At 65.2% G+C, this 56485-nt stretch carries 52 protein-coding genes, 1 tRNA gene and 1 pseudogene (1 of these 54 cut by a window edge); 35 read left to right on the top strand and 19 right to left on the bottom strand.

Annotated elements, in window-relative coordinates:
* Positions 1 to 221, top strand: the end of a protein-coding gene (gene acs / locus ACIQXM_RS15585) for an acetate--CoA ligase (RefSeq protein ID WP_400933091.1). It extends 1768 nt beyond the left edge of the window; the window shows 221 of its 1989 coding nt (coding positions 1769-1989); its start codon lies beyond the left edge, outside the window; the stop codon is at positions 219 to 221.
* A gap of 157 nt (positions 222 to 378) precedes the next feature.
* On the opposite strand, the pseudogene ACIQXM_RS15580 reads toward acs, so the two are convergent.
* A pseudogene (locus tag ACIQXM_RS15580) lies at positions 379 to 765 on the bottom strand (organic hydroperoxide resistance protein); the annotation flags it as partial.
* 102 nt (positions 766 to 867) lie between these two features.
* Between ACIQXM_RS15580 and ACIQXM_RS15575 the strand changes: the two are divergent.
* From ACIQXM_RS15575 to aroQ, 3 genes are all read left to right on the top strand, one after another.
* Positions 868 to 1425: a TetR/AcrR family transcriptional regulator gene (locus ACIQXM_RS15575; RefSeq protein ID WP_400933089.1), complete on the top strand. Its 558-nt coding sequence runs from the start codon at positions 868 to 870 to the stop codon at positions 1423 to 1425.
* An 88-nt stretch (positions 1426 to 1513) separates the two neighbouring features.
* Entirely contained in the window at positions 1514 to 2878 is a 1365-nt protein-coding gene (locus ACIQXM_RS15570) for an MFS transporter (RefSeq protein WP_400933087.1), read from the top strand.
* 7 nt (positions 2879 to 2885) lie between these two features.
* A complete protein-coding gene (gene aroQ / locus ACIQXM_RS15565) occupies positions 2886 to 3353 on the top strand; it encodes a type II 3-dehydroquinate dehydratase (protein ID WP_400933086.1) in 468 nt (155 codons plus the stop codon).
* Positions 3354 to 3375: 22 nt separating this feature from the next.
* Here the strand turns inward: aroQ and ACIQXM_RS15560 are convergent, their stop codons facing one another.
* Positions 3376 to 4560, bottom strand: coding sequence for a MarP family serine protease (locus ACIQXM_RS15560; protein WP_400933084.1), 1185 nt, complete (start codon positions 4558 to 4560; stop codon positions 3376 to 3378).
* 228 nt (positions 4561 to 4788) lie between these two features.
* On the opposite strand from ACIQXM_RS15560, the gene ACIQXM_RS15555 reads away from it, so the two are divergent.
* Positions 4789 to 5466: a Crp/Fnr family transcriptional regulator gene (locus ACIQXM_RS15555; protein WP_104053107.1), complete on the top strand. Its 678-nt coding sequence runs from the start codon at positions 4789 to 4791 to the stop codon at positions 5464 to 5466.
* A 98-nt stretch (positions 5467 to 5564) separates the two neighbouring features.
* Here ACIQXM_RS15555 and ACIQXM_RS15550 read toward each other — a convergent pair whose 3' ends face one another.
* The 4 genes from ACIQXM_RS15550 to ACIQXM_RS15535 all read right to left on the bottom strand — a co-directional run bounded on the left by ACIQXM_RS15550 (position 5565) and on the right by ACIQXM_RS15535 (position 8180).
* Entirely contained in the window at positions 5565 to 6110 is a 546-nt protein-coding gene (locus tag ACIQXM_RS15550; protein ID WP_400933082.1) for a pentapeptide repeat-containing protein, read from the bottom strand.
* Positions 6111 to 6638: 528 nt separating this feature from the next.
* Positions 6639 to 7550 (bottom strand): NUDIX hydrolase, encoded by a 912-nt coding sequence (locus ACIQXM_RS15545; protein ID WP_400933306.1) that lies wholly within the window; start codon positions 7548 to 7550, stop codon positions 6639 to 6641.
* Positions 7543 to 8025 carry a RidA family protein gene (locus tag ACIQXM_RS15540; protein WP_400933080.1) on the bottom strand — a complete coding sequence of 161 codons (483 nt, stop codon included), beginning with the start codon at positions 8023 to 8025 and terminating at the stop codon, positions 7543 to 7545. Before ACIQXM_RS15540 ends, ACIQXM_RS15545 begins: the two co-directional genes overlap by 8 nt.
* Positions 8022 to 8180, bottom strand: a complete 159-nt coding sequence (locus ACIQXM_RS15535) for a DUF4177 domain-containing protein (protein ID WP_400933078.1) — start codon at positions 8178 to 8180, stop codon at positions 8022 to 8024. Before ACIQXM_RS15535 ends, ACIQXM_RS15540 begins: the two co-directional genes overlap by 4 nt.
* A gap of 37 nt (positions 8181 to 8217) precedes the next feature.
* Between ACIQXM_RS15535 and ACIQXM_RS15530 the strand changes: the two genes are divergently transcribed.
* The 7 genes from ACIQXM_RS15530 (at position 8218) to ACIQXM_RS15500 (ending at position 16589) form a co-directional block, all read left to right on the top strand.
* Positions 8218 to 10476: a transglycosylase domain-containing protein gene (locus tag ACIQXM_RS15530; protein WP_400933077.1), complete on the top strand. Its 2259-nt coding sequence runs from the start codon at positions 8218 to 8220 to the stop codon at positions 10474 to 10476.
* Between the two features lie 2 nt (positions 10477 to 10478).
* Positions 10479 to 11411: a metallophosphoesterase gene (locus tag ACIQXM_RS15525; RefSeq protein WP_400933075.1), complete on the top strand. Its 933-nt coding sequence runs from the start codon at positions 10479 to 10481 to the stop codon at positions 11409 to 11411.
* A gap of 191 nt (positions 11412 to 11602) precedes the next feature.
* Positions 11603 to 13477, top strand: coding sequence for an ABC transporter ATP-binding protein (locus ACIQXM_RS15520; RefSeq protein ID WP_400933073.1), 1875 nt, complete (start codon positions 11603 to 11605; stop codon positions 13475 to 13477).
* Positions 13474 to 15366, top strand: a complete 1893-nt coding sequence (locus ACIQXM_RS15515) for an ABC transporter ATP-binding protein (protein WP_400933071.1) — start codon at positions 13474 to 13476, stop codon at positions 15364 to 15366. Before ACIQXM_RS15520 ends, ACIQXM_RS15515 begins: the two co-directional genes overlap by 4 nt.
* A 94-nt stretch (positions 15367 to 15460) precedes the next feature.
* Positions 15461 to 15537 (top strand) — tRNA-Pro (locus ACIQXM_RS15510).
* Between the two features lie 118 nt (positions 15538 to 15655).
* The gene (locus tag ACIQXM_RS15505; RefSeq protein ID WP_400933070.1) at positions 15656 to 15874 is read left to right on the top strand and encodes a hypothetical protein; all 219 of its coding nucleotides are present in this window, start codon (positions 15656 to 15658) and stop codon (positions 15872 to 15874) included.
* A gap of 73 nt (positions 15875 to 15947) precedes the next feature.
* A complete protein-coding gene (locus tag ACIQXM_RS15500; RefSeq protein ID WP_400933068.1) occupies positions 15948 to 16589 on the top strand; it encodes a dihydrofolate reductase family protein in 642 nt (213 codons plus the stop codon).
* 10 nt (positions 16590 to 16599) lie between these two features.
* On the opposite strand, the gene ACIQXM_RS15495 is transcribed toward ACIQXM_RS15500, so the two are convergent.
* Positions 16600 to 17493: a phosphoribosylaminoimidazolesuccinocarboxamide synthase gene (locus tag ACIQXM_RS15495; protein ID WP_400933066.1), complete on the bottom strand. Its 894-nt coding sequence runs from the start codon at positions 17491 to 17493 to the stop codon at positions 16600 to 16602.
* Positions 17490 to 18881 (bottom strand): phosphoribosylamine--glycine ligase, encoded by a 1392-nt coding sequence (purD, locus tag ACIQXM_RS15490; RefSeq protein WP_400933064.1) that lies wholly within the window; start codon positions 18879 to 18881, stop codon positions 17490 to 17492. Before purD ends, ACIQXM_RS15495 begins: the two co-directional genes overlap by 4 nt.
* A 117-nt stretch (positions 18882 to 18998) precedes the next feature.
* Between purD and ACIQXM_RS15485 the strand changes: the two genes are divergently transcribed.
* The 6 genes from ACIQXM_RS15485 to purM all read left to right on the top strand — a co-directional run bounded on the left by ACIQXM_RS15485 (position 18999) and on the right by purM (position 25234).
* Positions 18999 to 20741, top strand: coding sequence for a molybdopterin-dependent oxidoreductase (locus ACIQXM_RS15485; protein WP_400933062.1), 1743 nt, complete (start codon positions 18999 to 19001; stop codon positions 20739 to 20741).
* A gap of 4 nt (positions 20742 to 20745) precedes the next feature.
* Positions 20746 to 21768 (top strand): asparaginase, encoded by a 1023-nt coding sequence (locus ACIQXM_RS15480; protein WP_400933060.1) that lies wholly within the window; start codon positions 20746 to 20748, stop codon positions 21766 to 21768.
* 18 nt (positions 21769 to 21786) lie between these two features.
* Positions 21787 to 22167, top strand: a complete 381-nt coding sequence (locus tag ACIQXM_RS15475; RefSeq protein WP_400933058.1) for a sterol carrier family protein — start codon at positions 21787 to 21789, stop codon at positions 22165 to 22167.
* A 25-nt stretch (positions 22168 to 22192) separates the two neighbouring features.
* A complete protein-coding gene (locus tag ACIQXM_RS15470; RefSeq protein ID WP_400933057.1) occupies positions 22193 to 22480 on the top strand; it encodes a hypothetical protein in 288 nt (95 codons plus the stop codon).
* Positions 22481 to 22553: 73 nt separating this feature from the next.
* Positions 22554 to 24122 carry an amidophosphoribosyltransferase gene (purF, locus tag ACIQXM_RS15465; protein WP_400933055.1) on the top strand — a complete coding sequence of 523 codons (1569 nt, stop codon included), beginning with the start codon at positions 22554 to 22556 and terminating at the stop codon, positions 24120 to 24122.
* On the top strand, positions 24119 to 25234 hold the full coding sequence (purM, locus tag ACIQXM_RS15460; protein ID WP_400933053.1) for a phosphoribosylformylglycinamidine cyclo-ligase: 1116 nt from the start codon (positions 24119 to 24121) through the stop codon (positions 25232 to 25234). The genes purF and purM overlap by 4 nt, the downstream gene beginning before the upstream one ends.
* A gap of 210 nt (positions 25235 to 25444) precedes the next feature.
* Here the strand turns inward: purM and ACIQXM_RS15455 are convergent, their stop codons facing one another.
* Positions 25445 to 25681 carry a DUF3073 domain-containing protein gene (locus ACIQXM_RS15455; RefSeq protein ID WP_104102792.1) on the bottom strand — a complete coding sequence of 79 codons (237 nt, stop codon included), beginning with the start codon at positions 25679 to 25681 and terminating at the stop codon, positions 25445 to 25447.
* 275 nt (positions 25682 to 25956) lie between these two features.
* On the opposite strand from ACIQXM_RS15455, the gene ACIQXM_RS15450 reads away from it, so the two are divergent.
* Positions 25957 to 27060: a septum formation family protein gene (locus ACIQXM_RS15450; protein ID WP_400933050.1), complete on the top strand. Its 1104-nt coding sequence runs from the start codon at positions 25957 to 25959 to the stop codon at positions 27058 to 27060.
* 34 nt (positions 27061 to 27094) lie between these two features.
* On the opposite strand, the gene clpB is transcribed toward ACIQXM_RS15450, so the two are convergent.
* Both clpB and ACIQXM_RS15440 read right to left on the bottom strand, forming a co-directional pair.
* Positions 27095 to 29722, bottom strand: a complete 2628-nt coding sequence (clpB, locus tag ACIQXM_RS15445; RefSeq protein WP_400933048.1) for an ATP-dependent chaperone ClpB — start codon at positions 29720 to 29722, stop codon at positions 27095 to 27097.
* Between the two features lie 257 nt (positions 29723 to 29979).
* Positions 29980 to 30588, bottom strand: coding sequence for an SRPBCC domain-containing protein (locus tag ACIQXM_RS15440; RefSeq protein ID WP_400933047.1), 609 nt, complete (start codon positions 30586 to 30588; stop codon positions 29980 to 29982).
* Between the two features lie 392 nt (positions 30589 to 30980).
* Between ACIQXM_RS15440 and betT the strand changes: the two genes are divergently transcribed.
* The gene (betT, locus tag ACIQXM_RS15435) at positions 30981 to 33089 is read left to right on the top strand and encodes a choline BCCT transporter BetT (protein WP_400933045.1); all 2109 of its coding nucleotides are present in this window, start codon (positions 30981 to 30983) and stop codon (positions 33087 to 33089) included.
* Positions 33090 to 33168: 79 nt separating this feature from the next.
* Positions 33169 to 35106, top strand: a complete 1938-nt coding sequence (locus tag ACIQXM_RS15430) for a penicillin-binding transpeptidase domain-containing protein (protein WP_400933043.1) — start codon at positions 33169 to 33171, stop codon at positions 35104 to 35106.
* A gap of 2 nt (positions 35107 to 35108) precedes the next feature.
* On the opposite strand, the gene ACIQXM_RS15425 is transcribed toward ACIQXM_RS15430, so the two are convergent.
* A complete protein-coding gene (locus ACIQXM_RS15425; protein WP_400933041.1) occupies positions 35109 to 35585 on the bottom strand; it encodes a YccF domain-containing protein in 477 nt (158 codons plus the stop codon).
* A gap of 89 nt (positions 35586 to 35674) precedes the next feature.
* On the opposite strand from ACIQXM_RS15425, the gene ACIQXM_RS15420 reads away from it, so the two are divergent.
* Together ACIQXM_RS15420 and ACIQXM_RS15415 are read left to right on the top strand one after the other, a co-directional pair.
* Complete coding sequence (locus ACIQXM_RS15420) at positions 35675 to 36160, top strand: pyridoxamine 5'-phosphate oxidase family protein (protein ID WP_400933040.1); 486 nt, start codon at positions 35675 to 35677, stop codon at positions 36158 to 36160.
* A gap of 26 nt (positions 36161 to 36186) precedes the next feature.
* Positions 36187 to 36750 (top strand): HutD family protein, encoded by a 564-nt coding sequence (locus tag ACIQXM_RS15415; protein WP_400933038.1) that lies wholly within the window; start codon positions 36187 to 36189, stop codon positions 36748 to 36750.
* Between the two features lie 86 nt (positions 36751 to 36836).
* On the opposite strand, the gene ACIQXM_RS15410 is transcribed toward ACIQXM_RS15415, so the two are convergent.
* A complete protein-coding gene (locus ACIQXM_RS15410) occupies positions 36837 to 38459 on the bottom strand; it encodes a DEAD/DEAH box helicase (protein ID WP_400933036.1) in 1623 nt (540 codons plus the stop codon).
* 323 nt (positions 38460 to 38782) lie between these two features.
* Between ACIQXM_RS15410 and trmB the strand changes: the two genes are divergently transcribed.
* Entirely contained in the window at positions 38783 to 39664 is an 882-nt protein-coding gene (gene trmB / locus ACIQXM_RS15405) for a tRNA (guanosine(46)-N7)-methyltransferase TrmB (RefSeq protein ID WP_400933034.1), read from the top strand.
* Here the strand turns inward: trmB and ACIQXM_RS15400 are convergent.
* The gene (locus tag ACIQXM_RS15400; protein WP_400933032.1) at positions 39661 to 40437 is read right to left on the bottom strand and encodes an SDR family oxidoreductase; all 777 of its coding nucleotides are present in this window, start codon (positions 40435 to 40437) and stop codon (positions 39661 to 39663) included. The genes trmB and ACIQXM_RS15400 overlap by 4 nt on opposite strands.
* Before the next feature lie 101 nt (positions 40438 to 40538).
* Between ACIQXM_RS15400 and ACIQXM_RS15395 the strand changes: the two genes are divergently transcribed.
* From ACIQXM_RS15395 to ACIQXM_RS15365, 7 genes are all read left to right on the top strand, one after another.
* Entirely contained in the window at positions 40539 to 41375 is an 837-nt protein-coding gene (locus ACIQXM_RS15395; RefSeq protein WP_400933030.1) for a helix-turn-helix transcriptional regulator, read from the top strand.
* Positions 41376 to 41485: 110 nt separating this feature from the next.
* Positions 41486 to 42484 (top strand): NYN domain-containing protein, encoded by a 999-nt coding sequence (locus tag ACIQXM_RS15390; protein WP_400933028.1) that lies wholly within the window; start codon positions 41486 to 41488, stop codon positions 42482 to 42484.
* Positions 42485 to 42572: 88 nt separating this feature from the next.
* Positions 42573 to 43259, top strand: coding sequence for a class I SAM-dependent methyltransferase (locus ACIQXM_RS15385; RefSeq protein WP_400933026.1), 687 nt, complete (start codon positions 42573 to 42575; stop codon positions 43257 to 43259).
* A gap of 94 nt (positions 43260 to 43353) precedes the next feature.
* The gene (locus tag ACIQXM_RS15380) at positions 43354 to 43773 is read left to right on the top strand and encodes a hypothetical protein (RefSeq protein WP_400933025.1); all 420 of its coding nucleotides are present in this window, start codon (positions 43354 to 43356) and stop codon (positions 43771 to 43773) included.
* Complete coding sequence (locus ACIQXM_RS15375) at positions 43766 to 44077, top strand: transcriptional regulator (RefSeq protein WP_400933023.1); 312 nt, start codon at positions 43766 to 43768, stop codon at positions 44075 to 44077. The genes ACIQXM_RS15380 and ACIQXM_RS15375 overlap by 8 nt, the downstream gene beginning before the upstream one ends.
* A complete protein-coding gene (locus tag ACIQXM_RS15370) occupies positions 44077 to 45042 on the top strand; it encodes an ABC transporter ATP-binding protein (protein ID WP_400933021.1) in 966 nt (321 codons plus the stop codon). Before ACIQXM_RS15375 ends, ACIQXM_RS15370 begins: the two co-directional genes overlap by 1 nt.
* A complete protein-coding gene (locus tag ACIQXM_RS15365) occupies positions 45039 to 45812 on the top strand; it encodes an ABC transporter permease (protein ID WP_400933019.1) in 774 nt (257 codons plus the stop codon). Before ACIQXM_RS15370 ends, ACIQXM_RS15365 begins: the two co-directional genes overlap by 4 nt.
* Positions 45813 to 45827: 15 nt before the next feature.
* Here the strand turns inward: ACIQXM_RS15365 and ACIQXM_RS15360 are convergent, their stop codons facing one another.
* The 4 genes from ACIQXM_RS15360 to dnaK form a co-directional block, all read right to left on the bottom strand.
* On the bottom strand, positions 45828 to 46340 hold the full coding sequence (locus ACIQXM_RS15360) for a heat shock protein transcriptional repressor HspR (protein ID WP_400933017.1): 513 nt from the start codon (positions 46338 to 46340) through the stop codon (positions 45828 to 45830).
* An 85-nt stretch (positions 46341 to 46425) separates the two neighbouring features.
* On the bottom strand, positions 46426 to 47421 hold the full coding sequence (locus tag ACIQXM_RS15355) for a DnaJ C-terminal domain-containing protein (protein ID WP_400933015.1): 996 nt from the start codon (positions 47419 to 47421) through the stop codon (positions 46426 to 46428).
* 121 nt (positions 47422 to 47542) lie between these two features.
* Positions 47543 to 48178, bottom strand: coding sequence for a nucleotide exchange factor GrpE (locus ACIQXM_RS15350; protein WP_400933013.1), 636 nt, complete (start codon positions 48176 to 48178; stop codon positions 47543 to 47545).
* A 2-nt stretch (positions 48179 to 48180) separates the two neighbouring features.
* Positions 48181 to 50055, bottom strand: coding sequence for a molecular chaperone DnaK (gene dnaK, locus ACIQXM_RS15345; protein ID WP_400933011.1), 1875 nt, complete (start codon positions 50053 to 50055; stop codon positions 48181 to 48183).
* Positions 50056 to 50378: 323 nt separating this feature from the next.
* Here dnaK and ACIQXM_RS15340 point away from each other — a divergent pair, with 323 nt between their 5' ends.
* From ACIQXM_RS15340 to ACIQXM_RS15330, 3 genes are read left to right on the top strand one after another with little or no spacing between them, the layout of a single operon-like run.
* Positions 50379 to 51182 carry a class I SAM-dependent methyltransferase gene (locus ACIQXM_RS15340; protein ID WP_400933009.1) on the top strand — a complete coding sequence of 268 codons (804 nt, stop codon included), beginning with the start codon at positions 50379 to 50381 and terminating at the stop codon, positions 51180 to 51182.
* 57 nt (positions 51183 to 51239) lie between these two features.
* Positions 51240 to 51758 carry a low molecular weight protein-tyrosine-phosphatase gene (locus tag ACIQXM_RS15335; RefSeq protein ID WP_400933008.1) on the top strand — a complete coding sequence of 173 codons (519 nt, stop codon included), beginning with the start codon at positions 51240 to 51242 and terminating at the stop codon, positions 51756 to 51758.
* Positions 51755 to 53938: a chorismate-binding protein gene (locus ACIQXM_RS15330; protein ID WP_400933006.1), complete on the top strand. Its 2184-nt coding sequence runs from the start codon at positions 51755 to 51757 to the stop codon at positions 53936 to 53938. The genes ACIQXM_RS15335 and ACIQXM_RS15330 overlap by 4 nt, the downstream gene beginning before the upstream one ends.
* A gap of 8 nt (positions 53939 to 53946) precedes the next feature.
* On the opposite strand, the gene cls is transcribed toward ACIQXM_RS15330, so the two are convergent.
* Positions 53947 to 55422, bottom strand: a complete 1476-nt coding sequence (gene cls, locus ACIQXM_RS15325; RefSeq protein WP_400933004.1) for a cardiolipin synthase — start codon at positions 55420 to 55422, stop codon at positions 53947 to 53949.
* Positions 55423 to 55492: 70 nt separating this feature from the next.
* Between cls and ACIQXM_RS15320 the strand changes: the two genes are divergently transcribed.
* Entirely contained in the window at positions 55493 to 56368 is an 876-nt protein-coding gene (locus ACIQXM_RS15320) for an aminodeoxychorismate lyase (protein ID WP_400933003.1), read from the top strand.
* The last annotated feature ends 117 nt before the right edge of the window (positions 56369 to 56485 follow it).

Below are 56485 nucleotides of genomic sequence, written 5' to 3'. Positions count from 1 at the left end.
ACGACATTGTCACCACCCTGCGCAACCACGTCGGCAAGGAAATCGGTCCCATTGCCAAGCCGCGGCACATCCTGGTGGTGCCGGAGCTGCCCAAGACCCGCTCCGGCAAGATCATGCGCCGCCTGCTTAAGGATGTTGCCGAAGGCCGCGAGGCCGGGGACTCCAGCACGCTGGCGGACAACACGGTGATGCAGCAGATCGCGGAGTCGATGCGCAAGTAATTCCCCGCAACACCCACCGCGCGGACTAAACCCCGCGGACTAAACCACCACCGAAATGGCAGAAGGTGCGCTTCCCAGGCCTGGGAAGCGCACCATGTTCCAGTTGGCGGGGGGGGGGCGGGGGGTAGCCCCCCCTTACGTCGAGGTCGTCGGGGTGGTTGGCGCGGGTCGCGTTGGAGTACGGGCACACCTGGTGTGCGGACTCCACCAGCTTCTCGGCCGTGGCCTGGTCCACGCCGGACATCTCCACGTGCAGGGCAACGCCAAGCTTGAAGCCGACTTCCTGCTTGTAGATGCTGACGTCAGCGGTGATTGCGGCGTCGGCGATCGGTGCCTTCTCGGCACGGGCAATCATCTTGAGGGCGGACAGGAAGCAGGCCGCGTAACCGGCTGCAAAGAGCTGCTCCGGGTTGGTGCCGTCTCCGGCGCCGCCCATTTCCTTCGGAGTGGCCAGATTGAGCTTCAGCTGGCCGTCGCTGGTCTGGGCTTCTCCGTTGCGGCCGTCTCCGGACGCGGTGGCAACTGCAGTGTACAAAGCGCTCATGGCAACTCCTTCAAGTCTGAGGTCAGGTAGACTAACTAGTACGTCTACCTGTTGACCCCAGTAAACGCGTCTTTCCAGCAATCCGCAACTCAGGAGAATTACATGACCGTCCAGCCGCCGGTACGCACCCGTATCTTGGATGCCGCCGCCACCCTCTTCTATACCGAGGGCATCCGCGCCGTGAGTGCTGACCGGATCATCGCCTCCGCGGAAACCACCAAGGTGACGTTCTACCGCTACTTCCGCACCAAGGAAGATCTGGTGGTGGCCTACCTGAAGGCCCAGTCGGAGCGGATCCGTTCCGCTGCGGCAAACCTAAGCTCCGATCCCTGCGCTGCGCTGTTGGAGCTGGCGCAGGCGATGGGCGACGAAACCTGCATCCCGGGTTTCCGCGGCTGCCCGTTCATCAATGCCGCAGCCGAGTTTCCCGATGCCGATTCTCCGGTCCGTGCAGTGGTGTCCGAGCACCGCCGGTGGCTGCACTCGGAGGTCCGCGGCCGGCTTGCCCAGCTGGGCGCACCCGATCCGGATGCCCTGGCGGATCAGCTGCTGATGCTGCGCGACGGCGCCATGGTTCACGGGTACGTGGCCGATCCCGAAGGCGTAACCCGGTCATTGGTCAGCGCCGGCCGGGCCATCCTCGGCGGCGCGCTGCACTAAACCGGCCCGGGGCCCAAACTGCGCTCCAATGTGACGTCCCGCTCATAGACTTGGCAGCGAAGCACCCGGGGTAGCAGAATCAGTGCTCGTGTCCACAACCAGCACTTCATCCCCAGACTCCACGCCCGCGCCTTCCGCGGCGCAGCCGCCCCTCCCCCGCTCCCGCCGGATGGCCCGCAAGGTTGCCGGCGCATCCTTTGTGGGCACGGCCCTGGAATCCTATGACTTCTACGTCTTCGGAACCGCAGCCGCCCTGGTCCTGAACCGGATTTTCTTTCCGGAAGTCGATCCGCTGATCGGCACCCTGCTGTCCTTCCTCTCCCTGGGCATTGGCTTCATCGCCCGCCCCCTCGGCGCAATCCTCTTCGGCCACATTGGCGACCGGATCGGCCGCAAGAAGTCCCTGATCTGGACCATCGTCCTCATGGGCACCGCCACCGGAGTCATCGGCCTGCTGCCGGACTACAACACCATCGGTGTCTGGGCCCCCGCGCTGCTGGTCCTCCTGCGGCTGCTGCAGGGCCTGGCAGTGGGCGGCGAATGGGGTGGAGCCGTCCTCATTGCCACCGAACATGCCGAACCGCGCCGCCGCGCACTCTATGCCGCCATCCCGCAGATCGGTTCCCCCGTGGGAACCATCATGGTCACGGGCATCTTCCTGGCCCTGGCCAATGTTTCGCCGGAAACCATGGAAGCCGGGCTGTGGCGGGTTCCGTTCCTGCTGGCCTTCCCCTTCATGGCCATAGCCCTGTACCTGCGCTTCGCCATTGAGGAAACTCCCGTTTTCAAGGACGTGGCGGGACACCAGGCCCTGCCCCGGGTGCCGGTGCTGGAGGTCCTGAAGACCCAGCGGCTGGCCGTACTGGTTGCCACCGCGGCATCCCTGCTGGGCATCGGTTCCTACTTCCTGATGACCACCTACACCCAGGCCTACGGCACCGAGCAGCTGGGCCTGAGCAGCGCCACGGTGCTCAATGCCGCACTGGTGGGATCAGTCCTGCAGCTGGCCACCATTCCGGCGTTCGGCTGGCTCGCCACCCGGATCGGCTCGGCCCGCATGGTGGCCGCCGGCGCGGTGGCCACCCTGCTGATTTCCTTCCCGCTGTACTGGATCATCAGCACGGCGGACCAGACCACCTATATCCTGACCATCCTCATCGGCGGCATTGCTCCAACTGCGGCCTGGGCAGCACTGGGCGGCCTGATGGCTGACCTGTTCCCGGCCCGGACCAGCTTCACGGCCCTGTCCCTGGCTTACAGCTTCGCCGGCATCCTCGCCGGTTTCGCCCCGGCCGTCACCTCCGCCTTCGCCCAGGCGACGGACAGTGCATGGTGGCATCCCGGCGTCGTACTGGCCCTGATGTCACTGGTGACGATCATCGGCGCGCTGGCAGCGGGACGCATGACACGCCGCCATGAGACGGCCGCCGCATCCGATCGGCTTGGCGCATAGTTAACCCATGACTGCCTCCCGCACCCGCAACCTGCTGATCCTCAACGGACCCAACCTGAACCTTCTGGGCACGCGTGAACCCGGAATCTACGGGACCGAAACGCTCGACGACGTTGAGGCGCTGGTGCAGGAGGCGGCGGAAGCCTCCGGCTGGACGGTGGACTGCATCCAGTCCAACCATGAAGGGGATCTGATCGACGCCATTCACGGAGCCCCGGGGCTGGCCGATGCGATTGTCATCAATCCGGCGGCGTACAGCCACACGTCGGTGGCCATCCCCGATGCCCTCTCCGGCGTGGGCCTGCCCGTGGTGGAGGTCCATCTGAGCAACATCCACCGGCGCGAGGAATTCCGGCACCACTCCTACGTGTCCGCAGTGGCCGACGCCGTCATCTGCGGGGCGGGGATCGCCGGCTACAAGATGGCCGTGGACTACCTCGCCGCCAGGCTGGACCGGGAAGCGGCGCAGGACTAGGCCCGCCTTACTCGCTCGAGGTTTATTCGCTGGAGATGCACTGGCCGGAAGACACCGCGTCCTGGTACCCCGGGGCGGCCTCCGCCACCGGAGCGAGTTCAGCCAGGGACAGCGCATAGCCGATCGGCTGGTCTCCGGTGGTCTTGGCGAAGATGACGCCGGCCACCCGGCCGTCAACGTCCAGCAGCGGGCCGCCGGAATTGCCCTGCTGCACATCGGCAGCGAGAGTATAGACCTCCACGGTTTCCGGCGAAGACCCGTAGATGTTCCGGACGGAGACATCCGACAGGCGTTCCACGTTTGCGGCCTGGAGCCGGAACGGACCACCGGCGGGATACCCGGCAAAAGCGGCTTCAGTGCCGTTGGGCAGGACCTCCCCCAGCGGAATCGGATCCGCATCCAGGTTGTCCACGGCAAGGACGGCCAGGTCGTGTGCACTGTCGAAGTACACCACTTCACCGGGAAGGGCACTGCCGCCCGGAACCTGAACCACGGGCTTGGAGACTCCGGCCACCACATGGGCGTTGGTAATCACCCGGTCATCGGCCACCACAAAACCTGAGCCGGTCTGGTTCTGCCCGCACTGGTACGCCGTTCCAGTGATCTTCACCACCGAGTCCGACGCCGTCTGCAACGCCGGCGAGGACAGCTCCTGCTGGGGTGCCACCACGGTTTCGGGCGCTGCGCTGTCCAAGATGGTCGGCAGGCCTTCGGCCAGTGTGAAGGACCGCACCTCAGCCGTCCAGGTTTTAATCCGGTCCGGAGTGGCCTCGTCAATGGTGCTCAGCACCTTGGAGGAGGTGATCTGCTGCGAGAGGAACGGCACACCCAGCGTGTTGACGCTGAAGGCCAGCATGGACATGATCACGGCGGACACCGCCAGGTTCACGGCGCCGCCCAGCAGACGGTCCAGGAAGCGCAGCGGCGGAAAGTTGAGCCAGCGGCGAATTCCGCGGCCCAGCGCGGCCCCCACCGCGTGTCCGCCCAAAACGAGCACCACAATGGTGGCAATGACGGCCACCAGGCGCCAGCCGTCGTCGGGCACCCAGGACGTCACCAGCGGGATCGCAAAGAAGGCAGCCACAGCTCCGGCAACAAAGCCCACGATGCCGCCCAAAGTCACCACCAGGCCATTGCGCAAACCGGCGATGAGATAGAACAACAGCGCCAAAAGCAGAATGACGTCGAGCAGTGAAAAACCGAGCAAAACAGCTCCAAATGCGTTGAAGAAGGGGTCGTGGAGGCCGGGGAGAGGCGACTCCTGGCTCCCGAGTTTAGCGGCCCAAGCTGTGGACGCCGTCCCCGGCACCTTCCGCAGGGCAGCACGTCGGGGCGTCCTTTTTATCATCCGTGGGCGAACAACGCTATTACAGGTGTCACATGGGGCCGTAGTGCGAGAAGATAATAGAAGGGACAACTATTTACAGGAGATTTCATGGATATCGAGGTACTGCGCCGTGCGCCACTGTTCGCCTCATTGGGAGACGACGTCTTCGCAGCTCTGACCGACGAGTTGACCGAGGTCGACCTTTCGCGCGGTGCATCAGTTTTCCGCGAAGGTGACCAGGGCGACCAGCTGTATTTCATCGTGTCCGGAAAGATCAAGCTCGGCCGCTCGGCCCCCGACGGCCGTGAGAACCTGCTGGCCATCCTCGGCCCGGGCGAGCTCTTCGGCGAAATGGCGCTGTTTGATCCGAGCCCGCGCAACGCCACCGCCACCGCGGTGTCTGAGACCCGCCTCGCCGGACTGCGTCATGACAACCTGAAGGCACTGCTGGAAACGCGCCCCGAGGTGTCGGTCCAGCTGCTCCAGGCTCTGGCCCGCCGCCTGCGCCGCACCAACGAGTCCCTTGCGGACCTCGTTTTCTCGGACGTTCCCGGCCGCGTGGCTAAGGCACTGCTGGATCTCGCGGACCGCTTCGGCCGCCCTGCGACTGACGGCATCCTGGTGGCCCACGAGCTGACCCAGGAAGAGCTGGCCCAGCTGGTTGGTGCTTCCCGCGAAACCGTGAACAAGGCACTTGCTGAGTTTGTCCAGCGCGGCTGGCTGCGCCTGGAAGCACGCGCAGTCGTCATTCTGGACGTGCAGCGCCTGCGCCAGCGCTCCCGCTAGGTCTTTTCGACCCGTACACAACGACGACGGCGCCGCTCCCCCACCCGGGAGCGGCGCCGTCGTTGTTTAAGCCGTGGTGCACCCGGCAGTCCTGCCGGTCACCCGTCCAGCCAGTGCGCCGGCATCACCAGGTCCGGCGGCAGGGCGGTTGCCGCACTGCCCCGGGCGGCGTTGAGCTGCGGCTGCGTCAGGAAGAGGGCTTGGGAGAGGTCCGCGCCTTCCAGCCGTGCGTCCCGGAAGTCCGCGCCAAGCAGGTCCGCGCCGGACAAATTGCTGCCGCGCAGGTCGGCGGCAATGAGATAGGCGCCCCGCAGATCCGCGCCGGACAGTTGCCGGGCACTGAGGTTCCGGCCCATCAGGTCCGCTCCGGGCCGCATCTCTGCGCCCAGATGGCCGGTACCGGCAGCACGGTAGGCGGACCGCACCTCTTCGCTGATATCCATCAGTGTGAGCCTCACCCGGGAATGCAGATCCGGCACATCCAGCACCAGCAGCTGCGGCAACTCCTGCATGGCTTCCAGGATGGTGTTCCGCAGCGCCAGCACGGCGGTCACCGTGTCGGGGTCATACGTGCGGGTCCGGGCCTCGGCCAGGTACCAGAGCATTTCGTGGAGCTGCCGGACGGTCTTGAACGCGGCGAACATCGCATCTTTGCTGCCGGGGTCCTCTAGCCAGCTGGTTCCGCCGAAGAAATCCCCGGACACCTTTTGGCCGGCCCCGAAGCAGTCGAAGACTGTGCACCCGCGGAATCCCCGGGGGCGCAGCCTGTCGTGGATGCTGCAGGAGAAGTCGGCCGAGAGGTTTGGGCACACAGACCCTGCAGGTTTGTCGACTGCGAAGTCTGCGGACCGGGAGAAGCCAAAGGCCGTACAGCAGAGGGCAAAGCAGTTACTGCAGTCGGGGCGCAGGGACTGCCGGACAGAGTCAGTGTTCAGGGACGCGGGGGATGGTGCTGAAGAAGGTCGCATGGTGTCTTCCAGTGGTGAGTCCGGTGGCGGGCCGCAGCGGGGGAACTCCGAAGGGAGTTCCCCCGCAGGACATGCGCCATCACCGCTCCGTGCAGGAGCGAACTGGAAGTACTGAGATGACTCTGGGTCACAGAGGAAGGGTAAGTTTCACTGCCGCCAGAGTACCTGACCCCTGACCCTGGACAAGGCCCGCAGGCCGGCGTGTCAGCGGCCCCGCTGCGCCGAACCTTCGGTGACACCGCTGAGCTGCACCGCAAGCCAGTAGTCGCCGTCGGCCTGCACCAGCTCGGGCTGGAAAACGGCGGCGGGCCTGCGGGAGGTCAGATACGCGATGCAGCCGCGGGCCCGGGCCAGCTTCTCCAGGACCAGTTCCACCTGCGGAACCGTCAGTTCCGCCAGGGTCAGGCCGGTCGTGTCCGGCAGCCCGATTTCATCCCCCAGCGCGGTGGTGTCCCGGTTGGCTGTCTCGGCCGCGGCAGAACGCCACTGCCCCCAGCTGCCCTTGCCCTCCAGCAGCGAGGCTTCCTGGCCCAGGGGCTGCACAACGGCAAAGTAGCGGGTATCAAAGCGGCGCAGGGCAAAGTCGGCGGTCTGCCAGTTGGAGAGCGGACGCAGCAGATCGGTGCGCAGGCCCAGGCCGCGGCGGGTCAGCAGATCCAGGAAGGACGCGTCCCCGCTGGCAATCGCTGCGCGTGCAGCCATCCATTCCGGTCCGCGGTTTGCCTCCAGCAGGGTCGACTCATCCGGACCGGCAAGGAGGATTCCGGTTTCCTCGAACAATTCACGGATAGCGGCCACCACGTGGCGGCGGGCCAGCCGGGCATCGTCAATGCCCATGGTCTTGGCCCACACTGCCGGCGCCGGCCCGTACCAGGTGGCGGCGTCGTCGTCCCCCGGATCGATGCTCCCGCCCGGGAAGGCCACCCTGCCCAGCGGAGACTCCCCGCGGCGGTAGGCCAGATAGGTCTCGGTGCCGCGCGGCGAATCCCGCACCAGCACCACCGAGGATGCCAGACGCGGCTTGCGCGGGGTGCGGTCACCATGTTCAAACCAGCTTTCCGCGGCTCCCCGAAGATACGGGGGAACCGGGAAAAGCCGTACGGAGGAGTTAGGCAAATTCAGCAATCACTTCTACTTCAACGGGAGAGTCCAGCGGCAGTACGGCCACTCCGACGGCGGAGCGTGCGTGGATGCCTGCCTCGCCGAAGACCTTTCCCAGTAATTCGGATGCACCGTTGATGACGGCGGGCTGTCCGGTGAAGGACGGGTCCGAGGCCACGAAACCCACCACTTTGACGATGCGGCTGATGCGGTCCAGATCACCGATCTGGGCCTTGATGGCGGCCAGCGCGTTCACTGCGCAGGTGGCAGCGTAGGCGGCTGCGTCCTCGGCGGACACGTCGGTACCCACTTTGCCGGCCGCAGGCAACACGCCGGAGACAAACGGCAATTGGCCGGATGTGTAGACGTAGTTGCCCGTCACTACGGCCGGAACGTACGCGGCCACGGGGGCAGCGACGTCGGGAATGTCAATGCCCAGCTCCGCCAGCCTCCGTTCAACGGCCGAGACCGCTCCGGTCAGCTCAGTCACTGCGACTTCTCGCGTTTCATGTACGCCACGGAACCGGTGCCGTTGGGTGCAGGCGTGATCTGGACCAGTTCCCAACCTTCTTCGCCGTGCATGTTAAGGACAGCTCCCGGTGTGTGAAGGGGCAGCGGTGTAATGAAATATTCCCATTTGCTCATAATCCAAAGACTAACGCGTGCTTGTAGACTGATGCGCATGGCAGCTCGCAAATCACCCTTGTTTGACACGGCTACCACCCTGGGCAAGATTGTCGCGTTCTTTGGCGTCAGTGCGCTCTGTGGTGTTCTGGCCGCGGGACTTCTGGTTCCCGCCGCCGCAGCCGCGGGCACCGCCGCGTCCGGATCCCTGCAGTTCTTCGACGATTTGCCCTCGGAGCTGCAGGCTGAAGCCCTGGCCCAGCCGTCCAAAATCCTTGCCAATGACGGCTCCCTGATCGCCACGGTCTACTCGGAAAACCGCCAGCCGATCACCTTGGATCAGGTGTCCCCCGCCATGATCGATGCGATGCTTGCCATTGAAGATGACCGCTTCTACGAGCACGGCGGCGTGGATATGCAGGGAATTCTGGGCGCTTTGGCCTCCAACCTCACCTCCGACACGAACCGCGGCGCCTCCACCATCACGCAGCAGTATGTGAACAACGTCATCATCGACACGAACCTGCAAAACGGAAAAGAAGTTGTCCTCAGCGGCAGCGCAGACCGTAAGTACGGCGACAAGATCCGCGAAATGAAGCTGGCCATCGCACTGGAAAAGCAGATGTCCAAGGATGAGATCCTTCAGGGCTACTTCAACATCGTTCCGTTCAGCGGCACCACCTTCGGGGTCCAGGCCGCTGCCAAGTACTTCTTCAACCTTGATGCGTCGCAGCTGAACCTGCAGCAGGCAGCCCTGCTGGCCGGCATCGTCAACGGGCCCACCGTCTACAGCCCCACGGGCAACCCGGACATGGCACTGAAGCGCCGCAATGTGGTCCTCCGCGCCATGCTGGACAAGGGGCGCATTACCCAGGAAGAACATGACGCCGCCGTCGCCACCGGCCTGGACCTGAATCTCACGCCCGTCCCCCGCAACTGCACGGGAGCCGCCCAGGCACCGTATTTCTGCGACTACGTGGTGCACCTGATCCTCAACGATGAGCGATTCGGCGCCACCCCGGAGGACCGGGAGAAGCTGCTGTACCGCGGCGGCCTCACCGTCACCACCACCCTGGACCCCGAGATCCAAGCTGCGGCCCAGACTGCGGTTCTCGAGACCGCGAATCCGGACACCACTGATCCCGAGATCGGCCATTCCATGACGTCCCTGGAACCGTCCACGGGCAAGATCCTCTCCATGGCGCAAAACACGCGGTACAACCCTGAAGCCGGACCCGGCAACTCGGTACTGAACTTCAACGTGGACCAGAACCAGGACGGCGATCCCGCCAAGCCGCTAAACGGCATGGGCGGTTTCCAGCCGGGTTCAACGTACAAGCCGTTTACGGTTGCGGCTTGGCTGGATGCCGGCAAAACCCTGAACACCACGCTTAACGGCAGCAAGCGCACCTACCCGGCCGGTTACAGCTGGAACGCCAGCTGCCTGCCCGGAGGCCGGTACGGCATTCCGGAGGCTTGGACGCCGATCAACTACGGAGACACCAACTACAAGACCACCACGGTCATTGACGGCCTGGCGAACTCCCTGAACACCATCACCATGGCAGAAATCAACCAGCTGGATCTGTGCAAGTTCCAGCAAATGGCCTTCGCCGCGGGCGTCCACGACGGCAAGAGCGCCACCGGCTCCAATGAAATGCTGGGCATCAACCCGCCGTCCTCCTTCGGCGGCGGCGGGGATGCCTCCCCGCTGTCCATGGCCACCGGTTTTGCGACCTTTGCAGCGGAAGGGCTCAAATGCGAGCCGCGCGCCCTGGTGTCGGTCAAGGCCGTGGACGGACGGGACTTCGACGTTCCGCCGCAGGACTGCGAGCAGGTCATGAAGAAGGAAGTGGCGCAGGGCGTCAACGCCGCCACGCAGCAGGTGATGACCAAGGGTTCCGGCTATTACCTTCAGAACGGCCAGCCGGTGGCCGGCAAGACCGGAACCAACGACTACCGTTCGCAGACCTGGTTCATGGGGTACACCACGGGTATGGTGACCGCTTCCTGGCTCGGCAACCATGTCTGGGGCAATGAGAAGGGGTCCATGGAAGGCAAGCAGATTGGCGGCCGAACCTATCCCGAAATTGACGGCTCCAAGATCGCCGGACCGTCCTGGAAGAACTTCATTGACCGGATCCCCGGCCAGTACGAGGCCAAGCCCTTCACTGCCCCGCCCGCCAGCATCATGGGCAATGTGACCCCGGCCCCTGCTCCGTCCGCCAAGCCTGCCCCGGCCCCCTCCCCCAAGGCCAGCGACCAGAACAACGGCGGAGACAACAAGGACACCGACAAAAAGGATGACGACGACTAGCCATGGCATCATCTCCCTGGGGGAAAGCCCTGCGTTCCGCTGCCTGGGTTGCGGGCGGTACGGCAGGCGCCGGAACCGCTGCACTGGCCTACGCATCGCTGATCGAGCGCAATCTCTTCGGAGTCCGTGAGGAAACGGTGGCCGTGCTTCCGGCGGGGAGCACGCCGCTGCGGGTGCTGCACCTCTCGGACATCCATTTTGTCCCCCACCAGAACATCAAGGCCCGGTGGCTGCAGTCCCTTGCTGACCTGGAGCCGGACCTCGTAGTCAACACCGGCGACAACCTCAGCCATCTCGAGGCGGTGCCACCGCTGTTGGAGGCGCTCAAACCGCTGATGCGGTTCCCCGGAGTGTATGTGCCCGGCTCCAACGACTACTACGGGCCCCGGCTCAAGAATCCCCTGACGTACTTCACGGGTCCTTCGAAAATCACCAAGGACCCGCCGGCTCTTCCCTTCGGGGAGCTGTTCGGCGCGTTCGAGGACGCCGGCTGGGCCGGGCTGACCAACCGCAGGGATTCCATGACCCTTGGCGGAGTGCGGCTGGACTTTTCCGGCGTGGATGATCCGCATCTGAACCGCGATGTCTATGCCGGGTTCCCCTCGGCTGATCAGGGCAGCGACGCTCCGTCCATCCGGGTGGGGGTGGCGCACGCCCCCTATCAGCGCGTCCTCAACTACTTCACCGACGGCGGTGCGGACCTGATTCTGGCCGGCCACACCCACGGCGGCCAGGTGTGTGTGCCGTTCTACGGCGCCCTGGTCAGCAACTGCGACCTGCCTACGCGTCTAGCCAAGGGCCTGGCCGTGTGGGAACACAACGGCCGGCGGGTGCCCATGAACGTCTCGGCCGGCATCGGTACTTCCCGCTTTGCTCCGGTCCGGTTTGCCTGCCGCCCGGAGGCAGTACTGCTCACTCTGACACCGCGGAACTAAGCCCTCACAGGATCGAGGCCGGCTCCTCTGGGCGAGCGTCGAGTTCGTGCCGCGGCAGATCTGCGCCCAACGCGCCAAACCTGACCAAACTCCGGACTGCCATCGATTCCTTCCGGGGTGAGGCTTAGGATTGAGCCCTCAAAGGGACGTCCTGCTGTGGCGGCACCCTCCACCCGCTTCAAAGAGGTTTCATGCCTGCGCAGACATCACTGTGGCTATCCCTTGCTCGGCTTTTTCCACATTTGCGGCCCATCCTCCCCCGTTTAATCCTCGGACTGTTCTGCGCCCTCGGGGCCAGCCTCATGGCGCTGGCCATTCCGCAGGTTTTCCGGGTGCTGATCAACACCTCCCTCAGCCCCGGCGCATCCTCCTCGGCAGTGTGGGCTGCCGCCGGAGTGGTCCTGGGCCTGGGACTGCTCGAAGCAGGGTTCATTGCCCTGCGCCGCCAGTTTGTCATTGCTCCTGCCACCACGGTGGAAACCCGGATGCGCACGTCCTTCTACCGGCACCTGCAGGACCTCTCGGTGGCCTTCCACGACCGCTGGGGCAGCGGACAGCTGCTCTCACGGGCCATGAGCGACCTGAACCTCGTCCGCCGCTGGATGGCTTTCGGCGCGATCATGCTGGTGGTTACCGCCCTGACCGTGGTGGTCGGCTTCGTCATCATGCTGTTCACCAGCTGGATTCTGGCGCTCATTTTCATAGCCGCCGCAATTCCCATTGTCATTTACGGCTTCCGCTTCAACCGGTTCTACCGGCAGGTTTCCCGGCAGAGCCAGGACCAGACCGGCGACCTCGCCACCACGGTGGAAGAATCCGTCCACGGCATCCGTGTCCTGAAGGCCTTTGGCCGCAGCCAGGAAGCCCTGGATTCCTTTGAAGAACAGGCGCAGGAGCTGCGCCAAACCGAGGTGTTCAAGGCCAATTCACTGGCGAAATTCTCGCTGGTGGTCACTCTCCTGCCGGAAGCCGCCCTCGCCGTCGCCCTGGTGGTGGGCATCATGTCGGTGGCTGACGGAACCACCAGCATCGGTGCCCTGGTGGCGTTCTTCGCCACTGCCGCCGTCGTTGCCGGTCCGGTGGAGGCGATCGGCCCGCTGCTGTCCATGACTCTCACGGCCAAAACAGCAATTGACCGGCACTACGAAGTGATGGACGCCCAGAGCAGCATCCGGAGCCCCGAGCATCCGGCGCATCTGAGCGACGTGCGCGGCGAGCTGGTGTTCGACAACGTGCACTTCGCGTACCCGGACACCAAAGAGGGCACCCGGGACCTGATTGACGGCGTGGACCTGTGCCTGCGCCCCGGCGAAACCATGGCGCTGGTGGGCGTTACCGGCAGTGGAAAATCCACTCTGCTGCAGCTGGTGCCGCGGCTCTATGACGTCACCGGCGGTGCAATCCGGATCGACGGAACAGACCTGCGGCAGCTGGACGTGGAAGAGCTGCGCACCATCGTGGCCGTGGCCTTCGAGGACACCACGCTGTTCTCCAGCTCCGTCCGTGACAACGTACTGCTGGGTGCCGAACCGGAAAGCTCCGCCGAAGCGGATCAGTTGCTGGCCCAGGCGCTGGATGTGGCACAGGCCGACTTTGTCTATTCGCTGCCCAACGGCACCGACACGCTGATCGGCGAGGAAGGGCTCAGCTTGTCCGGCGGACAGCGCCAACGCGTCGCCCTGGCCCGTGCCATCGCCGCCCGGCCCACCGTCCTGATCATGGATGATCCGCTGTCGGCCCTGGATGTCAGCACGGAGGAACTGGTGGAGGGCCGGCTGCGCGAGGTGCTCCATGACACCACCACCCTGGTGGTCGCCCACCGCCCCTCCACTGTCTCCCTGGCGGACCGCGTTGCCCTGATGGAGGACGGACGGATCAGCGCCGTCGGAACCCACGCGGAACTGCTGGCCGGCAATGACCACTACCGGTACGTCATTGCCAGCCTGCCCGCTGAACCGGAAGACCTGGACAGCAGCCTGGAGGACGCACCACCGCCCGTTGAAGAAGCCGACGGCGGCGGCACCCTCGCGGCACCGCGCCTGGATGATGAGGAGATAGTCCGATGAGCCGCTTCACCGTGCGCCGCGGCGCCGATGATTCCGCCAAACCTGCCAAGTCCGCCAAGGGAACCGACCCGGAGTACGACGCCGGCGCCCGGCTGGGAACTGCCGGCGAGGATGCCGTCCACCTGGGCAAGGAGGAAAACCGGGCTGTCCGGCGCCGTTCGCTGGCGCTGCTGGGGTCCCTGATCCGGCCCAACCGCGGCCGGTTCATCGGCACCGTGCTGCTGGTGGTCTTCTCCCAAGCTGCCCGCGTGGCGGGACCGGCCATCATTGCCTACGGCATTGACCATGCCCTGCCGGACCTGCAGGCCGGCAACAATCTGCCGCTGATCCTCTCCGGGGTGGCGTACCTGGTGGCGGCCCTGCTGGCCGCTGGCCTGACCGCCGGTTACGTCCGTGCCACTGCCCTCCTCAGCCAGGCCATGCTGCTGGACCTGCGGCTGCGGGTTTTCCGGCACACCCAGCGGCTGAGCCTGGAATTCCACGAAAAGTACACCTCGGGACGAATCATTTCGCGGCAGACCTCGGACCTTGAGGCGCTGCGCGAGCTGCTGGACTCAGGCATCAGCTCGCTGGCTTCCGGCGCCATGTACATGCTGTTCACGGCCGCCAGCATCTTCCTGCTGGACTGGCGGACCGGGCTGCTGATGCTGGTGGCGTTTGTGCCCATGTACCTGCTGACCCGCTGGTACCAGAAACGCTCCCAGCTGGCCTACCGCGCCTCCCGGGTGACCTCCGCGAAGCTGATTGTGCACTTCATCGAAACCATGACCGGCATCCGCGCCGTCAAGGCGTTCCGCCGCGAAAAGGTGAATGCGGAAAAGTATGACGAGCTGGCTGAGGATTACAGGGTGGCCACCGTCCGCTCCATCAACCTCAACGGCGTCTTCCAGCCCGGACTGGTGCTGATCGGCAACGCCACCGTGGCCGTGGTGCTGCTGGCCGGGGGCTTCCGGGTGCTCGACGGCGGCCTCGAGGTGGGTGCCCTGCTGGCCCTGCTGCTGTACTCCAAGCGTTTCTTCCAGCCGGTGGACCAGATGGCCATGTTCTACAATTCCTTCCAGTCGGCCTCGGCTGCCCTGGAAAAGGTTTCCGGCCTGCTGGAGGAAGTGCCCACCGTCCGCCCGCCCAAGCATCCGGTGGAGCTGCGCAATGCCAAGGGCGACATCCGCTTTGACGGCGTGGAATTCCGCTACGGCACCGGCCCCGTCATCCTGCCGCAAATGGACCTGCACATTCCCGCCGGCCAAACGGTGGCCCTGGTGGGGCAGACCGGCGCCGGCAAATCCACGCTGGCCAAGCTGATCGCCCGCTTCTATGACCCGTCACAGGGCTCCGTGCTGCTGGACGGCGTGGACCTGCGGAGCCTCACCCAGCGGGACCTGCGCCGCGCCGTCGTCATGGTGACGCAGGAGGCGTTCCTGTTCAGCGGTTCGGTGGCGGACAACATTGCCCTGGGCAAGCCCGAGGCCAGCCGCGCGGAGATTGTTGCTTCGGCCAAGGCGGTGGGCGCGCACGAGTTCATCGAAGCGCTGCCGGAGGGGTATGACACCGATGTGAACAAGCGCGGCGGCCGGGTCTCCGCCGGCCAGCGCCAGCTGATCAGCTTCGCCCGGGCCTTCCTGGCCGATCCCGCGGTGCTGATCCTGGACGAAGCCACCTCCTCTCTGGACATCCCCAGCGAGCGGCTGGTCCAGCACGGACTCAAAACCCTGCTGGGCAACCGGACGGCGCTGATCATTGCGCACCGCCTGTCCACCGTGGAGATCGCAGACCGTGTCCTGGTAATGCACTCCGGCGAAGTGGTGGAGGACGGCACCCCCGCCGAGCTCACCGGCGGCACCGGCCGGTTCGCCAAGCTGCAGGCCGCCTGGCAGGAGTCCCTGGTGTAGGCGGAAAGGCCCGGTTTCGCGGAATCAGTGGTGATCGTCTACACTTGTAAAGTTGCTTCAGCGACGGGGAAACCCGGAGCAAAAGCAATGGTTACGGGGTGTGGCGCAGCTTGGTAGCGCGCGTCGTTCGGGACGACGAGGTCGCAGGTTCAAATCCTGTCACCCCGACCAAAACCACATACGGAAAAGGCACCGAGAAATCGGTGCCTTTTCCGTTGCCCGGAAAGCGGGTCGCTATCGTAAGGCGCATGACTACTATTGGGCGGCTCCCGCTGACCTGATCATCGGTGTGAGCGACGGCGTCGATGTCCGCTTTGCCGGCGTAGACATTGAGGCATTCCAGCCTCCGGCCACCCAGCCCGATGGTGCGCCGTGCAGCGAGTGGGACGCCTCATGGTTCTATTTCCCCGCACCGCCCCGGGAAGCGTTCCTGCTCACCCTTGCCTTCACCCTCAACAGCGAATCCACCGGCAAGAAAGGCGTCCTCCAGCTCCGGGACAGGCAGTAACAGGGGACCCTTTGATGCGCCCGCCGCCGCGGCTAGGCTCGGCTTAGGACCGGTCAGTGCCCAGGAGGATTCCATGGTTGTCCGCGTTGATCTCAATATTTCCCTCGACGGTTTCGCCACCACCACGGACCAGACCCCGGAGAAACCGTTTGGAGAGGACTGGGGCCGGCTGGTGGGCCCTTACACCGCCACCAGGACGTTCCGCGAACGGGTGCTGCACGAGACCGGCGGTGAAGGCACCACCGGCGTAGACGACAAATACGCCGAGGCCTACTTCGACGGGATCGGGGCGGAAGTGATGGGGGCCGGGATGTTCGGCCTGCACAACTTCCCGGATGATCCTGATTGGCAGGGGTGGTGGGGCGATGAACCGCCGTTCCGGGTCCCGGTGTTTGTCCTGACCCATGCCCCGCACCCGGCCATTGACATGGCCAACGGAACTCGGTTCGAGTTCCTGAGCGCCTCTCCCGAAGAAGCGCTTCGCCTGGCCACGGACGCCGCAGCGGGCGGGGATGTGCGGATCGGCGGCGGCCCCACCCTCACCAAGGAGTTCCTGGCGGCCGGACTCGTGGACCGGCTGCACGCAGGCATCACCCCCATCCTGCTGGGACGGGGCATCAACTTCTGGGAGGGCCTGCGCGGCCTCGAGGCCGGTTACGAGGTCAGCGCGGAAACTGCTGAAAGCGGAGTCATTCACCTCACCTTCCGGCGCTGACGGCAGCGCGTTAGGCGAAGGTCCGTCCCGTGAGCCGCTCATAGGCCTCGACATAGCGCGCCCGGGTGCGCTCGATAACGTCAGCAGGCAGCGCCGGCGGCGGCGCGTCCGAGGACTTGTCCCAGCCGGACTCCGGCGAGGTCAGCCAGTCCCGGACGTACTGCTTGTCAAAGGACGGCTGTGCGGAACCCGGCTCGTACAGGGACGCGTCCCAGAACCGGGAGGAATCCGGCGTCAGCACCTCATCTCCGAGCGTCACCTCGCCGGTGGCCGGATCCAGTCCGAACTCCACCTTGGTATCTGCCAGGATGATGCCGCGCTCCCGGGCAATCGCCTCGGCCGCCGTATAGATGTCCAGCGTCAGCGAACGCAGCGTCTCCGCCGTCTCGGCCCCGACAATCTTCACCACGGCGTCGTAGTTGATGTTCTCGTCATGCTCTCCCACTTCGGCCTTGGCCGACGGCGTGAAGATGGCCGGTTCCAGCCGGGAACCATCCACCAGCCCGCCCGGCAGCGGCACATCGCACACGGTCTGCGAGACGCGGTATTCCGCCAGGCCGGTCCCGGTGAGGTATCCGCGGGCAATGCACTCCACCGGATACATGTCCAGCTTCCTGCAGATCATGGCCCGGCCTGCCACCTCGTCCGGCACTCCCTCATCCGCCGAGATCACATGGTTGGGCACATTGAGCTGGTCAAACCACCACAGGCTCAGCTGGGTCAAGATCCGTCCCTTATCCGGGATCTCGGAGGACAGGACATGGTCAAAGGCACTGATCCGGTCGCTGGCGACCACCAGGACCTTTTCTCCTGCCCCCGGGGCGGACAGATCCGCAGGAACGTACAGGTCGCGGACCTTTCCGGAATAGGCGTGGGTCCAGCCGGCCAGCTCGGGGGCGCTCATGCCAGGTCTCCTTCAACGTCGCTGTCGGCAATGTCGCGGTCTGCCATGCCCCTCGGAGCAACGTCGCCGTCGGGCAGGTCCCGGCCTGCCGCAGGTTCAGCGCCCTGCGAACCCGCGGGAACCACAACCTCTCCGCGCAGCGCCTTCAGGGCAATGTCGGTACGGTGCAGGGATCCGTCCAGCCGAATTTTCTCCACGCCGGCATAGGCCTTGTCCCTGGCGGCCGCCAGGTCGTCGCCCAGCCCGACGACGGCGAGGACCCGCCCGCCGGAGGACACCACTTTGCCGTCCCCGTCGAGCCGGGTGCCGGCATGCAGCACGTGCACGCCGTCGATTTTTCCGGCCTTTTTCAGCCCGCGGACCCGGTCTCCCGTGCGGGGTGCCTCCGGATAGTTGGCGGCGGCCACCACCACGGACACCGCGGTGCGCGGGTCCCATTTGAGCTGTTCCAGCTGATCCAGCTCTCCCTTGGCCGCAGCCTGCAGCAGCCCGCCCAGCGGGGTCCGCAGCCGGGCCAGGACTGCCTGCGTCTCCGGATCACCGAAGCGTGCGTTGAATTCAATCACGCGCATCCCGCGGGATGTCAGGGCCAGTCCGCAGTACAGCACACCCACAAACGGCGTTCCCCGGGCGGCCATCTCATCGATGGTGGGCTGGGCCACCCGGCGGACCACGTCCGCCACCAGGTCTGCCGGAACCCAGGACAGCGGCGAGTAGGCACCCATCCCGCCGGTGTTGGGGCCTTCGTCGCCGTCATGGATGCGTTTGAAATCCTGCGCCGGAGCCAGCGGAACCACTGTCCGGCCGTCGGAGATAACAAAGAGGGATACTTCCGGACCGTCCAGGAATTCCTCGACTACCACGGTGCCGCCTACGTCAAAGCAGGACTGCGCGTGGGCCAGGGCTTCGTCCCGGTCCGAGGTGACCACTACGCCCTTCCCCGCGGCCAGCCCGTCATCCTTGACCACATACGGGGCGCCGAAGGTGTCCAGTGCGTCGGCAGCCTGCTCCGGAGTTGCCGCCACACGGGCCATGGCGGTGGGAACGCCGGCCGCCGCCATCACCTGTTTGGCGAAGGCTTTGGAGGCCTCCAGCTGGGCCGCTGCCTTGGAAGGCCCGAAGACGGGGATGCCCGCCTCGCGGAGAGCATCAGCCACTCCTGCGGCCAGCGGCGCCTCGGGGCCAATAACCACAAGATCGGAGCCCAGCTGACGTGCAAGTGCGGTCACCTCCGCCGGGCTGGAGGCATTGACTGCATGGACCGGAACCAGCTGCGCCATGCCCGCGTTACCGGGGGCTGCGTGCACCTCGCGGACATACGGATCGGCCAGCAGGGATCGGACAAGGGCATGTTCGCGGCCGCCGGGGCCAACAACGAGAACCTTCACAGTAGATCAGCGTACTGGCTGCGCTCCGGCAGCAGAAAGAAACAGCATCCGTGTGACGAAGGCTCCTGCATCTTTCGCCGCGCCCATACAAGCGGGCAGCGGCTGCGAATAGGAGCCATGACCGCTTCCCCGAAGTACCCCGCCGTCCCGACCCGGCCCCGGCACGGAACCGTGCACCGGCCCGTGCACCGCACCCTGTACGCTGCGCTTGCCGGAATCCTCGCCGCCGCAACAGTACTGGCCGTCGCGGAGCTGTCCGGCGCCTTCTTCTCGGCCCGGGCCCGTCCCCTGATTGCGCTGGGGTCCACGTTCATCGACTTCACTCCCCTGTGGCTGAAGAACTTTGCGGTGGAGACTTTCGGCACGAATGACAAGGCCGCCCTGTTTGTAGGCATGGCCGGCACGATTGCGGTGCTGGCCGCCTGTGCGGGAGTCCTGGCGAGCCGGCGCTGGAAGCTGGGCGTGGCCGCCGTCGTCGTCATGGGAGCGGTGATTGTGGCGTGCGTGCTGACGCGGGCGGGTGCCGCCGCCGTGGATGCCGTCCCCGCGGTGCTGGGCACCACCGTCGGAATCCTTGTCCTGCGGGGACTGATTCGGCGCATTCCTGCCTCCGTTGCCGGGCCAACCGTTGCAGTGGCCCAGGAGCAGGCGGATAGTGGGGACCTTGCAGCGGGTTCCCCCGAACCGTCTCCCGCTGTTCAGGCGGTCTCAGCGGGGGGCGGAGAGAACGACGGCGGTGCCGGGGCCGTCATCGGCGACCCGTCCCCCGCACCCCGCAGCCCCCTGAACACCACCCGCCGGGGATTTTTCGCCGCCGCCGGAATCACCGCCGTTGCCGCTGCCGCCGCCGCGGCGGGCGGACGTGCCATTGCCTCGGCCCGGAACACCACCGCGTCTTTCCGGGCCGCCCTGAAGCTGCCAACCCCGGCGAATCCGGCGCCGGCGCTGCCCGCCGGGCTGCAGTCACCGGTATCCGGTGTCACCCCGTGGCTGACGTCCAATGCGGATTTCTACCGGATTGACACTGCTTTGAGCGTGCCGGAAATCGACGCGGAGACCTGGGAGCTGCGCATCCACGGCCTCGTGGAACAGGAAGTGCGGATCAGTTTTGCCGAGCTGCTGGATTCTGCGCTGGTGGAACGCCACCTCACCCTGACCTGCGTCTCCAATCCGCTCGGCGGAGACCTCGCCGGAACCGCCAAATGGCTGGGTCTTCCGGTACGCGAGCTGCTGGCCCGGGCGCGGCCCACCGCCGACGCGGACATGGTGCTCTCCACCAGCATCGACGGCTTCAGCGCCTCCACTCCGCTGGAGGTGCTGCAGGATGACCGGGATGCCCTGCTGGCGGTCGGCATGAATGATGAGCCGCTCCCCCCGGTCCACGGTTATCCGGTCCGGATGGTGGTGCCGGGACTGTACGGGTTTGTCTCCGCCACCAAATGGATCATTGACATGGAAGTCACCCGTTTTGACGCGCAGAAGGCGTACTGGACGGACCGCGGATGGGCTGAAAAAGCGCCCGTGAAAACCATGGCGCGGGTGGAGGTGCCGGGGTCCTTTGCCCGGGTGCCCGCCGGACCCGTGGACGTGGGCGGCACGGCCTGGTCCCAGCAACGCGGCATCACCGGCGTGGAGGTGCAGGTGGACGACGGCGACTGGCAGCCTGCGGCGCTGGCCGCGGAAGCTTCGGTGGACACCTGGCGCCAGTTTTCCTTCCGCACCGAGCCCCTGTCCCGGGGCAACCACACCGTCCGGGCCCGCGCCACGGACCCGCAGGACGGTACGCAGACCGAGGCGCGGGCCGACACGGTTCCCGACGGAGCCTCCGGCTGGCAGTCGGTGCAGTTCATGGTGGAATAGAAGTATGCCTGCCACTTTTACCGCATCCGATGCCGTTGAACTTGCCGTTGTGGAACGCAGCGGATTCATAGAGTCCCGCCACATCGGTTCCGCCGTGGTGATGGCCGCTGACGGAACGGTGGTCACCGCCCTGGGCGACATCACCACGCCCATCTTCCCGCGGTCCACCCTCAAGCCTTTCCAGGCAATCGCCGCGATGCAGGCCGGGGTTCCGCTGCGGGGACCGCAGGTTGCGCTGGCCGCAGCCAGCCACATCGGCGCCAAGGAACACACCGACGTGGTGTTGACCATGCTGGCCGCCGCCGGCGTCACCGAAGACCATTTGCAGTGCCCCGAAGACTGGCCCCAGGACGAGACCGCCCGGCATGAGCTTATCCGTGCCGGCAAGGGCAAGAACCGGCTCGCCTTCAACTGCTCCGGCAAGCACGCTGCCTTCCTGTGGGCCTGCACCGAGAACAACTGGGACCACGCCACCTATCTGGATCCGCAGCATCCGCTGCAGCAGCGCATCGCCGGCGTCATCGAGGAATTCACCGGCGAAACCATCACCCACTGGGGCACTGACGGCTGCGGAGCGCCGCTGGCCGCGGTTTCGCTGACCGGTCTGGCCCGCGGAATCGGGCGCCTGTCCAAAGCTCCCTCCAACAAGCACGGCAATGCCCGGGCTGCCACGGTGGCGACTGCCATGCTCGATTACCCCTGGGCCGTCCACGGCCACGGCCGCGAAAACACCGTGGTGATGGAGGATCTGGGCATCATCTGCAAGAACGGCGCCGAGGGCGTGCTGGTCCTGGGCACTGACACGGGCGTGTCCGTGGCCCTGAAGATGCTCGACGGCGACACCCGGGCTGCGTCCCTGGTGGGCCTGACCCTCCTGGCCGCCAGCGGTGCCGTGGACCCCGGAAAGATCAGTGCCGTGCTGGACAAGATTGTCCGCCCGATTCTCGGCGGCGGAGAGCCGGTGGGCAGCATCCGTTTGGGCGCACCGGTGATGGCGCTGCTGGACTCAGCTTTGCTTGATTCCTGAGCGGCGGGGCCAAAAGACATGGCACGACGACGGGTTCCCGCCCCTGACGGCGAATCGGCCCTGCGTGCGGCCCTGGCCGCCTCGGCCGCCGGAACCAAGACCGACCGCAACACCCTCGCAACGGCGGTCCGCTTCACGTTGGAGGAACTGGCGGAGCGCGCCCCGGGCAACAGCGTGGAGGTGCGGGTACCGCCCTTCGGAGTCACCCAGTGTGTTGCCGGCCCGCGGCACACCCGCGGCACGCCTCCCAATGTGATCGAAACCAACGCCGCCACCTGGCTGGCGCTGGTCTCGGGCGGGCAGTCCTGGGACGACGCCGTCGCAGCCGGAAAGGTGGCGGCATCGGGGCTGCGGGCCGACCTTTCACAGTGGCTGCCGCTTTTCCGTGCAGCCCATTAATCTCTACTGCCGGTAGAATTTGGATATGAATTCCGAGCAGCACAGCCCCGAGCGCCGTGAGATCACCGTCCGCCGCGCTCCCCGCTTCGTTCCGTTCCTGTTGCTGGGCGTGGTCCTCGGCTTTATCGCCGCGCTGGTGGTGGCGTACGGCGGCCCGGAAGATCCCACCTACACACGCTCTGCGACCCTTGGCTTTTTCACCATCATGTTCGCCATTCCCGGCGTAGGCCTGGGCGCATTGGCGGCCTTGCTGCTGGACTGGATCAGCGTCCGCAAAATGCGCCGCGCCGTGGTTGAACGGGACGAAGAATAAACCATTTCTGCACGCGGCCGTAATGGTTGCGCATCAAGGTAAACCTTTCGCTCAGGCGTGAGAGACTACTCCCATGGCACGCGGTGATGGAAAGCTTTCCCACGATCTCATGCCCGGCGAAAAAGGTCCGCAGGATGCCTGCGGAGTTTTCGGCGTCTGGGCCCCCGGCGAAGAGGTAGCGAAGCTTACCTATTACGGGCTGTACGCCCTGCAGCACCGCGGACAGGAGTCCGCGGGCATTGCCACGAGTGATGGCAAAAGAATCAGCGTCTACAAGGACATGGGACTGGTTTCCCAGGTCTTTGACGAAACCACCCTCAACACCCTGACCGGCCACATTGCGGTGGGACACTGCCGGTATTCCACTACCGGAGCCTCGCAGTGGTCCAATGCCCAGCCCACCCTGGGGGCAACCGCCAGCGGAACTGTGGCCCTGGCCCACAACGGCAACCTGACCAATTCCGCCGAGCTCTACGACATGATCATTGCGCGCGAAGGCCGCCCCCGTTTCGGGGAAATCGCCCAGGGCAACACTTCGGACACCGCCCTGGTAACGGCACTGCTCAACGGCTCCGACGGCCGCTCCCTCGAAGCCACTGCCCTGGAACTGCTGCCCAAGCTGCAGGGCGCATTCTCGTTTGTCTTTATGGACGAAGGAACCCTCTACGCAGCCCGCGACACGTACGGAGTCCGTCCGCTGGTGCTGGGCCGCCTCAACCGGGGATGGGTGGTGGCCTCCGAAGGCTCCGCCCTTGCCACCGTTGGCGCCAGCTTCATCCGGGAAATCAAACCCGGCGAATTCATCGCGATAGATGAAGACGGTATCCGGAGCACGATGTTCGGCGAGCCCACCCCCGCCGGCTGCGTGTTCGAGTACGTCTACCTGGCCCGGCCCGACGCCGTCATCAACGGCCGTTCCGTTTACGAGAGCCGGGTGGAGATGGGCCGCCAGCTGGCGCGTGAACATCCGGTCGACGCAGACATCGTGATTCCGGTGCCGGAATCCGGAACCCCTGCGGCCGTGGGTTATGCCGAAGAATCGGGAATTCCCTTTGCCCATGGGTTCGTCAAGAACTCCTACGTGGGCCGCACCTTCATCCAGCCCAGCCAGACCCTCCGCCAGCTGGGCATCAAGCTCAAGCTCAACGCCCTGGAATCCGTCATCCGAGGCAAGCGTGTGGTCGTGGTGGATGATTCCATCGTCCGGGGCAACACCCAGCGTGCCATTGTTCGGATGCTCCGCGAGGTAGGTGCCGCCGAAGTACACGTGAAGATCTCCTCCCCTCCGGTCCAGTGGCCGTGCTTCTACGGGATCGACTTCGCTTCCCGGGCGGAACTGATCGCCAACGGTGCTGCGGTGGAGGAAATCTGCGCCTCCGTGGGCGCGGACACCCTGGCGTACATCTCCGAGGATGGAATGATCGGTGCCACCCAGCAGCCGCGTGAGCGCCTCTGCACTGCGTGCTTCACGGGCGTCTACCCCATTGAGCTGCCCCCTGCGGACAAACTCGGCAAGTCCCTGCTGGAAACCTCTTCCTCCGCCAACCCTGCCGAGGACAGCAGCGCCAACGGCTGCGACCCGGGACCTGATTCCGAGTTTGAGAACCTCCTCACCGAGTCCGACAAGAAGGAAGCCGTATGAGCTCGTCCAACACCGCCATCACCTATGCCTCTGCAGGCGTTGACGTTGAGGCCGGAGACAAAGCCGTTGAACTGATGAAGTCGGCAGTCAAGGCCACCCACAACTCCTCCGTCCTGGGCGGGGTGGGCGGTTTCGCCGGCCTCTACGATGTTTCCCGGCTCCTGACCTACAAGAAGCCGCTGCTGGCAACCTCGACCGACGGCGTGGGTACCAAGGTGGCCATTGCGCAGGCCCTGGACATCCACGACACCATCGGTTTTGACCTGGTGGGCATGGTGGTTGACGACATTGTGGTGGTGGGTGCCGAGCCGCTGTTCATGACCGATTACATCGCCTGCGGCAAAGTGGTTCCGGAGCGTATCGCCGATATTGTCCGCGGTATCGCGGCAGCGTGCGAGGTGGCCGGTACCGCGCTGGTGGGCGGCGAAACCGCCGAGCACCCCGGATTGCTGGGGGAACACGAGTACGACGTCGCCGGTGCCGCCACGGGTGTGGTGGAAGCCGCCAATCTGCTGGGCCCCGACCGGGTGCGGAACGGCGACGTGGTGATCGCCATGGCGTCCTCGGGCCTTCATTCCAACGGTTACTCCCTGGTCCGCAGGGTCATCAATCATGCCGGCTGGCAGCTGGAACGCCAGGTCAGCGAACTGGGCCGCACGCTGGGTGAAGAGCTGCTGGAACCGACCCGGGTTTACGCCGCCGACTGCCTGGACCTGGCCCGCCTGGAAGCAGCCGGAGTCCACGGGTTCAGCCACGTCACCGGAGGCGGCCTGGCAGCCAACCTGGCGCGCGTACTGCCCAAGGGACTCGAAGCCACAGTGGACCGCTCCACCTGGGAGCTGCCGCCCATCTTCAAGCTGGTAGCCGAGCTGGGCAACGTTCCGCAGCCGGATCTCGAGCGCACGCTCAACCTCGGCGTGGGCATGGTGGCAATCGTGGATGCTGCGGGCGCGGATGCAGCCATTGCCCGGCTGACAGAACGCGGAGTTCCCGCCTGGGTGATGGGTACCGTGGGTGCTGCGGGCTCCGTACAGCCCGGCCCGGACTACGTTCAGGGCGCCAAGGGCGTTGACGGCGGAGCTGTCCGGCTCGTGGGACAGTACGCCGTCTAGCCAAAGCGTCCGCTTCCCTCAGCGCCCTGCAGAAAGGGTGCCCATCGGCTTCGATGGGCACCCTTTTCCGTGGTGATATCGCGGTACTCAAGACAGCGCTGACAAAGATACGGCATCAAGCAGTAGAGCTGCCTTAACGGCCTTCAGCGGATCCACCCGGGGGTGATCCGCTGAAGGATAGCAAATTGGCCGACGCTTTGAAGTGCCGCTTTAGCCGGTGCGGCGGGAAGTACCTTCATCGTCGTCATCGTCGCCAAATTGATCCGCGTACTTGTCTTCGTACGCCGAGTAGTCCGGCTCAGCCGGCTCCTCGGGATATCGACTCGATGGACGGCTCGTTGGTCCCGCAAGCTCACGCTGCAGTGCCGAGTAGTCCGTGGCCGGGGTGAAGTACTTCATTTCCCGGGCCTGCTTGGTTGCTTTTGCCTTTTGACGGCCGCGCCCCATGGCGTGACCCCCTTTTTGCGTCGATCCGGAGGTGGTCGCTCTGAGCAAATGAGCGAGGCCCCGGAATATTTGGTCAATTTGTCGTAAGTACAGGTTACATGTTTTCCGGGCACCTTGGTGCCCGCCTCGCCTTATAAGGCACTCCAAGGCGCCGGATTGTTCACAGTCCAAGAATGCCCCGGCCCTGCGGTCCTCCGGCAACACTGGGTAAAGTCAGGGGTAGAGACCGATTCGGGGCCCCAAAAGGCCATCTGCAGGGAGGAAAGACGTTCACCATGAGCGATAAAAACAGCACGCCGGAGAACAGTCCCTCTCCTGCGCACGGAGCTTCGGACCCCACGGCGGATACCGCTCCGGAACCGTCGCCGGAGGCGGCGGAGACGGCTGCGGTTCTGCCGGATCTTGAAGCCCACGCAGAGCCGCCGCAGTGGCTCACGGGAGACCAGGGCCACGACGGCCAGCTGTGGTCCGCGGCCTTCGACAGCCAGGCGGAGAACCCTGCAGGCTCACAGGCTGAACCCGGCAGGACTGCGGGGGAACCCGAGCTGACCGACGTCGATGACGTCACATTGGCGGAGCCGGCGCTGCAGAGCGCGGACATCAGCGCCGATGCCGCGGAGGCCTCCTCCCTCGCTGACGCAGCGGATGAGGTCAAGGCAGTGGAAGCCGAAGCCGCAGACGCAGCCGTACTGACCGATCCGGCGGCCAATCACCCGGCTGCCCGGGCTGCCGGCCAGTCCGGGGCGGCGCAAGCCTCCCGGCCGGAGAATGCAGATGCCGATCCCGTCGCTCCTGAGAACCCAGCCGCCGCACCGGCTCCGGAATCGCGCCGAGCCCAGCGGAACGCGGATCAGCCCCCGGGAACCGGCGGCAACGGCAACGGCTCCGGCAATGGCTCCAGCGACGGCGGAAATGCCAAGCGGATCCTGATCATCCTCGGCATACTGGGCATCCTTGCCGTCCTCGTGGTACTGCTCTTTACGGTGGTGCTCCAATCGGAAAAGGCTCCCGGAGTGGTGGAAGAAAACGTGGAACCCCTGGATCTGAAGGCAGGCGACTGTCTGCAGGGATTTGAGGCATTCGACCAGCCCGTCACCGTGGTGACCTGCGAGACGCCGCACAATGCCCAGCTGGTGGCAACTGACTCTTATCCGGATGATGACAGCTTCCCCGGCTCCGAAGCCCTTTCCGCCAAGGCCACCGAAGTCTGCGCCCAGGTGCAGTACTCAGAGACCATGACCGCCAACCCGGATTTACAGCTGCAGGAAACCAAAGTGGTTCCCACCGAAGACTCCTGGGATGACGGGGACCGCCGGGTGGACTGCTTTGTGGTTTCCAGCGGCGACCAGGACCTGACCGCCTCCCTGCTCCAGGAATAGGAGCGGGGAGGCGGTCAGGGAGGAGCTGCTGCGCCTAGGCGGCTTCCACCGACAGCCCTGGTTCAGCCACCAGCTCTTCGCCGTCCACGGTCATGCTGCCCTCGGGGCGGTCCACCAGCACAGTGTCACCGTCGGAGATCTTGCCGGCCAGGATCCCCTTGGCCAGTTTGTCTCCGATCTCGCGCTGCACCAGACGGCGCAGCGGGCGGGCACCATATGCAGGATCGTAACCCGTTAGCGCCAGCCATTCCCGGGCCGCATCGGTGACGTCGAGAACGAGCCGGCGTTCGTGCAGCCTGTTCGCCAGCGCCTGTACCTGGATGTCCACGATCTTGGAGAGGTCCTCCAGGCTCAGCGGATCGAAGAGGATGACATCGTCGAGCCGGTTCAGGAACTCAGGCTTGAAGTTGGCGTTGACCATGGACATCACCGACTCCTGCTTCTGGTCTTCGGTCAGGCCCGGATCCACCAGGAACTGCGAGCCGAGGTTCGACGTCAGGATGAGGATGACGTTCCGGAAGTCCACCGTACGGCCCTGGCCGTCGGTGAGCCGGCCGTCGTCGAGCACCTGGAGCAGGATGTCGAAGACTTCCGGATGCGCCTTCTCCACCTCGTCGAGCAGGATCACCGAGTACGGCCGGCGACGGACCGCTTCGGTCAGCTGGCCGCCCTCCTCGTAACCCACGTAACCGGGAGGGGCACCCACCAGCCGTGAGACCGAGTGCTTCTCCGAGTACTCGGACATGTCAATGCGCACCATGGAGCGCTCGTCGTCAAAGAGGAATTCCGCAAGGGCTTTGGCCAGCTCCGTTTTACCCACACCTGTGGGGCCGAGGAAGAGGAAGGAACCGGTGGGCCGGTCCGGGTCACTCACGCCGGCACGGGAACGGCGGACGGCATCCGATACGGCATTAACGGCCTTGGTCTGCCCGATCAGGCGCGAGCCGATGTTCGCCTCCATGTCCAGCAGCTTCTGCGATTCACCTTGGAGCATGCGGCCAGCCGGCACCCCGGTCCAGGCCGAAACAACCTCGGCAATATCGTCAGCGGTGACCTCCTCCGACACCATCAGCTCATGCGTTTCCTCGCCGAATTTGCTTTCCTCCGCCTGCTGGGCGGCGTCGAGTTCCTTCTGCAGAGCGGGGATTTCCCCGTAGAGGATGCGGGAGGCTTCGGTGAGGTCTCCGTCGCGCTGGAACTTCTCTGCCTCGCTGCGCAGTTCGTCGATTTGCGCCTTGAGATCACCCACCCGGTTCAGGCCGGCTTTTTCCGCTTCCCAACGGGCGTTCAATGCGGCCAGCTGTTCCTTTTTGTTGGCCATGTCTTCGCGCAGCACTTCCAGCCGCTCAATCGAGGCGGAGTCCGTTTCATTGGCGAGCGCCAGTTCCTCCATGGTCAGCCGGTCCACTGCCCGGCGCAATTCATCGATCTCCTCCGGGGCGGAGTCAATCTCCATCCGCAGCCGGGACGCAGCCTCATCCACCAGGTCAATGGCCTTGTCCGGGAGCTGGCGGCCGGTGATGTACCGGTTGGACAGGGTGGCAGCCGCCACCAGGGCAGAGTCCGCAATGGCCACCTTGTGATGGGCCTCGTAGCGTTCCTTCAGGCCGCGCAGGATGCCAATCGTGTCCGGCACACTGGGCTCACCGACGTACACCTGCTGGAAGCGCCGCTCCAGCGCTGCGTCCTTTTCGATGTTTTCCCGGTATTCGTCCAGGGTGGTGGCCCCGATCAGGCGCAGCTCCCCGCGCGCCAGCATGGGCTTGAGCATATTCCCTGCGTCCATTGACCCTTCAGCAGCACCGGCACCCACCACAGTGTGCAGCTCATCAATGAAGGTGACAATCTGGCCTTCGGCGTTGGAGATTTCCTCCAGCACGGCCTTGAACCGTTCCTCGAATTCGCCCCGGTACTTCGCTCCGGCCACCATGGACCCCAGGTCCAGGGACAGCAGGGTCTTGCCGTTCAGGCTTTCGGGCACATCGCCGGCCACCATGCGCTGGGCAAGGCCTTCGACGACGGCGGTCTTCCCGACGCCCGGTTCACCGATCAGGACGGGGTTGTTCTTGGTGCGGCGGCTAAGCACCTGGATCACCCGCCGGATCTCCGAGTCACGGCCGATCACAGGATCCAGCTTGCCGCTGCGGGCCATCTCGGTCAGGTCGGTGCTGAACTTTTCCAGCGCCTGGAAGGTGTTCTCTGGGTCGGCTGTAGTCACTTTTCGGTCTCCTCGTACGGATGGAAGGGCGGCCCGCAGGGCATCGTGGCCGGCACCGTTGTCCCGCAGGGCCTTGCCGGCAGGCCCGCTGTCCAGGGACAGCCCCAGCAGAAGGTGTTCAGTGGACACATAGGCGTCGCCAAGCTGTTCAGCTTCCTGCGTCGCCGCGCTAATCACCTGCAGCAGAGCACGCGAAAACTGCGGCTGAGCCACGGATGAGCCGGAGGACGAGGGCAGGGCATGGATGGCGTTGCTGGCGGCAACGCTGACGGTATCCGGATTGCTTCCTGCTGCCTTGAGCAGGGCAACCGCAACCCCCTGCCGCTGATCCATGAGTGCTTTCAGTACGTGTGCCGGCTCGATCTGGGGATTGCCCGCCGTGGTGGCATTCATGGCAGCTGCCTGCAGCGCCTCTTGGCTCTTGTTGGTGAATTTGGTGTCCACTACGGGCTCCTTCCAAGCTCAAACTGATCATTCAGCTCCCGGAAGGATGGCAAACCAGAGGATCACCCGACCGGACGCAACAAACTTGAGTGTATTCCGCTCAACTTGGTCTGTAAAGTTATCCACAGCTTCCTGAGGGACGTTTGAACCAATTCGCACGGCACTGGTCGAAAGTGGCCGTCAGGGCCGCATGTGCGTGTGCCGGGATCAGCCCGGAGCCGCCTCAGAGCCGGGTCAACATGCGGGCCAAGCCCGGATCAGGACGGTCCCGGCGCTGCTTCATGTTCGCGGTCCCAGTGAGCCTTGGCTCCTTCCCACTGGGCATTGCGCGTCTCGTACAGTTCACGGCGGTCCCCTTCCAGGGATGTCCAGCCGATAATTCCCAGCGCCTCGTCGGGTTCGGTGCCGCCCAGAAATTCGATGAGGCTGTCGAGGAAAAACTCCCATCCGGGCCCTGCCGCCCATTCGCCTGATTTCGCGTCGATCAGGACGAAGCCTGCCCGCACCGAGGCGTACTTCAGCTCCGCCACGGTCCGGGAGTTATCAGCCGTAAGGTGGATTTCCAGTTCCGCCGAGTGGCCGCCCGGACGTTTCACCGACACGGTCAGCAGCCGCGGCGGGTCGCAGCGCAGGATCTCCCCCCGCGTTCCGTCCGGAAGTTCATAGGATCCGCCGCGGCGCAGATCCCCCTCCGGCCGTCCGACGTAGCGTTCCAGGGAATCCGGATCTGAGATCGCAGACCAGACCTCTTCAATGGGATAAGGGATGGGCCGGGACAGCACCATCATGAGGGCGTGCCCTGCCTGGATCTGCCGCCGGCCGAAGGTGCGCTCGGTGGATGCGGTCGCGAAGTCCGGTTCGGACATGTTTTCCACTCCTCTGTAGAACAACAACCGGCCACCGGTTCCGGGTCCTCCGGCAGCCGTCAAGCCCGGTGGGCCGTCAGCAGGAATCAGCGGAAGCGGGTTGGGCGCCGAACCGCGGACGGCCTGTTTTGCAAAACGGTAGCAGGGAAAACCTGCGGTGGACAGGGTTCGGCGCAGTCACGGCAGCACTGTCCGGCCGTGACCGGAATCATACAAATAGTGGTGCTGATCAGGCTTTTGATAAATTCGAAGTATCCTCCGCAGCCGCTCAGCCTCTCCTCTGCCATGGGTCCGCCGTGACGAAAAAGTGCGGGCTGGTGCGTTGCCGGAACACCAACGCCTTTGGCTGCCGGAGTAACAGCAACTCCACCGCACCTGAAGGATTTCCCCCAATGAACAAATTTGCGGAGCCGGAGCCTGCGGAAGCCACTGAGCTGCGGACCCGGGTTAATAAGACAGTCTTCATAGGTTCCGCCGCCGGTGTCCTGTCCATTGCCCTGTGGGCGATGCTGGCCACGGATAACGCTGAGTCAGTAATCGGTTCCATGGTGAGCTGGGTTTCGGTGAACATGGGCTGGTACTACTTCCTGGTAGTCAGTCTGGCCGTCATATTCGTCCTGGTGACGGCATTGACCCGCGTAGGCAAAACCAAGCTGGGCCCGGACCATTCCAAACCCCACTTCAGCATGTTCACCTGGGCAGCCATGTTGTTTGCCGCCGGCATCGGCATTGACCTGATGTTCTTTTCGGTCTCCGAGCCGGTCTCCCAGTACCTTGCTCCGCCCGCCGGCGACGGCGGCACCGCGGAAGCCGCGCGGCAGGCGCTGGTGCTGACCCTGTTTCACTACGGCATTACCGGCTGGGCACTTTACGCCCTGATGGGCCTGGCGCTGGGTTACTTCGCGTACCGGCACAACCTGCCCCTCAGCATCCGGTCCGCACTGCACCCCATCTTCGGAAAGAAGATCGACGGACCGCTGGGACACGGGGTGGACATCGCCGCCCTCCTGGGCACCATCTTCGGCATCGCCACCTCGCTGGGCATCGGCGTCGTGCAGTTGAATTACGGGCTAAGCACCATGTTCGGCCTGCCGGAAAACCTGACGGTCCAGATTTCCCTGATTGTCCTTTCAGTTCTCATGGCTACCATCTCCACCGTCTCAGGAGTCGAAAAGGGAATCCGCCGGCTCTCGGAGCTCAACGTGATCCTCGCCGTTGGGCTCATGCTTTTTGTCCTGATAGCCGGCCGGACCAGCTTCCTGCTGGACGGCATTGTCCAGAACACCGGCGACGTCCTTAGCAGCTTCCCCGCCATGACCATGGACACCATGGCCTATGACCGCCCGGATGACTGGCTGAGTTCCTGGACCCTGTTCTTCTGGGCCTGGTGGATTGCCTGGGCACCGTTCGTGGGGCTGTTCCTCGCCCGGATTTCACGCGGCAGGACCATCCGCGAATTTGTCCTGGGCACCATGATTGTCCCGTTTGCCTTCATCCTGCTGTGGATCTCCATCTTCGGCAATTCCGCGCTGGACCTGGTCATGGGCGGCAACGCCGCCTTCGGGGACACGGCCATGAACCAGCCCGAGCGGGCCTTTTACGGGCTGCTCGAACAGTATCCGTGGGCGCCGGCGACGGCTGCGATCGCCACGTTCACCGGTCTGCTGTTCTACGTGACCTCCGCGGACTCCGGTGCGCTGGTGATGGCGAACTTCACCTCACATCTGAAGGACGCAGACTCCGACGGACCCAAGTGGCTGCGCATCTTCTGGTCCGTGGTGACCGGGCTGCTCACCCTGGCCATGCTCATGGTGGGCGGGGTAACCACCTTGCAGAACGCCACCATCATCATGGGGCTGCCCTTGTCCATCCTGCTGCTGTTCATCATGCTGGGCGTCTACAAGGCACTGCGGGTGGAGAACTCGCTGACGGACAGTTACCGGGCCTCCCTGCCAAGCATCATCGCCGGACGCAGCATGGACGCCCGCGGCGGGCGCAGCTGGCGCCAGCGGCTTTCGCGGGTGATGACCTATCCGGGACCGCGGCAGGCCGCACGCTTCATTCAGGAGGTGGCACGGCCCGCCCTCCAGGAGGTCCATGACGAGCTGAAGGAGCGCGGCGCCGACGCCGTCCTCTGTGAAGGCGAGGTGGCCCCGTACGGCATCCACCACTTGGATCTGCAGGTGGGCATGGCCGAAGAACGGGGTTTCAAATACCAGATCTACCCCGTGCAGTACGACACCCCGTCCTATGCCCACAATGCATCGGCGGACAGCAAGTATTTCCGGCTGGAAGTGTTCTCCCTTGAGGGCAGCCACGGCTATGACCTCATGGGCTACACCAAGGAACAGATTATTACCGACGTCCTGGACCACTATGAGACGCATTTGGAGTTCCTGCACCTGAACCGCGAAGTGCCCGGCAACACCTCGATTGCGGAGGACCAGGCAACAAAAGACAACTGGGAATCAGATTTTGCCGGCGGAGCAGGACGCGCCTGACCAGACGGGCGGGGCATCATCCTGATCATGGACCGGGTACATTGTGCGGATGGGGAAAAACCACAAGCTCACATCTGTATTGGCCGTATCTGTCCTGGCACTGACGCTGATGTCCTGTTCGGAGCAAAAGTCCTCCCCCGACGACGCCGCGGCTGCCCTGGCCGAGGGCCTGGGCAAGGCGGACGTTGCGGCATCGGCCTTTACCTCGGGAACCCCCGCGCAGGTGAACACGGAACTGGAGACGCTGCTGGCAGGCATGGGCACGGTCCGCCCCGCCGTCACCGTGGCCGGCATCGAGGAAGACCCCGAGAACGCTGATGCCGCGACCGCCCGGTTGGCCTACGCCTGGGACGTGAACATGGACTCTGAACCGGACTGGCAGTACGAGACCACTGCGGATTTGCAGCGCGGGGAAGACGATGCCTGGCTTGTCCAGTGGGCTCCGTCCGTGCTCTTCGATTCCCTTGCCGACGGCGACCGCTTGGTCAGCACCAAGTTCCGCGGGACCCGCGCCGACATCCTGGACCGCAACGGCCAGCCCCTGATGAGCGCCCGGCCGGTACTGCGGATCGGTATCAACAAGCCGGATATTTCCGCGGAGCAGCAGGCCTCCTCCGCCGCCGCGCTGGCCGCACTCGCCGGCCTGGATCCGGCGGCGTACACGGCCCAGGTTGAAGCGGCCGGCCCCGAAGCCTTCGTTGAAGCGATCGTCCAGCGTCAAGAAGCCGACGGCCCCACAACTCCCGAAGCGCTGGCCGCCATTCCGGGGGCGGTGACCTTTCCCGATACCCGCACGCTCGCTCCCACACGGACCTTTGCCCGCGCCCTGCTCGGCACCGTGGGTGAAGCCACCGCTGAGCTGATTGAACAGTCGGACGGCAAGCTCTCACCCGGAGACCAGACCGGGCTCTCCGGGCTGCAGCAGCAGTACGACGATCAGCTGCAGGGCAGTCCCGGCGTGGCAGTTAGCATCGAACATCCCACCGGCTTCACCCCGGTTTTTGACCTTCGCCCGGGAACGGACGGCGTTCCCCTGCAGACCACCCTCGATCCCCGGCTGCAGACACTGGCGGAGGACGTCCTCGCGGAGGAGCCTTCGGCGTCCGCGATCGTGGCGGTCCAGCCCTCCACCGGCGACGTTCTCGCTGTGGCCAACGGTCCCGGAAGCGAGGGCCAGCAAACCGCGCTCCTGGGCCAGTATCCGCCCGGCTCCACCTTTAAGATTGCAACCTCGCTCGCCCTGCTCCGCCAGGGCAACACCCCGGACACCGCCTTGTCCTGCGCTGAAGAAGTCAGCGTTGACGGACGAAAGTTCAACAATGCGAGCAGTTATCCGGCGGCGTTCGTGGGAAACATTCCGCTCCGTGATGCCTTTGCGCAGTCCTGCAACACCGCTTTCATCAATGCCCGGGACACCATTCCGCAGGATGCACTGGCAGGTGCCGCCGCGGATCTGGGCATTGGGGTTCCCGCGTCGATGGGCGTGGAGGCCTTCTTCGGGTCGGTACCGGAGAAGGCAGACGGCACAGCCCATGCCGCCTCCATGATCGGGCAGGGCGAAATCCTGGTTTCCCCGCTGACGCTGGCCATCGCTGCCGCCTCGGTGGGCAAGGGGGAACGTGTAACGCCCCGTCTGGTCTCCCCTGCTTCGGCAACCGAGGCAAACGGCGGGGCGGCAACACCGTCCGCCGCACCGTCTGCGGCCGCTTCCCCTGAACAGACCGCCACGGCCGACGCGGGCTCGCTCACCGCCGCCGAGGCGGGCACGCTGCGTGAACTTATGCGCGGAGTGGTCACCGACGGCGGCGCAAAGATGCTGCTGGAGGTGCCGGGAGAGCCGGTGCTGGCCAAAACCGGAACTGCGGAGTTCGGCAGTGAGACACCGCCGCGCACACACGCCTGGGTCGTTTCCCTGCAGGGCGATCTGGCCGTGGCCGTCTTTGTGGCCGAGGGTGAACTCGGATCCACCTCAGGCGGACCGCTGATGAAGGCCTTCTTGGAAGGCGCCGCCGGATAGTCTTAGCGGCCGTACTGCCCGTAGGCCGAGCCCGGCCCGGATCCCTGCCCGGGACCATAAGCAGGATAGGGGACAGCCGAACCGTACGGCGTGATGCCTGCACGGCCCGTGGGAACAATAACTTTGCCCAGCGGCATCAGGGAGATCGGCACCATTTTGAGATTCGCAATGCCCAGCGGGATGCCAACAATGCTGAGGAACATTGGAATAGCCGTCATGATGTGCCCGGCGGCGATCCAGATCCCGGCCACCACCAGCCAGATCACGTTGCCCACGGTGGAGAAAAACCCGGGGGCGCCGCCGCGGTCCACTATCGTGCGCCCGAACGGCCAGAACGCGTAGGCAGCTATCCGGAAAGAAGCAATGCCGAACGGGATCGTCACGATCAGCACGCAGCACACGATGCCGGCCAGCACATAGCCCAGGGCCAGCCAAATGCCGCCGAACAAAAGCCAAATGATGTTCAGGATGAGGTTCATCGTCCCATTGTGGTGCACACGCCCGTCCGGCACCATGCTTCACGGCCCCGGCTGGCGGCGGTTCGGGCCGCTGCAACTAGACTGGGGACATGTTGCCAATCAATGATGATGCCGGAACACCCGCCGCCAAACCCGTGGAACTGACTGCCAACCAATGCTGGGATTACATCCGCAGCGCGGAGATCGGCCGGTTGGCCGTCATCACCGACGCGCATCCCGAGATTTTCCCGATCAACTTTGTCGTGGACCGCGGCTCCGTTGTTTTCCGGACCGCTGAAGGAACCAAGCTTCGATCGGCCCTGGAAAGCAGCGCTGTGGCTTTCGAAGTGGACGGTTACGATGACAACCTCGGCTTCGCCTGGAGCGTTGTCCTGAAGGGATCCGCCGCACGGCTGGAGTCCATCGAGGAAGTCCTCGCCTCGGAAGAACTGCCCCTCTTCCCGTGGCAGTCCGGTGAAAAGAACCACTTCATGCGGATTGAGCCGGCGGAGACCAGCGGCCGCAGTTTCCGAATCAACAGCGCTGCCCGCAGGCATTATCTGCGCGGAGCCAATCCGCAGCCTTCGATCGAGTAAGAAACAGTTCAGCGAGTTAGGAAACCGTGAGCAGTACAGCAGACATGGACAACACCGTCATTCGCTTCCCGGGGCTGGCCTCCGCTTCCTGGGGAAAGAACAACGGCCGGGTCAAGGAGCTCGCGGCAGGACCGGGGTGGCGCCTGAGCATCGCGTCCATCGACAAACCCGGCGCTTTCACCGCGTTCCCGGGAATGGACCGGATCACGGTGCCGGTGGAGGGAGAGCTGCTGGTCCTTTCCGTGGACGGCGTGGAACACGGCATGGAGAAGTTCCGTCCGTTCCGGTACTCCGGCGACTCTGCCGCTGAAGCCGCACTGCCCACCGGTCCGGTGACCGTCCTGAACACCTTGGCGGACCGGAACACCACCGGTGCAGCCGTGATGGTGGCCGAGCTGTCCAAGAAGAACCCGCAGACCCTCGGCGAAGGCCAGTTCCTGGTGCTGCTGCACGGCAGCGCCACGGTCACTGCAGCCGACGGTTCCTCGGCAGCGCTGGAGCCGCTGGACGCCGTGGCCGGGGATGCGGAGCGTCCCGCAGTGCTGGGACGCGGGTTTGCCGCCGTCGTATCCTTTTACGAGCTGGATTAGGGCCGGAGCCCTCATAATCACAAAACCAAAAAGGCGCCTGCTTCCCGAAGGAAGCAGGCGCCTTTTTGGTGCTTTAGGGCTGAGCCCTAGCGGGACCGGCGCTCGTTGGAGGCAGGAGCCGTGGCACGGCGGGGGCCTGCGCCGCGGGCGGGACGGCCGGCGCCGGAGGGAGCCTGGCCGCGTGTTCCAGCCGCGGGGCGGCCGGATCCTCCGGCCTCGCCGCCGGCACGCTGGCCGGTGGCCGGGCGGCGGTTGCGGCCCTGGGCGGTTGCAGCAGCAGCCGCTCCGCGGCGTCCGTCCTGGGTGCGCTGGGCGCGGGGTGCGTCCGGCGTGAAGTCGTTGCGGTCACGCTCGCTGCGGTCGCTGCGCTCCGCCGAAACGCGTCCGCGGCCGCCTGACCCGCCCCGGCCGCCGGCACGGGGTGCGGTGGTGGAACGGGCAGCACGCTTGCGCTGGGCATTGGCGCCCGTGGAGCGGCCGCCGCCCTGCTGCGGGGACTTCGACGCCAGTTGGGCGGCGCGCACATGCGGCTCCACAACAGCGGCTCGGTCACCGATCAGCTTGGCGATGGACGGAGAATTATGCGAAACCTTTTCAATGGAGACGTCAACGCCCGCAGCCTTCATCAGCTTGGACACTTCGCTCTTCTGCTCCGGCAGGGTCAGCGTGACAACGGTTCCGGAAGAACCGGCGCGTGCCGTACGGCCTGAACGGTGCAGGTATGCCTTGTGTTCCGTGGGCGGATCGATGTGGACAACCAGCTCAACGTCATCCACATGCACGCCGCGGGCTGCGACGTCGGTGGCGACGAGCACGCGCACGTCACCGGAGGAGAATTCCGCCAGGTTCCGGTCGCGGGCGTTCTGGGAGAGGTTGCCGTGCAGGTCAACGGTGGGAATTCCGCTGTCCGTCAGGAACTTCGCCATCTTGCGGGCGTGGTGCTTGGTCCGCATGAACATGATGCGCCGGCCGGAGCCTGAGGCCAGTTCCTTGACGAGCAGCTTCTTGGCCGTCTGGTCCTGGACCAGCAGCACGTGGTGGTCCATGGTGGACACCGCTGCCTGCGGCTCATCAACGGAGTGCGTGAGCGGGTTGGACAGGTAGCGGCGGACAATCTTGTCCACGCCGTTGTCCAGCGTCGCGGAGAACAGCATGCGCTGTCCCTTTTCAGGAGTGCGGTCCAGCAGGCGCTGCACAACCGGCAGGAATCCAAGATCAGCCATGTGGTCGGCTTCATCGAGCACAGTGATTTCAATGGATTCCAGGCTGATGACCTTCTGCTTCATCAGGTCTTCAAGCCGGCCGGGGCAGGCAATGACAATGTCAACGCCGGCCTTGAGCGCTTTTTCCTGGCGCTGCTGGGATACGCCGCCGTAAATAACGGTGGTGGTCAGGCCCAGTTCCTTGGCGAGCGGCTCAATCACGTTGTTGATCTGTGTGGCCAGTTCGCGGGTAGGTGCCAGGACCAGGCCAAGCGGACGGTTGGGCTTGCGGCGGTAAGCCGCTTCAGCCTCAGCCAGCCGGGCAACCAGCGGGAGTGAGAAAGCGAGGGTCTTGCCGGAGCCGGTGCGGCCACGGCCGAGCACATCGCGGCCCTTAAGTGTGTCGGGAAGGGTTTCAACCTGAATCGGGAATGCTTCGTCAATTCCGGAAGCGGAGAGGGAGGAAACCAGAGCCTTGGGTACACCAAGGGCAGCAAAAGTAGTCATTAAAAGACAAGCAACTTTCGGTAAGTGGCCCCCAAAACCGTATGGCGCCGGGGGTTCGCCGAAGAAAAGTCAGACAGTGTCCAGTGGCTCGGCCGCGAGGGGCCGGCGGGACAAAAGAAAGCGTTCTATCGACGCAGGTTGCGCTGCTTACACACGCGCTTTGAGGCGCGGCAGTCACAACAACTTCGTCCAGTTTACCGGTTTGTTCCCAGTTTCCTAATCGGCGGCTCTGCGCCGGGCCGCCGAACCGTCCGGCACCGGCCGGTTCCGGCCCGGCGGCGGGCTGCGAACGAGCCGCCGCGCAGCCGATAACATTAACAGTGATGACTACTGAACCAGCCCTGCCCGATGCCGGCTCCCTGAACGCTGAAGATCCGGCGGAAGCCGGCACGCCGGACGAAACCGGCGAGGCCAAGCACTTCCGCTCGCCGGTCTCCTTTGTCCGCCGCGGTTCCCGCCTCCAGGGGCGCCGCCAGCAGGCCTGGGACGAGCTGTCGGACCAGTTTGTCGTTGACGTCCCCCGCGCCGAAGCGGACACCTCAGTGGATCCGGACTACGTGTTCGACGCCGCCGCGGAGTTTGGGCGGTCGGCTCCCCTGGTGGTGGAAATCGGTTCCGGGTTGGGCGAGGCCGTCACGCACGCCGCAGAACAGAACCCGGACAAGAACTACCTCGCGGTGGAGGTCTACCTTCCCGGCCTGGCCCAGACCCTGCAGCGCATCGGCCAGAAGGAACTCACCAACATCCGCGTAGTGCAGGCCAATGCCCCCGAGGTCCTGACCACTATGCTTCCGGCCGGTTCCGTGGACGAGGTCTGGGTCTTTTTCCCCGACCCCTGGCACAAGACCCGCCACCACAAGCGCCGCATGGTCAAGGACGAGTTCGCCGAACTGGTGGCCCGTGTCCTGGTGCCCGGCGGAATTTGGCGCCTGGCGACCGACTGGTCCGACTACGCGGTCCAGATGCGTGAAGTACTGGACGCTTCCGCCCGGTTTGAAAACCTGCACGCAGGCGAGCGCGCCGGCGAAGACAGCCCGCTGACGCGCGTCAACCGGGAGGGTCTGGAAAAGAAGGCGCCGGTGAACGACGTCGACACCCGGGGCGGGTGGGCGCCGCGCTTTGACGGCCGCACCCTGACCAGTTTCGAAAACAAGGCCCATCAAGCGGGCCGCCTCATCTTCGACCTGACCTACCGCAAGGCCTAAGCAGGGGCGCTGCCGGGCCCGCTCGCGGTGACCTGTGGGTTCACGGCGGCAACCGCTTCGTCGTATCGCCCCTCCAACTCGGCGAAGCGCAGGAATTTCACCGCCTCAACCAGGATTTCCGTGGCCTCAGGACGGGCCTGGAGCAAGGACATCACCTCGTCCGCGAAATCGTTGAGCGGCAGGTAGCGGCCGTCCTCTGATCCGCCGGGCATCAGCTCTGTCTGCACGGCCGGAGGCACCAGTTCGATGACCTGGACCCCGGTGCCGGCCAGCTGGAGGCGGATGGTTTCGCTGAACTGATGGATGAAGGCCTTGGTGCCGTTGTAGGTGGGGGTCGCTGCCAGCGGCGTATGTGCCAGTCCGGAGGACACGGTGATGAACGCCGCCTGCGGTCCGGACTTCAGCTGTTCGATGAATGCCGCCAGCAGGCGCAGCGGCCCGTAAATGTTGGTGTTGATGATCCGCTCAGCCTCGGCCGGGAAACCCGGAGACTGGATGTCTTCGGGCGCCATGACTCCTGCCATGGCAATGAGGACGTTTAGTTCCGGATGCCGGGCCGTCACCGTGTCCCGGGCGGCCAGGACTGAGGCGGGATCCGTCGTGTCAATGACCACCGTGTCGAAACCGTACTCTGCGGCAAGTTGGCGGAGGATGTCCGTGCGGCGGCCGCCGATGATGACGGTGTTGCCTGCGGACTGGAAGCGGAGGGCGAGGGCCAGTCCGATACCGGAGGTGGCGCCTGGAATGAAGATGGTGTTTGAGGAAATGTTCATGGCCCCAGTCTTCGCCGGGCCGACGCGGGTTGGGAGAGGAGCGTTTGTCGTAGGATTGCCGGTCCCTGTATAGAAAGCCGGCCATATCCGATGATGGAGGAATGAACCGCTCCATGCTTGCCGAATTCCTCAGATCCCGCAGGGACGCTCTTCAGCCCGCAGACGTGGGACTGGCCGCGGGAGCACGGCGGCGCGTATCCGGACTGCGCCGGGATGAGGTGGCCGCCCTTGCCGGAATGTCGGGTGATTACTACACCAGGCTGGAACAGGGCCGCGGGCCGCAGCCGTCGGACCAGATGCTCGCGTCATTGGCGCGTGCGCTGCGGCTCAGCCGCGATGAACGCGATTATCTCCACCGCCTCGCCGGCCGCAATCCGCCCCCGCGCACTTCCGTGGACACGCATGTTCCCGCCGCCCTCCAACGGGTCCTGGACCGCCTTGAGGACACACCGGCACTGATTCTCTCCGCCCTGGGCGAGACCCTGGCACAGAACAATCTGGCCAAAGCGCTGCTGGGAGACCACTCCCGGTTTACGGGGGACGCCCGCAGCTGTGTCTACCGCTGGTTCACCGATCTGACCGAACGCGCGGTGTATGTGCCTGCCGAACAGGCACGGCAAGGCCGCGCCCAGGTGGCTGGCCTGAGGATTGCGCACCCCCACTCCGCCCAGGCGCGCAGACTGGTGACGCGCCTGCAACGGTTGAGCCCGGAATTTGACGCCATCTGGAAGGACCATGACGTAGCCAGCCGTTTTGCCGACCATAAAACGTTGTTCCATCCGGAGTTGGGCGAGATACCGCTGGACTGTCAGGCGCTCTACAGCGAAGACCAAAGCCAGGCACTGCTGGTGCTGACCGCTCCCCCGCACACCGAAGCGGCGGAAAAGCTCCGCCTGCTGGCAGTGATCGGCCAGCAGCGGTTTGCACCGGCCGGATAGGGACACCCCGGGGCGCCTGCCCGTGCTCCGGTTTGCCCTAGCCGCACGGGCGGCGGGAAACTAAGGATAGAGACGGCAGCAAGCCGTCCGCTGGCCTGAAGGAATTCCCCATGCATGAACCGAGCGATCCGCGCGTCGGCCTGTACATCGACTTCGACAACATAGTGATCTCCCGCTATCAGCAGCTGCACGGCCGCAATGCCTTCCAGCGGGACGGGATCCGGAATTTCGACAAGACCGGCCGGGACGCCGATCCGGTGGTTGCCGCCAAACTGACAGCTGCCACCGTGGATTTCAACGCCATCATCGACTTCGCGGCGTCTTTCGGCACCCTGGTGGTCAACCGCGCCTATGCCGACTGGTCCGTACCGGTCAACGCCAGTTACCAGCGCCAGCTGATGTCCCGCGCCGTGGACCTGACCCAGCTGTTCACCACCACCACCCGCGGGACCAAGAACGGCGCCGACATCCGGCTGGCCGTGGACGTGGTGGAAGACCTCTTCCGACTGCCGGACCTTACGCACGTCATCATCGTTGCCGGAGACTCCGACTACATCGCGCTGGCGCAGAAGGCCAAGCGGCTGGGCCGCTTTGTGGTGGGCATTGGCGTCGCCGGATCCACCAGCACCTCCCTGGCCGCAGCGTGCGACGAATTTGAGGACTATGACTCGCTGCCGGGCACCAGCAAGGCAGCCGCCGCGGAAAAGCCGCCGGCAGGCGGGACGCCGGGCACATCTGCCGATGCCGAGCCGGAGCAGGTTCCGGGAACGGTGCGCAAGCTCACCACCATTCCCATGTTCTCCGACACCGGGGAAGTACAGTTTGACGAGCCGGAGGAACCTGAGGACATCGACCCGCAGACCGTCGCCACGGAGCTCCTCCTGCGCGCCCTGCAGATCGGCCACGCCAAGGGCGATGCCGACGAGTGGCTCAATACCGGCACCATCAAGAACCAGATGCGCCGGATGGATCCTTCCTTCAACGAGAAACCGCTCGGCTACCGGTCCTTTACGGATTTCCTGTCCTCGCACAGTGACCTGGTGGAGGTGGAGGACAGCGGACCGCAGCGCCTCATCCGGCTTCGCCCGGAGACCGGCACCCGGCACTGATCCGGCACGGGCCCCGGTTGCCGGTTCTCGCTTGCCGGTCCGGCAAAAGGGCTTGGTGGAGGCAGTCCCGCCGTTGCATGCTTCAGTAATGGACCATACGAACCACAGCCACAGCAATTCCGCCGGCTTCGCCGACACCGCCGGGACTGCCGGCTCTCCGCAGGGCCCCGAGGATGTTGGCGCGTATTGGGACCGGCGCTACTCCGAGCGAACCTCACTGTGGAGCGGGCAGCCGAACGCGGTCCTGGTCAGCGAAGTTCGGGGCATAGAGCCCGGAAAGGCGCTGGATGTGGGCTGCGGAGAGGGGGCCGACGCCGTCTGGTTGGCCGAACAGGGCTGGGACGTTACGGCACTGGAGGTCTCGCAAGTGGCGCTGGAACGCGCCGAACAGCAGGCCAAACAGCGCGGTGCCAGGGTGGAGTGGCTGCACTCGGGCCTGGTTGAGGCGGCCCTGCCGGCAGCCACCTTCGACCTCGTATCCGCCCAGTACCCCGCGCTTCTGCGCACTGATGACAATGCCGCCGAGCTGGCCCTGCTCAATGCTGTGGGACCCGGGGGCATCCTTCTTATGGTGCATCATCCGCTGCCCACCCCGGCGGAAGCCAAAGCCCACGGGATAGACCTCGCAGACTACGTGGGACTAGCTGATGTGGCGGCCCTGCTTGACGGTAACTGGAGCATCGAAATGAATGAGACCCGTCCCCGGCACGTATCCACGGGAGCCGGCGCCCACCACACGGAGGACGTAGTCCTGAAGGCACGGCGGCTGGGATAGAACTTTTCGCCAGGCTCTCTTGCCGCAGACCAGTTTGTAATGCAAACTGCTTTGCATCCGGCGGGCAACCCTCCGGCAGGGAGCGGAGGATGGCATGGCAAAACATCCGGCAAGGCTTTGGAGTACAGGAAGCCAAGACAGCGGCCGTCCGCGTGATGCTGCACCAGACGACCAGCCCCTGGACCCCGCCGCAGCCCTGAATATTGTGCGGGACACCGAACGGTCGGCCCGCCGGCAGCTGAACGGCCATGCCGCACTGGTGTACCTGTTGTGGGCCCTGACCTGGATTGTCGGCTACGCCGCACTGCAGGCCATCAGGCAGGGGTGGCTTCCGCTCGAACCGGCAGCGGCCATGGCGGTGTTGGGTGCTGGACTCGCCGTCGCCGCCCTCGCTGCCGGCCCGGACCACTTCCTGGCGGTCTCCCTGTATCTGGGGTCGGCCGGGCTGCTGGCGGGATCACTCACCGAACACCTTGCAACGCGCCGACTGCGTCCGGCGGCATCCCATGCCTGAGCTCGATCCGGTCATTCATGCCGAAGCACGGCTCCGGGCCCTGACCATGCTCAATGAGGTGGGCGAGCAGAACCGGATCGCCTTCACGAAGCTTCGGGCCATCCTGGACATGACTGCCGGGAATCTCTCCACCCATCTGCGCAAGCTCGAGGACGCCGGGTACATCGAGGTCACCAAGACCATTGAGGGCCGTTCCCCGGTCACCTACCTGGGGATCAGCGGGGAAGGGAAACTGGCCTACGCCCATTACCGGAAGGCGCTGGGGGACCTGCTGGAAGCGACGCAGCTATCGGAGGCACCGTAATGACGACCTCTCTCACCGCAACCGGCCGGACGGATCCCTCCGGACCGGAAGTGCTCGCAGCAGCACGGTCCGTCAGCAAGAAGTACGCCGGCAAACCGGCCCTGCGCGCGGTTAATCTGCAAATCCGGGCCGGAGAAGCCCTGGGCCTGCTCGGTCCCAACGGGGCCGGAAAGTCCACTCTGCTCAACCTGCTCTGCGGGCTCCGCACCCCGGATTCCGGAGCCGTGGAGTTGTTCGGCCGCAACCCTCGGGATCCCGCTGCGCGAAGGGAATTGGGAACGACGCCGCAGGCCACTTCGGTGCCGCCCACCCTCCGGGTCAGGGAAACAGTGGACTTTGTGGGGGCGCACTACGACGATCCGGTGCCCACCGCCCGGCTGCTGGCCGACTTCGGTTTGACGGGCATCGCCGCCAAGCAGTGCGGCGGGCTCTCCGGAGGCGAGCAGCGGCGCCTGCTGGTAGCCCTGGCACTGGTGGGGCGGCCGCGGCTGGTCATTTTGGATGAGCCTACGACCGGGCTCGACGTGGAAGCGCGCGAGACTCTCTGGGAGCGTCTGGGCCAGTACCGCCGGAACGGCGGCACCCTGCTGGTCACCAGCCACTACCTAGAAGAAATCCAGGCACTTTCCGGACGGGTATTGGTCCTGAACAACGGCGAAGTAGTCGCGGACGGCACGGTAGACGAGGTCCGAAACCGGGTCTCCGTCAGCCGGGTTTCGTTCCGCACCGGCCTGCCGGCGTCGTCCTTCGGGTCCCTGCCCGAGAGCGCAGGCATCACCACCGGCACGGACGGTCTGGTTACTGTGCTGAGCCGGGACTCTGACGCAACCGTACGGCGTCTGGTCCGCGAGAACGTTCCATTCTCCGGCCTGGAAGTCCACACGGCCAGCCTCGAGGAAGCCTTCCTGTCCCTGACGCATCTGCCCGCCCACGTTCCGGCACCTGCCGGGAAAGAAAAGCCATGAGCACCGCCGCATTGGTCCGCGCGCATACCAAAGCCCAAATCCTGGAGCAGCTGCGCATTCCCATCTCCGTGATCTCTTCAGCACTTTTCCCCACCCTGGCCCTGGTGTTTTTTGTCCTTCCGCAGCAGGCCGTGACATCCAATCCCGTGGCCTCGCTGATTGCGGTCGCCCAGCTGGCGCTCTTTGGCGTGATGAGTTCGTTCCTGTTCAACTACGGAATCGGCGTGGCGGAGGACCGCGCCAATCCGTGGAGCAGCTACGTGCGCACGCTGCCGGCCGGCGCACTTCCGCCCACAGCCGCCCGGGCACTGACTGCCATGATGTTTGCGTTCTTTTCGCTGATTCCGGTGATGCTGGTGGGGGTACTCACCACGGCTGCGCTGGAGGCGTTCACGTCAGGCGCCCTGTCCTGGTGGCGGGTGCCGGCGGCCATGCTGGTGTGGCTGGCCTGCGGTCTTCCGTTCCTGTTCCTGGGCCTGCTGATCGGTTACCTGTGCACGTCGAAAGTAGCCATTGCGGTCACGCAAGTGGTGTTTTTCCCGCTCGCATTTGCCGGCGGGTTGATGCTGCCTCCGGAACTGTTCAGTTCCGGGCTGAACACCTTGTCCCTTTTCCTGCCCACCCGTGCCGCCCGGGACGTGTCCGTGACGGTGTTCGCCGGGCAGCCCCTGAGCCCGTCCGCCATCCCCTGCCTGCTGGCCTGGACCGTGGCGCTGGCTGCCCTGGCGGTTTGGGCGAACCGAAGGGATCAGGGGCGGCGGTTCCGCTAGGACGGGCGGAAGCAGTCAGAGGGACTGGACATATCCGTCGTCCGCGTAGTCCATGGCGTCCTGTTTGCCGGCCGGAAGCGCCCGCAGCCTGCCGCGGCGCTGCACCAGGGAGGCCAGGCTCAGCTGTGTCCCAAACGGCCTCGACGCCGGCGGACGCTGGCCGCGGGTCAGTGTCACGACGTCGCCGGCCAGACCCGCGGCGAACACCCGGCTGCGGTCCGGGGTTCGCTGCTGGACCGCATCCAGTTCGGCGGAGAGTTCGTCAATTCGGGCGCGGAGCCTGGACACCTGGTTCTCCAGCTGCATGATGCGCTTGATGCCCTCCAGCGACACGCCCTCCTGGGACAGCCGCTGGACCTCGCGCAGCATGTCGATGTCATGCTGCGAATAGCGCCGGGACCTCCCGGGGGCGCGGCTTGGACAGACAATGCCCAGCCGGTCATACTGCCGCAGGGTCTGCGGATGCATGTCAGCCAGCTCTGCAGCAACGGAGATCACAAAGATAGGCGCGTTGACGTCTATTCCCATTGTTCCTCCTTGACAGCTGTTGAAGTAGTAACCATAGCCCGGTTCGGCTCCCGCGGCACGGGAAACCGAACCTCGAATCCGTCAGCTACAGGCGGGCCTTGGAGGCCAGCCCGGCGCGGGGGTCCTCGCCCTTGGTGGCATCGGCAAAAGCCTCAACCGCCGCTTTGGCTTCCTTGTTGAGATGCGACGGAACGGCAACGTCCACCGTCACCAGGAGATCGCCGCTGCCTTTGGACGTCTGCACGCCGCGTCCCTTGACCCGCAGGGTGCGCCCCGACGGAGTGCCGGCAGGCACCTTCAGCTTCACAGTGTCGGATGTCAGTGTCGGTACCTCGATGGTGGCGCCGAGTGCGGCTTCGGGGAAGCTGACCGGAACATGGATGCGGATGTTGTTCCCGTCCCGGACAAAGAAATCATGCGGGGTGACATTCACAGTGACCATCAGGTCGCCGTTGCCCGCGGCACCGGGCTGGCCCTTGCCGCGGACCCGGATCTTCTGGCCGTCCTTGACTCCGGCAGGCACCCGGACTTCCACGACTTCACCGCTGGGTTCCCGCAGCCCGATGACGGTGCCGTTGATGGACCCGGCAAAAGAGATGGTGGTGCTGGCCGTGCGGTCGGCGCCCTTCTGCGGCGGAGCGGAGCCGAACCCGCCGCCGAAGCCTCCGCCGCCAAACAGGTCGGCGAACTCCGGCGGAATGTTGTTGCCGCCGGTGCTGTAGCTGGTGCGGCGGCCGCCTCCGGGGCGCGCTCCCTGGCCGAACAGTCCGCCGAAGAGATCCTCGAAACCTGCTCCTCCCGCGGGGCCTGCCCCGCCGGGGCCGCCCGCGGAGAACCGTGCACCGCTGCCCATGGCACGGATGGCGTCATACTGCTGGCGCTCCTCGGCGTCCGAAAGCACCGAGTACGCTTCCGAAAGATCCTTGAACATCCGCTCGGCCGAGGGATCGTCCTGGTTCTGGTCCGGGTGGTACTTGCGCGCCAGCTTCCGATAGGCCTTCTTGATATCGGCTTCAGACGCGTCCTTGGGAACGCCCAGAATCTTATAAAAATCCTTATCGACCCAATCCTGACTAGCCAATTGGCGTCCCCTTCCTCGGTTTTACTGCTCCCGCCCGCAACCCGCGGGTTGCGGACCGGACATGCACTGCTGAATCAGAAGTACCCGGGGCCGCCGTGAGACGGCCCCGGGTACCCGCTTCCTACTGCTCCGGAACGGAGACGATAACCTGTGCCGCCCGCAGAACCCTGTCATTGGCCTTATAGCCGGCCCGCAGAATCTGCGTCACAGTATCGAACTGCACGTCCGCGCTTTGCTGCTGGATCAACGCTTCGTGGATATTCGGGTCAAATTCAACCCCCACCTCGTCGATCCGGGCCAGCCCGTAGGACTTCAGCGTGTTTTCCAGTTTGTTGGCGATCGAGGCAAACGGCCCCTCCACCAAGTCACCGTGCTGGCGCGCTGCGTCGATGTCATCCAGGACCGGCATCACGGAATTCATTACTCCGATGACTGCCATTTCCCGGGCGACGTCGCGGTCACGCTCCACCCGCTTGCGGTAGTTGACGTATTCCGCCTGGAGCCGCAGCAGGTCGTTGCGCAGTTCCGCGGCTTCCGGTGATCCGGCAGCGGAGGGCTGCGGGGGAACATCGGCGCTGTTGAGGATCTGCTCGGCCTGCGCCAGGGCGTCGCCGTCGGCGCCGCCCTCAGCCTGCGGTGCTCCCTCGGACGCCGCAGGCTGCGGGTCCGTCGCTCCGGAGTCCGCCGGCACCTGGCCGGCGGCTTCCTGCTCTTCGCCGTTGGGCTTGTCGTTGGGGGACTCGTTACCAGCCGTCATGATTACTTCTTGTCTTCGTCGTCGACAACCTCGGCGTCAACGATGTCCTCGTCACCGGCGGAGGAACCGCCGGCTGCGCCTGCGTCACCGGCACCGCCGGCAGCACCTGCAGCGCCCTCAGACTGGGCCTGAGCGTAAATGGCTTCGCCCAGCTTGGTCTGCGAGGTCTGCAGCTTCTCGAACGCCGACTTCACTTCGTCGTCGTTCTCGGTGCCTTCGAGCGCCTTCTTCAGTGCGTCGACATCGCCCTTGACCTCGGTCTTGACGTCTTCGGGCAGCTTGTCGTCATTGTCCGTAAGGAGCTTGTCCACGGAGTAGGCCAGCTGCTCGGCGGAGTTGCGGACGTCAGCAGCCTCGCGGCGCTTCTTGTCCTCCGCTGCGTGCTCTTCGGCTTCGCGGACCATGCGGTCGATGTCTTCCTTGGAGAGGGAAGAACCGCCCGTGATGGTCATGGACTGCTCGGCTCCGGTGCCCTTGTCCTTGGCGGACACGTGCACAATGCCGTTGGCGTCGATGTCGAAGGTGACCTCAACCTGCGGGACCCCGCGCGGAGCCGGAGCGATGCCGGTCAGCTCAAAGGTGCCCAGCGGCTTGTTGTCGCGGGTGAACTCGCGCTCACCCTGGAAGACCTGAATGGCCACGGACGGCTGGTTGTCATCCGCCGTGGTGAAGGTCTCGCTGCGCTTGGTGGGGATGGCCGTGTTGCGCTCGATCAGCTTGGTCATCACACCGCCCTTGGTTTCGATGCCCAGGGACAGCGGGGTGACGTCGATCAGCAGAACGTCCTTGCGCTCACCCTTCAGCACACCGGCCTGCAGGGCGGCACCAACGGCCACAACCTCATCCGGGTTGACACCCTTGTTGGGCTCCTGGCCGCCGGCCAGTTCCTTCACCAGTTCGGAGACGGCCGGCATACGGGTGGAACCGCCCACGAGGATGATGTGATCAATGTCTGCAACCTTGATGCCGGCTTCGGAGATGACATCCTTGAACGGCTTCTTGGTACGGTCCAGCAGATCCTTGGTCAGGTCCTGGAACTTGGCACGGGAAAGGTGCTCATCCAGGTGGACCGGGCCTTCGGGGGTGACCGAGAGGTACTGCAGGGAGATGTTGGTGGAAGTTGCCGAGGAGAGTTCCTTCTTGGCCTGCTCGGCAGCTTCCTTCAGGCGCTGCAGGGCGATCTTGTCCTTGGACAGGTCAGCACCCTTGGCCTTGGCCTGGCTCAGCAGGTAATCCACGATGCGCTGGTCCCAGTCGTCGCCGCCGAGGCGGTTGTCACCGGCGGTGGCGCGCACCTGGATGGTGGAGAAGCCGTCTTCATCCTTGCCGACTTCGAGCAGGGACACGTCGAAGGTTCCACCGCCGAGGTCGAAGACCAGGATGAGCTCGTCTTCCTTGCCCTTGTCCAGTCCGTAGGCCAGCGCTGCGGCGGTGGGCTCGTTGACAATGCGCAGGACGTTCAGGCCGGCAATCTCGCCGGCTTCCTTGGTGGCCTGGCGCTCGGCGTCGTTGAAGTACGCCGGGACGGTGATCACGGCGTCCGTGACCTTTTCACCCAGGTACGATTCGGCGTCGGACTTCAGCTTCTGCAGGATACGGGCGGAGATTTCCTGGGCGGTGTACTTCTTGCCGTCAATGTCCACGTTCCAATCGGTGCCCATGTGGCGCTTGACCGAGGAAATGGTGCGGTCAATGTTGTTCACGGCCTGGCGCTTGGCAATTTCGCCTACCAGGACCTCGCCGGACTTGGCGAAAGCAACAACCGAAGGGGTGGTGCGGCCGCCCTCTGCGTTGGCGATAACCGTGGGCTCGCCGCCTTCCAGGACAGAGACAACCGAGTTGGTGGTTCCAAGGTCAATACCTACTGCACGTGACATATTTGCTTCCTCTTTCCGTGGCAAACTGCGCCGGGAGGGCCAGGCACTCCCGCAGCGCGTCTTGAGCGTTCTGCACTCAACTTTACTCAGGATGGATTCGTTGTCAACAAAGTTGAGTCGTACCGACTCAACTTGGGAAGAAGGCCCGGCGAGCTGAACGGCTCGGGGCCTGAAGAGCAGCAGGAGGACCGCAGCGGCCCGGCTCTGAGACCATGGTCCCCAACGGGAAAGCTCCGGCACAAGGGCCCCTCGGGAATCGGGGACGCAGACACACGCTGCAATCTTCCGGCACATACGGCATCCGGTCCGCGTATTCTCCTCCTATGCCTCCGGAACAGTACTCGCACGGCCACCACTCCAGCGTGGTGGGGGCCCATGCCGCCCGCACGGCCGCCGACTCGGCAGCGTATCTGCTCCCCTATCTTGAGCCCGGCATGGCACTGCTGGATGTGGGGTGCGGCCCGGGCAGCATCACCGCTGACCTGGCCAACCTGCTGGATCCGGGAACGGTCACCGGGCTGGACCAGTCCGAAGACGTGGTGGCACAGGCCCGGAAACTTGCTGCATCCCGGGGGCTGGCGAACCTGGAGTTTGCGGCAGGCAACGTATATGACCTGGACTTTCCCGACGCGGCGTTCGACGTCGTTCACGCGCACCAGGTCCTCCAGCACCTCGCCGACCCCGTGGCCGCACTGCGCGAAATGCGGCGGGTCACCCGGCCCGGCGGAATCGTGGCCATCCGGGACGCGGATTTCCACGGGATGAGCTGGTACCCGGAACTCCCGGAGCTCTCCGAATGGATGGACGTCTATCAGCGCATAGCCCGCGGCAACGGCGCCCAGCCAGACGCCGGCCGCCGCCTGGTGTCGTGGACCCTCGAAGCAGGGTTCACGGAATTTGTTCCGTCCGCTTCCAGCTGGCTGTACGCCACCGAGGATCGGCGCACCTGGTTCGGTGAAGGATGGGCGGAGCGGGTGCTGCACTCGGCGTTTGCCGGTCAGGCGCTGGAGCGGGAACTTACGGACAAGGCCGGACTTGAACGGATGGCCGGCGGCTGGCGGCGCTGGGCCTCGGCCGCGGACGGCTGGTTCCTGCTCCCCTCCGGGGAGATTATCGCCTGGGCCTGACCGCCCGGGCGCCCGCAGACGATCCAGGGCAGGTGCGGGACTGGGTAGGCTTGGGGAATGTACCGAATCATCACGGTCTGCACCGGAAACATCTGCCGCTCCCCGATGGCCCAGTTCTGCCTGGCCCGCGCCTTCGAGGAAGCCGGGCTTGGGTCCGAAGTCTCGGTGGATTCCGCCGGAGTCACCGCCTGGGAAGCAGGCAACCCCATGGACCCCCGCGCCGTGGAGGAACTCCTGGCCCACGGCTACGACGCAGAGCAGGCGCGCCGTTTTCGCGCCCGTGAGTTCCAGGAGGAGTGGTTCGAGGACCGTGACCTGGTGCTGGCCATGGACTTTGGGCACCTTCGCCGGCTCCGGGAGCTGGCCGCCGAACGCCCGGACCGCGACAAAATCCGGCTGATCCGCAGCTTCGATCCCGCCGCAGCGGACCTTCCTCCCGAGGAACAGGGCATCGAAGATCCCTGGTACGGGGACATGACGGACTTTGATTCTTCCTACGCCATGATCCAGGCGTCCCTGCCGGGCGTGGTTCAGCACGTCCGGACAGCCCTTGGGGCTGCCTCCGGGCAGTCGTGACGTTTTTCCAGCCGGCGGCCGCCACCACGGCCGCCTCCCTGACGCTGCCCGTCCTCATCGCCGTCGACGGCTTTTCCGGTGCGGGGAAAACCACGCTCGCCACCGAACTGGCAGCCGCGCTGCGTGCCCACCACACCGTTTCCCTGTTCCATCTGGAGGACGTTTACCCCGGCTGGGACGGCCTTGCGGACGGAATTGCCTATTTCAGTGAGCAGGTGGCCGCTCCCCTGGCGGCGGGGCGCACCGCCCACTGGCAGCAGTGGGACTGGGCGGCCGGCCGCTATGGGGAGCAGCGCACAACAGAACCGGCGGAGATCGTCATCTTTGAGGGGGTCGGATCCTCCGCAGCTGCGGTGCGCCACCTGCTCGACGCCGCCGTATGGGTTGATGCGCCCGCAGGGCTGCGCCGCGAACAGGCACTGGCACGCGACGGTGACACCTACGCTCCGCACTGGGAAAGGTGGGCTGCGCAGGAACGTTCCTGGGCGTCGGACGATCCGGCGGCAGGACTCGCGGACATCAGGGTTGACCGGGAGCATGCCTCCGGAACTCCGCGTTCGGCCGCAGGTTACGTCCTGCGTGCCCTCGGCGGATTCGCGCTTCCCGGGCTCCAGCCGACCTGGCCCGGCAGCAACGCCGCGGGCGCTGAAACCGTCAGGGTGGAGCGGCTGGATACCTGGGTGGATCCGGAGCGGCTGTTCGGGGAACTTTTTGGCTCGGCTGCCCGCTCTGTGTGGTTGGACAGCTCCAGTGCGGGCGCAGCGTCAGAGGCGCCGGGGTTCGAGGCACCGGAGCCGCCGAACGCAGCCTCCGGCGCCGCCCATATTGCCGCCCGCAGCCGGTTCAGCATCATGGCGGACGACGGCGGCCCGCTGGGCAGGTACGCGGAGCACCGCAGCGCCGTCACCACCGTTGTTTCGGGGCCGGTGACCCTATCCCGTCCCGGCAGCTTCTTTCCGTGGCTCGATTCGGTCTGGGGCACGCCCCGGGCCACGGTCCCGGCAGACTATCCCTGCGGCTTTGCCCTGGGCTGGCTCGGGTTCCTGGGGTACGGCCTCAAGCGTGAAACCGGCGGAACACAGCATCCTGCCGCCTCCGGAGCCGGTCCCGCGGCCGCGCCTGCGCCTGATGCGGCCCTGATTTTTGCTGGCCGGGCAGTGGTGCTGGACCATGAGCAACAGTGCCTCTATGTCTTAGCCCTGACGGATGACGGATCCGGCAGCGGTTCCGTCGGAGACGACTGCGGTGAATGGCCCGCCCTGGTCCGGCGGGCAGTGGAAAGTGCTGCCGCCGCAGGGACCGGAGGATCTCCGGGTGCAGTGCCCGCCGGACTGCAGTTCTCCGTCCGGGATCACCGGAGCTCCTATCTGGCCAAGGTTCGTGCTGCCCAGACGGAAATCAGCGACGGAAACTCGTACGAGGTGTGCCTGACGACCGCCCTGACCGCCCGGCTTTATGCGCCCCTGGCAGCACCGGACATCCTGGCCGTGTACCGGGAACTTCGGCAGCGCAATCCGGCACCGTTCGCATCGCTGCTGCGTTTTGGCGGCTATGCCCTGGCAGGCACGTCACCGGAGCGCTTCCTGTCCTTCACCGAAGCCGGTGCCCTGCGCGCCGAACCAATCAAGGGGACCCGGCCGCGCGGAGCCACGGAGCGGGAGGACCGGACGCTGGAAGCTGATCTGGTCTCCTCATCGAAGGACCGTGCGGAAAACATCATGATTGTGGACCTGCTGCGCAACGACCTGTCCCGCTTCGCCGTTCCGGGATCCGTCACCGTTCCCCGGCTGTGCGCCGTGGAAAGCTACGCCACGGTCCACCAGCTGGTGAGTACGGTGGACGCCCGGCTGCTCCCCGGAGCCTCCCGTGCCGAAGCCGTAGCCGCTGCCTTTCCACCCGGATCAATGACCGGTGCACCCAAAATCAGCACCATGAACATCTTGGACCGGCTGGAGGGAGCTCCGCGCGGAGCCTATTCCGGCGTCGTCGGCTGGTTCTCCCTTACCGGCGCGGCGGACCTGTCCGTGGTGATCCGGACCCTGGAGATCCGGGATTCCTCCCTGGCTTTGGGCGTGGGCGGGGCGGTCACGGCGGACTCGGATCCGGCGGCGGAGTGGGACGAGGTCCGGGCCAAGGCCTTTGGGGTGCTGAGCGCACTGGGGGCTGCGTTTCCGGAGTAGCCGCCGCGCTACTGCAGGGTGGCTGTCAGACGGCAGACATTGTCGATGTAGCGCTGCCAGACGGGCCGTCCGATCCATTCGGACAGCAGGAGTTCCCGGGACAGGGAGCGGTAGGTGTCTTCGATGCGCCGCATGTTCTCCACGATGTTCCCGTCGAACATCATGACGGATACTTCCAGGTTCAGGGAGAAGGACCTCATGTCCATGTTCGAGGAGCCCAGGACGGCCACTTCGTTGTCAATGGTGAAGTGCTTGGCGTGCAGGACCAGGGGTTTGGGATACAGGTAGATCCGGATACCGGCGCGCAGCAGGGCCTCATAGTAGGAACGCTGGGCGTGGTCCACCAGGAACTGGTCGCCGCGTTCGGAGACAAACAATTCCACCTGCACGCCGCGCTGGGCAGCGGTGGTAATGGCGTACAGCAACGAATCGTCCGGGACAAAATACGGGCTGGTGATGGAAATGCGGTCCGACGCTGAGTAGATCAGGGACGTGAACAGCCGCAGGTTGTTTTCCGTGCTGAATCCGGGACCGCTGGGAACCACCTGGCAGGTCACGTCGCCGGGCTTGGTCTCCCACTCGTACAGGCTCAGTTCCCGTTCCAGGTTTTCATCCGTTTCGGCGTTCCAATCGGTGGCAAAGACCACGTTGATCTCATCCACCACCGGACCTTCAAGGCGGGCCATGAGCTCCACCCACTTCCGCCCAATCTTCCGGTTGTGCGGTTTGCGGTAGGAGGGCTCCACCAGATTCTGCGACCCGGTGTAGGCCACTCTTCCGTCCGCAACCAGGATTTTGCGGTGGTTGCGCAGGTCCGGACGGCGCCATTGGCCCCGGGCCGGCAGGACGGGCAGCATGCGGCGCCATTGGATTTCCGAGCTGCGCAGTTCCTTCAGCAGGCTGCGGTAGCCCTTCACGCGCAAGGTTCCGATGTGGTCGAACAACAGGCGCACCCGCACGCCCCGGGCGGCGGCCTCCTTGAGGGCCGCGAAGAACTCGCGGGTCACGTCGTCGTAGCTCATGATGTAGAACTCGACGTGCACGTACTTCCGGGCTCCGCGCACCACTTCCGTCATCTCACGGATGGACTCGTTGTAATCCCGCTGCAGATTTACTTTGTTGCCGTCGAGGCTGGGAAAGGAACCCAGCCTCCGGTTCAGCTCGGTGGCCGAGACCACCCATTCGGGACCCGCATAGGTGCTGCCCTCAGCCTCGAGCTCCCGGGTGTTTTCACGGACGGCCCGGTTGATTTGCGCCTGGCGCTTCACCCGGTGTTCCGACAACCGGAAGTTGCCGAAGAGCAGGAACAGGATGATGCCCGGAAGCGGAAGGAAAAAGATGCACAGAAGCCAGGCCATGGCTGTGGTGGGCCGCCGGTTCCCCGGCACCACGCCCAGCGAAACGACGCGGATGGCGTAATCCAGCACGGTCAGTACCGTGGCAATCCAGACCGGGAGCGCTGTACCCGTTAAAGCCACCCACACACGACGCTCCTATCAGCAGATTTATCCCTCATTAGACTAGTCTGCCGGGACGGCAAACTAGTCTGGGACCATGACTGTATTGGTATTCCTGGACCCAGAATTCCCCGAAGGCCGGCTGGCGGAGGCAGATGTTCCTCAGCTCAGGGCCACAGACCTCGGTGCCACGCGCGGCGACGGCATCTTTGAATCAATGCTCGCAGTGGACGGAGCCGCCCGCAAAATGGAGGCGCATCTGGACCGGATGGAGTCCTCGGCGCAGGCGCTGGACCTCATTGCGCCGGAGCGGGAAACCTGGGAACGAGCCGTTGCCACAGCCCTGAGGGAGCTGACCGTCCGGGAGGGAAACGGCGAAGCAGTGGTAAAGCTGCTGCTGACACGCGGCGCGGAAGGAGCGGATTCCCCCACTGCCTGGGTGGCGGCCTCTCCCGTTCCGGCCGGGTCCCGGGAACGCACGGCTGACGGACTGGCGGTCCTGCTGCTGGACCGCGGGTATGACAGCACCCTGGCCGACCGGGCGCCGTGGCTGCTGCTGGGCGCCAAGACCCTGTCCTACGCCGTCAACATGGCTGCCCTGCGGTATGCGAAAGCCAACGGCGCGGACGACGTCATCTTCACCTCCTCGGACGGCAAAGTCCTGGAGGGGCCCACTTCCAGCGTGATCCTGGCGGTGGAGGAAGACGGGCAGAAAACGCTGCTGACTCCCGAGCTGGAAAGCGGAATCCTTCCCGGCACCACGCAGCGCGCGCTCTTTGATGCGGCCGAGGCAGCGGGCTGGGCCCGGGGCTACGGACCGCTGGAGCCGGCCCACCTGATGGAGGCCGACGCCGTGTGGCTGGTTTCCAGCATCCGGCTGCTGGCCCCGGTCACCTCCATTGACGGCACGCCGATCAGTTCCTCCCCCGCCCTGACGGAAGAGCTGACGGCGCTGCTGCGCGGCGCGCTGTAGGCAGGCAAGGCCGGGGCCTAGCTGTAACTCTTACGGTGGTTGTGAACGGCGTGGCAAAAGTTAAATAGGCGAGGGTCTCCGGTTCGATATGGGTTACCACACTCATCCGACCTACGG

The organism is Arthrobacter sp. NPDC097144 (assembly GCF_044762205.1).
GTDB lineage: Bacteria > Actinomycetota > Actinomycetes > Actinomycetales > Micrococcaceae > Arthrobacter_B.
This window is presented reverse-complemented; position numbering and strand designations above follow the sequence as displayed.

Coding starts and splice junctions, on each gene's coding strand:
- ACIQXM_RS15575 (WP_400933089.1), top strand. CDS start 868: ATGACCGTCCAGCCGCCGGTACGCACCCGTATCTTGGATGCCGCCGCC.
- aroQ (WP_400933086.1), top strand. CDS start 2,886: ATGACTGCCTCCCGCACCCGCAACCTGCTGATCCTCAACGGACCCAAC.
- ACIQXM_RS15555 (WP_104053107.1), top strand. CDS start 4,789: ATGGATATCGAGGTACTGCGCCGTGCGCCACTGTTCGCCTCATTGGGA.
- ACIQXM_RS15550 (WP_400933082.1), bottom strand. CDS start 6,110: ATGTTCGCCGCGTTCAAGACCGTCCGGCAGCTCCACGAAATGCTCTGG.
- ACIQXM_RS15535 (WP_400933078.1), bottom strand. CDS start 8,180: ATGAGCAAATGGGAATATTTCATTACACCGCTGCCCCTTCACACACCG.
- ACIQXM_RS15530 (WP_400933077.1), top strand. CDS start 8,218: ATGGCAGCTCGCAAATCACCCTTGTTTGACACGGCTACCACCCTGGGC.
- ACIQXM_RS15525 (WP_400933075.1), top strand. CDS start 10,479: ATGGCATCATCTCCCTGGGGGAAAGCCCTGCGTTCCGCTGCCTGGGTT.
- ACIQXM_RS15520 (WP_400933073.1), top strand. CDS start 11,603: ATGCCTGCGCAGACATCACTGTGGCTATCCCTTGCTCGGCTTTTTCCA.
- ACIQXM_RS15515 (WP_400933071.1), top strand. CDS start 13,474: ATGAGCCGCTTCACCGTGCGCCGCGGCGCCGATGATTCCGCCAAACCT.
- ACIQXM_RS15500 (WP_400933068.1), top strand. CDS start 15,948: ATGGTTGTCCGCGTTGATCTCAATATTTCCCTCGACGGTTTCGCCACC.
- ACIQXM_RS15495 (WP_400933066.1), bottom strand. CDS start 17,493: ATGAGCGCCCCCGAGCTGGCCGGCTGGACCCACGCCTATTCCGGAAAG.
- ACIQXM_RS15485 (WP_400933062.1), top strand. CDS start 18,999: ATGACCGCTTCCCCGAAGTACCCCGCCGTCCCGACCCGGCCCCGGCAC.
- ACIQXM_RS15480 (WP_400933060.1), top strand. CDS start 20,746: ATGCCTGCCACTTTTACCGCATCCGATGCCGTTGAACTTGCCGTTGTG.
- ACIQXM_RS15475 (WP_400933058.1), top strand. CDS start 21,787: ATGGCACGACGACGGGTTCCCGCCCCTGACGGCGAATCGGCCCTGCGT.
- ACIQXM_RS15470 (WP_400933057.1), top strand. CDS start 22,193: ATGAATTCCGAGCAGCACAGCCCCGAGCGCCGTGAGATCACCGTCCGC.
- purF (WP_400933055.1), top strand. CDS start 22,554: ATGGCACGCGGTGATGGAAAGCTTTCCCACGATCTCATGCCCGGCGAA.
- purM (WP_400933053.1), top strand. CDS start 24,119: ATGAGCTCGTCCAACACCGCCATCACCTATGCCTCTGCAGGCGTTGAC.
- ACIQXM_RS15455 (WP_104102792.1), bottom strand. CDS start 25,681: ATGGGGCGCGGCCGTCAAAAGGCAAAAGCAACCAAGCAGGCCCGGGAA.
- ACIQXM_RS15450 (WP_400933050.1), top strand. CDS start 25,957: ATGAGCGATAAAAACAGCACGCCGGAGAACAGTCCCTCTCCTGCGCAC.
- ACIQXM_RS15440 (WP_400933047.1), bottom strand. CDS start 30,588: ATGTCCGAACCGGACTTCGCGACCGCATCCACCGAGCGCACCTTCGGC.
- betT (WP_400933045.1), top strand. CDS start 30,981: ATGAACAAATTTGCGGAGCCGGAGCCTGCGGAAGCCACTGAGCTGCGG.
- ACIQXM_RS15425 (WP_400933041.1), bottom strand. CDS start 35,585: ATGAACCTCATCCTGAACATCATTTGGCTTTTGTTCGGCGGCATTTGG.
- ACIQXM_RS15420 (WP_400933040.1), top strand. CDS start 35,675: ATGTTGCCAATCAATGATGATGCCGGAACACCCGCCGCCAAACCCGTG.
- ACIQXM_RS15410 (WP_400933036.1), bottom strand. CDS start 38,459: ATGACTACTTTTGCTGCCCTTGGTGTACCCAAGGCTCTGGTTTCCTCC.
- trmB (WP_400933034.1), top strand. CDS start 38,783: ATGACTACTGAACCAGCCCTGCCCGATGCCGGCTCCCTGAACGCTGAA.
- ACIQXM_RS15400 (WP_400933032.1), bottom strand. CDS start 40,437: ATGAACATTTCCTCAAACACCATCTTCATTCCAGGCGCCACCTCCGGT.
- ACIQXM_RS15395 (WP_400933030.1), top strand. CDS start 40,539: ATGAACCGCTCCATGCTTGCCGAATTCCTCAGATCCCGCAGGGACGCT.
- ACIQXM_RS15390 (WP_400933028.1), top strand. CDS start 41,486: ATGCATGAACCGAGCGATCCGCGCGTCGGCCTGTACATCGACTTCGAC.
- ACIQXM_RS15385 (WP_400933026.1), top strand. CDS start 42,573: ATGGACCATACGAACCACAGCCACAGCAATTCCGCCGGCTTCGCCGAC.
- ACIQXM_RS15380 (WP_400933025.1), top strand. CDS start 43,354: ATGGCAAAACATCCGGCAAGGCTTTGGAGTACAGGAAGCCAAGACAGC.
- ACIQXM_RS15375 (WP_400933023.1), top strand. CDS start 43,766: ATGCCTGAGCTCGATCCGGTCATTCATGCCGAAGCACGGCTCCGGGCC.
- ACIQXM_RS15370 (WP_400933021.1), top strand. CDS start 44,077: ATGACGACCTCTCTCACCGCAACCGGCCGGACGGATCCCTCCGGACCG.
- ACIQXM_RS15365 (WP_400933019.1), top strand. CDS start 45,039: ATGAGCACCGCCGCATTGGTCCGCGCGCATACCAAAGCCCAAATCCTG.
- ACIQXM_RS15360 (WP_400933017.1), bottom strand. CDS start 46,340: ATGGGAATAGACGTCAACGCGCCTATCTTTGTGATCTCCGTTGCTGCA.
- ACIQXM_RS15350 (WP_400933013.1), bottom strand. CDS start 48,178: ATGACGGCTGGTAACGAGTCCCCCAACGACAAGCCCAACGGCGAAGAG.
- dnaK (WP_400933011.1), bottom strand. CDS start 50,055: ATGTCACGTGCAGTAGGTATTGACCTTGGAACCACCAACTCGGTTGTC.
- ACIQXM_RS15340 (WP_400933009.1), top strand. CDS start 50,379: ATGCCTCCGGAACAGTACTCGCACGGCCACCACTCCAGCGTGGTGGGG.
- ACIQXM_RS15335 (WP_400933008.1), top strand. CDS start 51,240: ATGTACCGAATCATCACGGTCTGCACCGGAAACATCTGCCGCTCCCCG.
- ACIQXM_RS15320 (WP_400933003.1), top strand. CDS start 55,493: ATGACTGTATTGGTATTCCTGGACCCAGAATTCCCCGAAGGCCGGCTG.